The organism is Streptomyces sp. Rer75 (assembly GCF_013414305.1).
GTDB classification, from domain to species: Bacteria; Actinomycetota; Actinomycetes; order Streptomycetales; family Streptomycetaceae; genus Streptomyces; species Streptomyces himastatinicus.
Map to the genome: position 1 here is coordinate 6,189,849 of NZ_CP058693.1, position 54,527 is coordinate 6,244,375.

Consider the following 54,527-nt stretch of genomic DNA (forward strand, 5'->3'; position numbering starts at 1 on the left):
ATCGTGGAGCGCGGCGACAACTTCGGCCTCTCCCAGCTGCACCAGCTGCGCGGCCGGGTCGGGCGAGGCCGCGAGCGCGGATACGCGTACTTCCTCTACCCGCCGGAGAAGCCGCTCACCGAGACCGCCCACGAGCGGCTGGCCACCATCGCCCAGCACACCGAGATGGGCGCCGGCATGTACGTGGCGATGAAGGACCTGGAGATCCGCGGCGCGGGCAATCTGCTCGGCGGCGAGCAGTCCGGGCACATCGCGGGCGTCGGCTTCGACCTGTACGTACGGATGGTCGGCGAGGCCGTCGCCGACTACCGGGCGGCGATCGAGGGCGCCGAGGAGGAGGAAGCGCCGCTGGAGGTCAAGATCGAGCTTCCGGTCGACGCGCACGTCCCGCACGACTACGCACCGGGCGAGCGGCTGCGCCTCCAGGCGTACCGCGCCATCGCCTCGGCCAACGGCGAGGACGACATCCGCGCCGTCCGCGAGGAGCTGACCGACCGCTACGGACCGCTGCCCGAGCCGGTGGAGAACCTGCTCCTGGTCGCGGGCCTGCGGCTGCTGGCCCGCTCCTGCGGCGTCAGCGACATCACCCTCCAGGGCTCCAACATCCGCTTCGGGCCGGTGGAGCTGCGCGAGTCCCAGGAACTCCGCCTCAAGCGGCTCTACCAGCGCGCGATCGTCAAGCCCGCCACCCAGCAGGTCCTGGTGCCCCGCCCGGCGACCGCCCGCATCGGCGGAAAGCCGCTGGTCGGGCGGGAACTGCTGGCGTGGACGGGCGAGTTCCTGACGACGATCCTGGGGTCGTGACGGCGAGCCCCGGGCTGTGATGGGCGCGTTTCCGGGGAACCGGCTTGCCGGTGGAGCCACCGTGCATGGAAAATGCATGCATGGTGGCTCTACAGATTCGGGATGTACCGGACGAGGTGCGCGACATACTGGCCGACCGGGCGCGCCAGCTCGGCCAGTCGCTCCAGGGGTATCTGCTGGAACTGGTCAAGAACGAGGCGGAGCGGGCGGGCAACATCGCGCTGCTCCAGCGGTTCGAGGACCGCGACGACGGTGCCGCGAGCACCATGGCGGAGACCGTGCGCGAGCGGGACGCGGAGCGGGACGCGCGTGATGCCGGGCTCGGTCTCCCGCCGGACGGGCCGGGGGCGGCTGCGTGATCATCGTGGACGCGAGCGTGCTCACCGAGGCGCTCACGGGAGACGGGGCCGCCGGGAAGGCGGCCCGCGCGCGTCTCGCCCAGGACCCGCACTGGGCCGCGCCCAGCCATCTCGTCGTGGAGACCTTCCACGCCGTACGCGGCCGGTTCCTCGGCGGGAAGATCAGCTCGGCCCGTGCCGAGGACGCCGTGGCGGCCCTGACCGGAGCGTCGATCGAGGCGATCGGCATCCAGTCGCTGCTGATACGGATGTGGGAGCTGCGCGGCAATGTCTCGGGCTACGACGCCGCCTACATCGCGGCCGCCGAGGCGTACCGGGCGCCGCTGATCACCGGCGATGCCCGGCTGAGCCGCTGCACCGTGGCGCGCTGCGTGATCGAGGTGATCGGCTGAGGGGTACGGACAGGGTCGGACGCCACGCGACACCCCCGTGGTCGCGCGGCGCCCGTCCCCGGGTCGGTGGACGGCCGAGGAGGCCGCGGCGTGGGTGGCCCGGCGGGCCGGGCCGGATCGCGGAGTCGCGCGGGCGGAGGGGAACCGCCGGGCACGGCCTTGGGGAGGGAGGCGGGTGGGTTCCGGAGCGGACCGCCGGGCTCACCCAGGACAGTAGGCGCGGGCGGCCGGGGCGGCGAGGAACGAAGTGCACAGTGACCGCGCCGCGCGGTTGCCGTTCGAACGGTGATCTGTGGGCGGTCGGCTCAGAGGTCGCCCAACGCCCTCATCGCCAGCCACAGTTCGTACTTCGCGCTCGGCGCGCTCAGCAGCGACCGCCCCAGCGCGTCTTCGGCCTTGGTCAGCCGCTTACGGGCCCCGGGCAGCGAGATCCCGAGGGCGGAGGCGGCCGCGGGCAGCCGGGCGTCGGCGCGCAGCCAGGCCCGTACGGTCTCGGGGCCCGCCGTCAGCTTCGCCTGCTCCAGCGGCCGCAGCTGGGCCCGCGCCCAGACCGCGGCGGTGGGCGCGGACAGCACACCGTCGAGGGTGGCGGCGTGCCCGGCCGGGGCCGTGCCGCAGGGCGCCTGGTGCAGCCGCAGCGCGAGCCAGGCGGCCGACTGGGCGGCCAGGCTGTGGCTGACGTCCACGCCGAGCAGGCCGTCGATGTGGCGCACCCGCGCGGCCAGCGTATTGCGGTGGATCTTCAGATGGCGGCTGGCCGCGCTGCCGAAGCTGAGCCAGGAGCCGAGGGTGCCGAGCAGCTCCGCCGGGCCGGGGTCGGCGCGGCGGGTCGGCGCGTACTCCAGGCACGGCGCCAGCAGTTCGCTCGCCCAGGAGTGCCCCTCCGGGCTCGACAGGACCGTCACATCGCTGTGCCCGCCGAAACCGGCGGACCGCTGCGGTGCGTTGCGGGCCACCGCCAGCGCATGGAACGCCTGCTCGTAGCCGACCGGGGTGTCCCGCAGCGCGATCTCCGCGCTCACCCCGACCCGGCACTCCGTCTCCTGCCGGGTGATCAGCCGGTCCAGCGGCTCGCCGTCCGGCGCGACCGGCTCCCCCTGGGTCGGGACCAGGGAGATGAGGTGGTTGGGGCGCACCGGACACGGCACCACCCAGGCCCGGCCGCGTACCGAGGCGCGGATGCGGGCCGCGATCTCGCGCCGCCGGTCGACCGGGCACTCGATCACATACACCTGGAGCACGGCGGGCAGCGCCGGGCGCAGCGCGGCGGCGATCCGCTGCGCCGCGGGCAGGCTGCCGACCATGAGCAGGTGCAGCACCGCCTCCCGGCTGTGCGCCTCGGCCGACTCGACGCGGCGGCGCGCCCGTTCGGCCTCCTCCACCCGCCAGCTCAGGGCGAGGGTGCGGGACGCGTCGGCGAGCAGCACCCCGCAGCGCGGTGCGGAGGGCGCGACGACCGCCAGGTACGGCGCCGGGTCGCGGCTCTCCGCGGACCCGAGCGAGACCAGGTGGACGGGGCGCGCCTCGCCCCCGCCGAGCACCCCGGACGGGGCGCCGCGGCGGTGCAGCGCGACGGCCGCCTCGGAGGCGAGCCGCCGCAGCGACGCGGCGGGCGGCGGGTCGTCCGCCGTGGCCAGCACGGAACCGTCGGTTCCGATGAGCATGGCAGGGCCGCCGGCGCGCCGGGTGAGCCAGTCGAGCATGGCCCGTACCGCCCCGCGCCGGGAGGCGAGCCGGGCGAGGGCGAGCACGTCGTCGGCGCGTTCCGCTCGCGCGCCGGAGGGCGAAGCTGCCATGGAACCGCACCTTAGTTCCTCCGGTCCGGCGCTGGTGAGGCCCTTTTCGGCGGCCGCTATCGTCAGCGGGGTGTCCGCCGTCATAGCCGCCATGATCACTGCCGTCGTCGGTGTCCTCGGCACGCTCTTCGCGCCCCTGCTGCACCAGCGGTTGACGACGCGTCAGCGCGCGGAGGAGGTCCTCACCGAGGACCGCCGCCGCCGTTTCGAGGAGCGCCGTGCCGCCTACACCGCCATGAACCGCGCCTCCCGGCAGTTCCACACCCTCCTCAAGGACGCGCTGCACCGCATCCGGGACGGCGTCTACACGGACGACGACCGCGCACGGCTGGAAGAGGCCCGCCGCGACTACCGGGACCAGTACGCCGAGGCCCAGATGATCGTCCCCGAGCGCGTCCTCGCCGCGTCCCGCGACCTGAACACGGTCCTCGCCGGTATCGACGCGGTGGCCAAGCGCATCGACCGCGGTCTCCCCCGGGAGGGCGAGACCGCCGCGGTCGCGCTGCTCGAACTGAAGGACGCCGAACCGCGGCTGTCGGAGATGCGGCGGATCATGCGCGAGGACCTGGGCCTCACGGACTGAGGCGCCGCTACGCCACGGCTCAGCGGCCCACCGCGTAGCCCTGGGCGCCGCGGGGGTTGGCTCCGGCCAGCAGTACGCCCGTCTCGGGGTCGCGCCCCACCGCGCACAGCCGACCCTCCGACCATGCCTCGCCCACCGCCACGTCGTGGCCGCGGCGGCGCAGTTCCGCCACCGCGGGCTCGCCGATCCGCGACTCCACGACGACCCGGCCCGCCGTCATCGCGCGGGGGTGGAAGGAGCCGGGGAAGCTCTCCTGGTGCCAGTTGGGGGCGTCGATGGCGCCCTGGAGGTCCAGCCCGGAGCGTACGGCCGCGTCGCCGCGCAGCGCGACGTGGAGGAAGAAGTGCAGGCTCCACTGGTCCTGCTGGTCGCCGCCCGGTGTGCCGAACGCGAGGACCGGGGTGTCGCCGCGCAGCGCGAGCGACGGGGCGAGGGTGGTGCGCGGGCGGCGCCCGGGGGTCAGGGAGTTCGGCAGGCCGGGGTCCAGCCAGGCCATCTGGAGCCGGGTGCCGAGCGGGAAGCCGAGCGCGGGGATGACGGGGTTGGACTGGAGCCAGCCGCCGCTGGGGGTGGCGGCGACCATGTTGCCCCAGCGGTCGACGACGTCGAGGTGGCAGGTGTCGCCCCGCACCACGCCGTCCCCGCCGACGGTCGGTTCGCCGCCCGCGGTTGGCGTGCCGCCGACGGTCGGCTCACCGCTGCCGGGCGCGGCGGCCGGTCCGGCGGTCCCGGTCGCCGACCGGGCGACGGCGGCCAGCGCCTGCTTGCCCAGCCGGGGTTCGCGGCCGCCGGGGTGCCCCGGGCGCAGATCGTACGAGGCGTGCTCGCCCACCAGCGCCCGCCGCGCGTCGTTGTACGGGCGGGAGAGCAGATCGGCGAGCGGTACGTCCACGCCTGCGTCCCCGTACCACGCCTCCCGGTCGGCCATGGCCAGCTTGCTGCCCTCGATGAGGGTGTGGAGGTAGTCGGGCCCGCCCAGGTCCTCCGCGCCAAGACCGTCCGGCAGCAGGGCGAGTTGCTGGAGGAAGACCGGCCCCTGGCTCCACGGACCGGCCTTGCACACGGTCCAGCCGTTCCACGTGTACCGGACGGGGTCCTCGTACGTGGCCTCGAAACCGGCGAGGTCGTCGCCGGTGAGCGTGCCCGCGTGGCGTTCCCCGGAGGAGTCCATGGCGGGCCGGGCCGCCGCGGCGGCCAGCTCCTCGGCGATGAAGCCCTCGCGCCACACCCGGCGGGCCGCGTCGATCTGTGCCTCACGCCCCGGTCCTGCCGCCTCCGCCTCGGCGATGAGCCGCCGCCAGGTGGCGGCCAGCGCGGGGTTGGTGAGCAGCCGCCCGGGGGCGGGCGACCGCCCGCCCGGCAGATACAGCTCGGCGGACGTCGTCCACTCGGTCTCGAACAGCTCCCGTACGGTCTCGACCGTCTCGCCGACCCGCTCCACCGCGGGGTGGCCGTGCTCGGCGTACCCGATCGCGTACCGCAGCACCTCGGCGAGCCGCCGCGTCCCGTGGTCGCGCAGCAGCAGCATCCAGGCGTCGAAGGCGCCGGGGACGGCCGCGGCCAACGGGCCCGTGCCGGGCACCAGGTCGAGGCCGAGCCCGGTGTAGTGGTCGATGGTGGCCCCGGCGGGCGCCGGGCCCTGCCCGCACAGCACGGTGGGCGGCGAGCCCGCCGGGGCGAGGATCACCGGCACCTCACCGGCGGGCCCGTTGAGGTGCGGCTCGACGACGTGCAGGACGAATCCGGCGGCGACGGCCGCGTCGAACGCGTTGCCGCCGTCCTCCAGGACGGCCATGGCGGACTGCGAGGCCAGCCAGTGGGTGGACGACACCATGCCGTACGTGCCCTGGAGGGTGGGCCGGGTGGTGAACATGGGGCTCCCTGGAGTGCGGGGACGTGCGCGGCCGAGGTGCGGCCCAGCATCGCGCACGACCCACGGACCGGTCCACGGTGCGCTGGTGGGTCAGGGGGTCTTGAGCGTGTGCCCCAGGATCGCGTCGGCGAGCGGCCCGAGCACGGCCGGGGGCAGGGCGTGGCCCATGCCGGGGATCTCCACGAGCCGGGCGCCGCCGATGACCTGGGCCAGATGCTGCGGATGCGGCAGCGGGAACACCGGCTCCGCGGTGGGCGCGAGGACGAGGGTGGGCACCTCGTTCGCGGCCAGGGCGTCGGTGCGCACCAGCCCGGACTGATCGGCGCGGGCGTGCGCGCCCGAGGTGTCGTAGCGCCCGGTGTGCTCGATGATCCCGCGCTCCAGCTCCCGGAACCAGTCGGCGTCGAAGGGGATGTGGTCACCGTTCAGCAGCTTCCAGTGCCGGACCCGCCGGTCCAGCTCGGCCTCCAGCCCGTGATCCTCCACCGGCCGCGCCCACTCCTCCAGGATCCGCGGATCCACCCCGGGCAGTTCCTCGACGGGGACACGGGTCCCGTCGGGCGCGACGTACGGGGTGGTGCTGCACGCGACGGTGCCCAGCAGGGTGGCGCTCAGCACCCGCTCCGGATGGTCGGCGAGGACGAGTTGGGTGAGGATGCCGCCCAGCGACATCCCGACGAGATGCGCCCGCTCGACTCCCAGCCCGTCCAGCACCGCGACCACGTCCCCGGCCAAGTCGGCGATCCGGTAGGGGTCCTGCTCGTAGGACCAGGTGGAACGGCCGGTGTCGCGGTGGTCGTAGCGGATGACCCGATGGTGCTCGGCCAGCGCGTCCACCAACGGCTCCGGCCACCCCAGCCCGGCGGCCTGCGCCCCCATGACCAGCAGCAGCGCCGGAGCGTCCGCATCCCCGCGCTGCTCGGTCCACAACCGCACCCCGGGCGCGGCCTCGACGTACGCGGTGTCTCTGTGTGCGGTGTCCATGGGAGTGATCCTCTCGATGCGACGGGCGACCGAACGAGACGTATCGTCTCGTTAGTCGCCGCGCGCCGTCAAGGGCTTTATCCGGAGGGTGCGGGTCCGCCGTCAGCCCGCGGGCTTCGTGCGGACGAAGCGGTCCGGGGTGCCGGTGGTCCAGTTGAAGGCGAGGTTCTGGCCGTTGTTGCTGACCACGGCCTGACCGGAGGCGGTTTCGCCCTGGCAGGTGCTGCTGATCGCCAGGCTGGCGGTGATGGTCCCCGAGCAGGAGTTGCCGTTGTACGAGAGGGTCCACGACGTGCCGCTGACGGTCAGTACGGGCGCGCCGTTCTTGCCCTGCACGGCGTAGTACCAGGTGCCCTGGACGCCCGACGCGGAGGCCGGGCTGCTGGGGGCAGGAGGTGCGGTGCGGGTCGTGCGAGGGACCGAGGGGGTCGTGGCGGCCGGGCGGTCGGGCTGGGTGGTGCTCGTACCGGGACGCTTCTCGGCCTTCTGCGTGCGGCTCGGGCCGGGGCTCGCGCTGCGGGTGGCGTCGGCACTCGGCGATGAGGTGGTGGCGTCGGCCTTGCCGGGCCGTCCGGACGCCGCCTTGTCGGAGGTGCCCAAGGGGCCCGAGTCCTTCTCGTCGTCGTTGCCGCAGCCGGTGAGGGTGAGTGCCAGCACCACGACAGCGGTGGCGGCGAGAGAGGTCGCTTTATGCACGAGAAAATTCCTGTTTATGACTGGATCGGATTCCGATGGGGAAGGTGATCCTGACATGTGCCGCACGAGAAGCACCACGCTTTTCGGAAATGATCCGCAGGATATGTGCAGTGACATTCGGATGATTTTCGGCGGCGGTTCGTCTCTCGCTATACGGAGGCCATGCGGGCATTTCTCGTCGGTTTTTCGCCCGCGTGCCGGTTTTCGCCTGGGGCAGAACACCGGCGAAACCCCTTGCCGCCGCGCGGGACGCTTCTACGCTGAGGGGATGAGCAGCCACGCGCCCGAACCAGCCCGCGTCATCCCCCTGCGCCCCGCCCCCGCGGCCAAGGAGCCACTCTGGCGGGACGTCGTCGGGGACGTGCTGCGGCGGGAGCGGCAGGCACAGCAGCGCACGCTGAAGGACGTCGCCGACGCGGCGCGGATCTCGATGCCGTACCTCTCCGAGCTGGAGCGGGGCCGCAAGGAGGCTTCGTCGGAAGTCCTCGCGGCCGCCGCCCGCGCCCTCGGCCTGGGGCTGGCCGATCTGCTCGCGCTGGCCCAGGTCGAGATCATCCGGCTGACGGGGGCGCGGGCGCGGCCGGGCAGGACCGGCGCCGCCGCCCCGCAGGCGCGGCTGAACTCCCATCAGGGCGAGGCCCGGCTGCGGCTGGCCGCCTGACGCCTGCCTCAGACGGTTGTGCGGACCAGCCGCCTCGACAGCACCTCGTCGGCCAGCCCGTACCTCACCGCCTCCTCGGCCGTGAACACCTTGTCGCGGTCCATGTCCGCGCGCAGCGTCGCCACGTCGTGCGGGGTGTGACGGGACAGCACCTCCTCGACCTGGGCGCGGATGCGCAGCATCTCCTTGGCCTGGAGGCTGAGGTCGGACACCGTGCCGCGCGCCCCGCCGGTCGCGGGCTGGCCCAGCAGGACCCGGGAGTGTTCGAGGACGAAGCGCCGCCCGGGGTCGCCCCCGGCCAGCAGCACGGCCGCGGTCGAGGCGGCCTGGCCGACGCAGAACGTCGAGATCGGCGCGGTCACGAACGTCATCGTGTCGTAGATCGCCATGAGCGAGGTGTACGAGCCGCCCGGCGAGTTGAGGTAGATCGCGATCTCCTGCTCGGGCCCGGCCGACTCCAGGTGGAGCAGCTGCGCGATGACGACGTTGGCGACGCCGTCGTCGATCTCCGTGCCCAGGAAGATGATCCGCTCCGACAGCAGCCGGCTGTAGATGTCGTACGCGCGCTCGCCCTGCGTGGTGCGCTCGACCACGGTCGGGATCGTGTACTGGCCCATGTCCTCAGATCCCCATCCGTCGTCGCGAACCGCCCGGCCGCACATCGCCCAGCGACTCCACGATGCGGTCGACCATCCCGTACTCCTTCGCCTGCTCGGGCGTGAAGAACCGGTCCCGGTCGCCGTCGCGGGAGATCGTCTCCCGGGTCTGGCCGGTGTGCTCGGCGATGATGCGCTCGATGGCCTGCTTGGTGAACTCCAGGTTCTCGGCCTGGATCGCGATGTCGGCGGTCGTCCCGCCGATCCCGGCCGACGGCTGGTGCATCATGATCCGCGCGTTGGGCAGCGCGTACCGCTTGCCCGCCGTCCCGACCGTGAGCAGGAACTGCCCCATGCTCGCCGCGAACCCCATGGCGAGCGTCGCGACGTCGTTGGGGATCAGCCGCATCGTGTCGTAGATCGCCAGCCCGGCCGTCACCGAGCCGCCGGGGCTGTTGATGTAGAGGCTGATGTCGGTCCGGGGGTCCTCCGCCGACAGCAGGAGCAGCTGGGCGCAGACCCGGTTCGCGGAAACCTCGTCCACCTGGGTGCCGAGGAAGACGATCCGCTGGGTGAGGAGCTGCGCGGCGAGGTGGTCGTCGAAGCGCGAGGGCGGCGTATCGCCCTCGTCGGCGCGGGGGCTCAGGGCTGGGTCCCAGCCGGTGAGGGGCGCTGGCATCGGGCCTCCCAAGAGTGGTGGCCCGCGGCGGACTTCGCCGCGGTCACCTCACTGTCGGCCCGCACCGGCCGCCGGGACAGGTTTCTCTGCCTGCGGCAGATGTGCCGTCAGCAGACGTCAGCAGACGTCAGCAGACGTCGCGGACGTACCCGTCGTCGTCCGGGGTGGAGACGTCCTGGTCGCGGCGTACGACGGACAGCCGGTCGCCGAAGCCCTCGCACGCCTTGGCCAACCCCTTGTCCTCGTACTCGACCACGACCACCCGGTCCTTGTACGGCTTCGCGAACGCCCCGCACTCGTCGTATCTGCCGCACTCCTCGACCACCGCGAAGTCCAGCCCGGTCGTCGCGCGGCGCGTGGCGAGCGGGCCGGTGTTCTTCTGCGCGATCGCGAGCCCCAGGCCGTGGGCGCGCTTCGCCAGCAGGGACACATACGCGGTGGCCTGGTCCGCGGTCAGCAGGTCGGGCCAGCGGGTGAAGGTGTCGAGGTTGTCGGGCTCGACGGCGTCGAACCCCTTGTCCGCGCACCTCTCGAACCACGCCCCGACCCTCTCCGCCGCCTCCTCGCGCTTCGCGGCCGTGGTGATGTCGAGCACCGACTCCCCGTCCCACTCGGGGTCTTCGACGACCTCGCCCTTCTTGTCGTGCAGCAGCAGCCGGGACGGCCACTTCTCGTCCGGCTGGGTCTGAAAGGCGTTGACGTAACAGATGTTGTAGAGGCCCGGCGCCGGATCGTCCGCGCGGTCACGGCTCACGATCTCGACGCCCTTGGGCGGTTCGTACGCGCCCCCGATCTGGTAGTCCCAGGCGGCGCCCACGGGTGGCAGCTTCACCTCGGCCGGGTCCGTCGTGGTGGTGCCGCAGCCGGACAGCGCCACGAAGGCCAGGACTGATGCGCCGATGAGGGCGGGCCGCGTGCGCGCGGCGGGGCAGCGGACCATGCTCATGCCTCCTGCGCCACCTGCGCCACCCGGGCCTTGCCCCGGAACACCTGTTCCGTATGCCACGCGACGTTCTCCGCCGCGACCGGGTCGCTGCCGCGCTGCGGCCCCAGGAGCGACCGGTCCACCAGGTCGAGCACCTGGGACCGGGCCGCCGCACCGCGGCCGACGAACTCCTGGGAGACGACGATGCGCCGGCCGCCGTCCAGGCCCAGCACCCCTCGGTCGAACAGTTTGTGGTGCAGGGAGCACAGGCACAGCGCGTTGGCGAGGTCGTCCGCGCCCCGGAAGGCCCACCACCGCACGTGCGCGGCCTCAAGACCCACCGGCACCCGGCCGATCGCCCCGTCGAATCCGCAGAACGCGCACCGGTATTCGTAGGCGACCAGCACCTGCCGCCGCAGCTCGGCCGCGCGCCGCCGGTCGCGTGCGGTCACCGTCGCCCCCGCCGCGCCGTCCGCCGACTCCAGGTCGAGCCCGACCGCGGCGGCGATGTCGGAGTGGAGGGAGGGCGGGAAGTGGGTGTCCAGGAGGACGTGTGCCAGCCGCCCCAGCAGTTCCGGCTCCGCGGACAGCGCGGACCGCAGCCCCGGCACCAGCCGCCCTTCCGCGCCACTCGCCCGCAAAGCCCCCACCCCCGAACCCGGACTGGAGCCGCCGTCGGCCGTGCGCACCTCCCACACCCCGTCATTGGTCAGGTGGTGGAAGGGGTACGAGGGCGAGGTGTCCCGGGGCGGCCCGTAGTCCCGCAACAGCTCCTTCAGGTCCCGCTCGATGTCGGCGTAGCGGAGTGCCTGGTCGGGCCCGTGCTGGAACCGGCCCAGGGCGTACAGCATCAGCAGTGGCTTGTGCGGTGCGCGCACCCCGTTGCTGGTCCACTGCCGCAGATTGCCGACGCGCTCGATCCAGTCCATGCCACGGACTGTATGACGGAGCGACGACAGCGGCGGCATGTGAGGATCGTCCATCCAACAGCAGTCGCGCGAAACGGTCTTCCCTTGATGCTCCGCCGAACGGCCCCCGCGGCCACGCTCGTTATCGCCTCGCTCCTGACACCGGCCCTGGCCTCCTGCGGATCGCCGCAGTCCGCGGCCGACCGCGAGACGAGATACACGCAGGTCATCGAGGACGAGACGCCGCGTGCCCAGGACGTCATCGACGCCGTCGGAGCGCCCTATGAGGCCCTGCGCAGCGATGACGGCTCCATACTCTGCCGCTACAACGCGACCTCCGTGGAGGACGACGAGGGCCCCGCCGCCAACGCCTGGCGCCTGTACGGCCCGGACGGCGACATCGTCGCCGAGCACGCGGAACACATGGACGTGGTGGAGGGCGAAAACGAAGACCCGGGCCCCTTCTACGCGGCGCCGGACGGCTTCGTCTTCCTCCCCTCCGTCAAGGACGGGTTCTTCCTCGACGTACGGGGCGAACGGCACGCTGTGAAGTCGTCCGACAAGCCCCTCACCTTCGGGCGCGGCGATGTGCTGCTGTCCGGTGGCAAGCACCGGCTGCTGCGGACCTCGACCCACACCGTGGCGCCCGCGGCGGGCGTGCCCTCGACCCGGGACCTTACCTTCACCGCCCTCGACGAGCGGGGCACCGCCTGGGGAGTCCGGCAGCCGGAGGGTTCCGAGCCGTACCGGGTGACGCGCCGGGAGGACGGCCGCCCCGAGCGGTCCCGGGATCTCCCGGATCGGCTCCTGGGGGAGGCCATCGCCGCCCGTGGCGGCACCGCCGCCGTCCCCCTGGAGAAGCCCATCGGCCGGGACGACACCCTCTTCACCGGGCTCTTCGTGACGACGGACGACGGGAAGAGCTGGCGGACACTGCGGAATTCGGATCGGCTGCCGCTGAACGAATTCAAGCGGGGCCTCAGCGAGATCGAGGTGCAGGTGCTCGATGACGGCCGCGTGTTCATCCAGGGCGACGACGCGACCCCCTTGATCGCCGACACCCCCGCCAACCGCTCCTTCCACAAGATCACCGAGCCTGCCCACCTCACCTCGGTCTTCGCACGGGGAAACACCCTCTACGGCATCGCCGACTCCGACGTCCCCAGCTATGACCACGTCGACGGCGAGGGACTGTGGCGGTCACAGGACGGCGGCCGCACCTGGACCCGGTTCCCCGGCAAGGGCGACTGACGCGGTGTGTGCGCGGTTCACTCGCCCCAGATCTGCCGGTACGCCTGCCGGTAGCCCTCGGAGTCCCACGACAGCGCACCGCCGCTGTTGGCGGCGGTGGTGACGTGGACGGGGGCGACGTATCCGCTGGCGGGCCTGCCCGCGAAGGCGCGGTTGAACTCGTCGACGATCTGCCAGCCCTGCTCGGACAGCGGCTCGGGCACGGTGGCGGCCTGGTGCTGCTTGGTGTTGATGCGCTCGAAGGCCGACGGGTCGCCGTCACCGGCGCCGATGGTGTACGGGGCGCCCGAGCCGTCCTTGCCCGCGGCGCGCAGGGCGGGGGCGGTGTGCTCGAAGTACAGGTCGTTGATGGCGGCGGAGTGGGTCCACTTGTCGCCGTAGCGGGAGAGCAGCGAGCGGACGGCCCCGATGGCGCGGCGGTTGACGTCGGGTATGGGGATGTTCTGGTAGCTCAGCAGCTTGACGTCGGAGCAGGTGGCGAGGTCCTTCTTGATCAGGTCCGACTTGCGCTTCGCGAACGGCACCGTGGCGTCGGTGAACAGGACGACCCCCGCGCGGCCGTCCGACCGGGCGATGATCCAGTCGGCGCTGATCTTCGCGACGTCCTCGACCCGGGAGGTGATGTTGGTGAAGAGTTCCGGCTTCTCGCTGGGGCCGGGCGCGTCGGTGGCGTGCCAGCCGATCAGCGGAATGCCCGCCGCCTTGGCCTTCTCGGCCTCGTCCGCGGCGACTTCGGGGTCGAAGCCGCCGATGACGATGCCGTCCGGCTTGAGGTCGAGGGCCTCCTTGAAGGCGGACCGGATGCCGCTCGGCGTGCCCTGGCCGTTGAGGGTGCGGGCGTTCCAGCCGAGGAGCTTGGCGGACTCCTGGACGCCCTGGGCGACTCCGGCGACGCCGGGGTTGGTGAGGGTCTGGGCGATGAAGACGATGCTCTTCCCATGACGGGCCTTCGGCCCGGTGGTGGGGCCCTTCCACGGGGCGTCCACGTCTTCGGCCTTGGCGACCGCCTGCTTGGCCTTGGCGAGGGTGGCGGGACAGCCGGGCTTGGCGGGACGCGGCTGCGTCGCGGCGGTGCCGGATCCGGGTTCGCAGCCGGTGGTGGCCACGGCCAGGAGCGCGGCGGCTGTCAGGACCGACTTGCGGGTGGCGTGCACGGGTCTCCTCGCGGGGCACTGAGGTTCGGGCCGGTGGTGCGAGGAGACAGGTTACGGGTGGCGGTGCCCCGCGGGGCAGCCCCCGGGGGCGAGGGAGAAGCGACGAGCCGATGGCCTAAACCTGACAAGCGTGGATCTTCGGTAACCGTTGTCGGTGGATGTCTTGCATGCGTGCGCGCACACGGTAGTGTTCACGGCCGGTTGGACGTGTGGCGCAAACTAGTCGCTCGCATGGGGCGCGGTCGTCGCTCGCGTCACGCTCCCCGGTCGTCGGCGGTCGGCAACAACGACACCTCGGTCACCGCTCAGGAGCACAGCGAAGGAGGCCCGGGTGTCTGTGGACACAGAGGACCCGCCACGCGAACCGGACCCGTCCGGGCGCGCCCCGCGGGAGCCCCGGTTCCGCCGGAAGACAGACGCCCTGCTGCAAGCGGACGCCCTCCTCGACCGATGGCCGTTCCGGCGGAAGCTCAACGTCCTGGTGGTCGTGCCCGTCGTGGTCGTCGGCGTGCTGCTGGGCGTCGGCGCGTACGGCCAGGTGCAGCAGGCCCTGGACGCCGGCCGGACCGCGCAACTGGTGCGCGACAGCCAGCAGGTCACCCGGCTGATCAACGACATCCAGGCCGAGCACCGGCAGGCGCTGCTGCTGGCGGTGGAGCAGGAGTCGGCCCGGCCCGGGGCGGACCTGCCGTCGACTGTCGACTACCGCCGGATGCAGCGGGCCACCGACGAGCAGGCCACCGAGGTGCGTTCCGCGTTCGGTTCGGGGCTGGCGAAGGAGGAGGGGCGGGCCCTCGACTACGTCGGCGGCCTCGGCGTGCTGCGGGACAAGGTGGAGCGGGGCTCCGTGCCCGCCGCCGGTATCGACCCCGCGTACGCCAACGCGGTCGGCTATCTCATCGACGGCATCGGGCTCGACCGCTTCTCCGGCTCCTCGTCGTCCTCGGTGGTCGAGCTGCTCGACACGGTGCTGCGCGCCGACGCCGCCCACGCGGCGTTCGAGAGCGGCGTGTTCTCGGCCCAGACCCGGGACGCCAACGCCCTCACCGAGTACACGCGCGCGGCCGGTGCCCACCGGATCTACGAGGAACAGACGGATCGTTTCGGCAGAATCGCGGACCCGGACCAGGTCCTGCGCCTGGAGGGCATCGAGCGCAGCGCCGAGGAGAACGGCTTCGACGCCAAGTTCGCGGAGCTCCAGATCGACCCTGGCTCCCTCCAGGGCCAGTCGCCGCAAGCGCTGCGCAAGGCCATCGCCGCGGGCACCCAGCAGGCCGAGGACCGCCTCGACGTCACGGGCACGCTGACCGACCAGATCGCCGCCCGCGCCGACAGCCTCTCCGAGGACGCCCTGCGCAAGGCGGTGGCCCTGCTCGGGCTCGCCGTCCTCGGCTTCGCCGCCTGGCTCGGCTTCTCCTTCCTGGTCCGGCACTCGGTCGTACGCCCCCTGGCGGCCCTGACCGGCGCCGCCCACCAGGTCGTCGAGGTGGCGGGCGAGGAACTCGCCCGCGTCGAGGACGAGGACGACGAGTCGGCCGACAGCACCCCGCTGCGGCCCCGGCCCATCCCCGTACCCGTGCGCGACGAGATCGGCGACCTGGCCGAGGCGTTCAACCAGGTGCAGGTCACCGCCGCGGCGCTGCTGGAACGGCAGGTGCTCAGCCGCCGCAACGTCGGCGAGATGTTCGGCAACGTCGGACGCCGGGTCAGCAACCTCACCACCCGCCAGCTCACCCTGATCGACGCCGTCGAACGCGAGGAAACCGCCCCCGAGGTGCTGGAGCGGCTCTACCGCATCGACCACATCGCCGTACGCCTCCAGCGCAACGCCGACAGCCTGATGCTGCTCGCCGGAATCCGGGAAGCCGAGCTGGACGCCCAGCCGACCGCCCTCGCCAACGTCATCCGGGCGAGCCTCGGCCGCATCGAGGGGTTCCAGCGGGTCTCCCTGCGCTCCGAAACCGAGGTCACGGTCGCGCCCGACATCATCGGCGACCTGACGCTGATGGTCGCCGAACTGCTGGAGAACGCCGTCGCGTTCTCCCCGTCCGAGACCCCCGTCGAGGTCGTCGTCCGGCCCGGCACCGACATCACCGCGGACGGCGGAGCGCTGATCGAGGTCATCGACCACGGCCTCGGCATGGGCGCCGAACGCCTCGAAGAGGAGAACGCCCGGCTCATCCGCCGCGAACGGCTCGACCTCGTCCCCACCAAGGTGCTCGGCCTCTTCGTCGTCGGCAGCCTCGCCCGGCGCTGGGGCATCCGGGTCACCCTGAGCCGTACGCCCGGCGGCGGCGTCACCGCCACCGTGTGGATCCCCGACGCGCTGCTGATGGCGGTGAACGCCGGGGACACCGCTCCCGCGCCGTCCCCGGTGGTCACGGAGCTGGCGCGGACCGGGGCGGGGCCGTCCGGGCGCGAGCCCGGCGACTCCGCCGGTTCTGCTGGTTCCGCTGATTCCGCGCCCGCATCCACCGGTGCCACGCCGCTGCCCGTACGGACGCCCGCGCCCGCGCCGGAGTCCCGCCAGGCGGCACCCGCGCAGCCCGGCGGCCTGCCCCGGCGCATCCCGAACCGCAGGGGCGCGGAGGGCACTTGGGACCCTGCGGAGCAGGAACCGTCCACCGAGCAGACGCCGTCCCCCACCGGGGAGAAGTCGTCCACGGGGGAAAGGCCGTCCATGGGGGAGAAGCCGTCCGCCGCGTCCACCTCCCGTCCGCTGCGGCGGCGAGTACGGGGCGCGACGCTCGACAAGACCACCCCCTCGGCCGACCGGGGCATCGCGGCCGTCCGCGCGCCCGCCGACGCCGACGCCGTCCGGTCGGAACTCGACGAGTTCGAGGCCGCCGTACGCAGGGCACAGCAGGACAGTGCCACCACCCCGACCGAACCCACGCCATTGCCGCATCAGCAAACCCGGAAGGAGTCGGGCAGTGACCACGCCGACAGGTAAGAGCAGTCCCGCTGGGCAGGAACCCACCGACCTGCGAGCAGCCGCGGCCGACTTCACCTGGCTGCTCGACCGGTTCGCCACCCACACCGCCGGTGTCGTCGACGCCATCGCCGTGTCGTCCGACGGCCTGCTGATCGCCGTGTCCGAGCTGCGCGAACAGGCCGACTCCGAGCGGCTCGCCGCGATCGTCTCCGGTGTCACGAGCCTCGCCGCCGGTGCCTCCGGCAACTACGGCCTGGGCGGCCTCAACAAGGTCATTATCGACCTGGAGGGCGGCCATGTGCTGGTGTCGGCCATCGGCTGCGGCGCCGTCCTCGGCGTGGTGACGACGAAGGAAGCGAAGCTGGGCAACATCGCGTACGAGATGACCCTCTTCGCCAACCGGGCCGGAGCCGCGCTCACCCCCCAGCTCGTACTGGAGCTGAAGAAGAACGCGGCGACACCCATCATCTGACGCGTGCGCACATGCAGAAGGGGGGCGGCGTGATGGACACCGATGGCCCAGAGCCACACGAGGCGGCGGAGGGCGCGGCCGGCGAACCGGGCCCGCCCGATCCGCCGGGCCCGCCCGATCCGCCGGGCCCGCCCAATCCGCCGGGCCCGCCCGACGCGCCGGAGCCGACCGACCCGCTGGAGCCGACCGACGCGCCGGAGCCGACCGACGCGCCGGAGCGGACCGACCCGCTGGAGCCGACCGACCCGCCCGAGCCGACCGGTCGCGCCTCCGCGATCCGGCCGTTCCTGCTGACCGCGGGCCGGGTGGCGGGCGTCGGCACCGCGCCCCCGCTCCCGGTCGAGGCCCAGGTCGTGGCGACGTCGGACGGGCTCTCCGCCCTGCGCGCGCTCGCCTTCGAACGCCACGACATCGTCGCCGCCTGCCGACGCCCGCAGTCGGTGGCGGAACTGGCCGCCCAGCTTCGGCTGCACCTCAACGTGGTGCGGGTCCTGGCGGAGGACCTGTGCACCGCCGGACACCTGGCGGTCCACGTGCCGGACGCCAGGACCGTCCAGGACATCTCCGTACTGCGAAGGGTTATCGATGGACTCCGCGCCGTCCCCGACTCACGGGGCACACTCCGCGACAGCAGCTGACCCCGCACCACCGCCGCTGCCGGTCAAGCTGGTCATCGCGGGCGGCTTCGGAGTGGGCAAGACCACGGCCGTGGGTGCCATCTCCGAAATCCGCCCGCTGACCACGGAGGCCGCCATCACGGAGGTCGCGGCGGGCGTGGACGACCTCACCCACACCCCCGGCAAGACCACGACCACGGTCGCCATGGACTTCGGCGTCATCACCATCGACCCGACCCTCAAGCTCTACCTGTTCGGCACCCCGGGCCAGGACCGGTTCGGCTTCATGTGGGACGACGTGGTCGAAGGCGCCCTCGGCGGCCTCGTCATCGTCGACACCCGCCGCCTGGACGACTGCTACGCGGCCGTCGACTACTTCGAGCACAAGGACATCCCCTTCGCCGTCGCCGTCAACGCCTTCGACGGCGAGGTCCAGCACGAGCTGGACGAGGTGCGGTGGGCCCTCGACGTCTCCGAGCACATCCCCCTCACCGTCTTCGACGCCCGCGATACGGGCTCGGTCCGCGACGCGCTGCTCGTCGTCCTCGAAGTGGCCCTGGCCAGAGCCAAATCCGCCGAACCGGCCTGACCGCTTGTCGTCACTCCCGCCCGCGGCTGCTGACGACGACCACAAGCCCACCGGCGGTGGCGAGGGCCATCAGGACCAGGCCGAAGAGGGTTGCCGCGTCGGTCAGCCCCACGGCGTCGCTGAGGTAGCCCGCCGATACCGGCAGCAGACCGGCCGGAACGTAACCGCCCACATTGAGCGCCGCGTTCGCCTCCGCCAACCGCTGCGGCGGGACGGTGGAGTTGAGCAGGGAGAGGCCGCCGAGCTGCCCCATGCCCTGTCCGGCGCCGGCCAGCAGGGCGGACGCGATGAGCGCGGGGATCCATGAGGCGCGGACGGCGGCGATGAGCGCGATCATGCTCAGGGCGGTACTGACCGCTCCCGCGGTCAGAATGGTGCGCCTGGGCAGCTTTTGCACCGCGAACTGCACCCCGGTCGCGGCGAGGAACATCGCGAACGCCATGGCTCCGGCGACGATCCGGCTGTTCGTACCGAGCAGACCGGCCAGCAGCGACGGGCCGAGCGAGAGCACGAAGGACGTTGCGGTGATGCCGGGCGCGAATACCGCGATGCCCAGGGTGAGCTGCGGACCGTTGCCGGCCGGTACGCCGGGCACGCGCACCCACGCCCCCTTCGCCGGTGCGGCGGGACGCCGTACGGGCATGCGCAGCACAGCGAGGATCGCGGTGATCAACAGCGCGGCCTCGACGATGAAGACCGTGACGGTCGGCGCGGGAAGAGCCTCGGAGAGGATCCCCGCGAGGAGCGGCCCCAGCCCGGCCCCGAAGACCATGGCGCAGGAGGCCAGCAGCGCCGCGAGCCGCCTGCGGTCCTGCCCGGCCACGTCCGTCACGGCCGCCATGCCCGCCGAGACGACGGCGCCGACCGCGATGCCGGTGAACAGCCGGGCGACGATCAGCGCGGCCACGGTGTGCGCTGTGGCGAAGATCAGGCAGGCCGTCACGGCGAGGGCGAGCGCGGGCAGCAGTACGGGCTTGCGGCCGAGCCGGTCGGAGAGGACGCCGGAGACGAGCAGGGAGCCGAGCAGTCCGATGATGTAGAAGGCGAAGACCACCGTCAGGGTGCCCTGGGAGAACCCGATGTCCCGCTGCCACAGCACATACAGCGGAGTCGCGGCGTTGGACAGCACGAAGACGGCGGTCACCGGCCACGCGGCGAGCCACACCCACCAGGTGGGAGCCGCCGCCGGGGCGCTTATGTCCGGACGCTCTTTCACGGGCACCGTTCGACTTTTCGGCATGGTTGGCCGCTCCCTCCAGGCACAGCACAGTACGAGTTAAGTCGAACATAGCATCCAGTACGATTGGACTCGTACAGTCGATTCGGAGTGCTGTGAGGAGCCGCGTATGTCGTCGACGGTGGGTCCGCCGCCTGCCATCAAGGTGCTGCCGGAACCCGCGGGACTGCCCGAGCCGCTGCCGGAACCGGCGGCCGAAGACCTGCGCCTGGAAACGGTGCTGGGCGCGCTGAGCGACCCGTTGCGCCTGCTCATCGTGCGCAAACTCCTCCTGGAGTCGGAGAAGTTCGACCATCCCTGCGGCTGGTTCGGGCTCGACCGCCCCAAGTCCTCCCTCACCCACCACTTCAAGGCCCTGCGGGAGGCGGGCATCACCAGGCAGCGGCAGTACGGCCTGGAGCGCCGCAGCCACGTACGCATCGCCGACCTCAACGCCCGTTTCCCCGGTCTCCTGGACCTGGTGGCGGCATGGACACCGGACGCCCCCTGACCCCTTCAAGCCGGTCGTAAAACAGCTGCTCACCGCCGAGGAACGGCGCTAGGGTCCGGGGCCATGCGACTGACCGTTCTCGGCGGCTGCGGGGCCTGGCCCACCGCAGACCAGGCATGCAGCGGCTACCTCGTCGACTACGCGGGATTCCGCCTCCTGGTCGACCCCGGATATGCCACGCTGCCGCGCCTGCTCCAGCACAGCACCGTCGACGCGGTCGACGCCGTGCTGATCAGCCACGGACACCCCGACCACTGCGCCGACCTCAACCCTCTGTTACGCGCCCGAGGGCTGAGCGACGACCCGCCACCGCCCCTGCCCGTCCACGCCCCGCACGGAGCGGTCGACGCCGTGCTCGCCCTCGACAAGCCGAGCATGCTCGCCGGGGCGTACCGCCTCCACGAGTTCACGCCCGGTGACCGGTTCGACATCGGCCCCTACACCACCGACACCTGGCTCCTGCCCCACTTCGTCCCCAACGCGGGCATCCGGCTCACCACGCCCGGCGCCGTACTCGCCTACACCGGCGACACCGGCCCCAGCCCCGACATCCCGCGCCTCGCCCAGGGCGCCGACCTGTTCCTGTCGGAGGCCACGTACGTCCACCAGGTACCGACCGGCGACGCCCCGTACCTGCTGACGGCACGCCTGGCCGGTCAATACGCCCACCAGGCAGGCGCCGCCCGCCTCATGCTCACCCACCTCTGGCCGGGGACACCCCCCGAAGCCGCACAAGCAGCGGCGGCGGAGACCTTCGAGCACCCCATCGCCATCGCCGCCCCCGGCATCGTCACCCGCCTGTGAACGCAACGCCCCTGTCCACGCCGAGCGCGCCGAGCATATGGTCGAGAAGGTTTCTGCTGGTGGCTATATCCGATTCTCGATAGGCGGCCGCAGACCTACCGTGGCTGCATGTCCTCACCGATCACGGGTACGGCCGCCGGTGTGCCGTTCACCGCGCTGCCGCCGATTGACAACGGTGCCGCGCCATTGATCGTCACCTGGCACATGCTGGACGCGCCGAGGTCGAACGCCGCGTTCGCTGCCGCGTTGCCGATGCACGACCTGCCCGCGTGGCGGGTGCACCTCGGGATGCCGATGTGCGGGGCTCGCATGGTCGACGGCAGCACGGCCGCCATCATGGAGTTGGCCCGCCAGGATGTCCTGATGTCCTACCTGTACCCGTTCGCCCGGCAGGCGGCCGAGGAGTTCCCGGCCGCGCTGGCGTCGATCCGTGCGCAGTTGCCCGTCGATGACGGCCCGATCGGCGTGCTGGGCGGGTCGCTGGGCGGGGCCGTTGCGTTGCGGATCCTTGCCGACACCGAGATTCCGGTCTTCGCCGGCGCCGTCGTCAACGCCGCCGTCCGGATGCGGTCCGTGGTCGGTCTGTTCCCGGGTGACTACCCGTATGACGCCGAGTCCGAGAAGGCTGTCGGCAGCCTGGACTTCGTCGCCAAGGCGGGCGCCATCGCCGGTCGCGCGCCGCTGCTGGTCGTCAGCGGCGAGTTGGATCACCCGGGGCTGCGTGCCGACGCGTTGGACCTCGTCGACGCACTGGGTGAACGGTCCGAACTGCTGTCGATCCCTGGATTGGCGCATCCGCTCGCCGAAGAGCCCGGCATCGAGCCCGCGCCACAGCTGCCACAGGCCCGCGAGGTGGACACCGGTCTCACCAGATGGTTCCGACGCCACCTGGAGGATGCAGGCCAGGTCCTCTGCTAGCTGCCGTCAGCACGGGGGGGCAGCTCCACGCGAGGAGTGTCCCGCCGCGGACCAGGCTCTTGATGCGGGTTCGCACCGACCGCAGGCCGACGCCCCCGGCCGGTCAGCAATGACCGCAGCAGCCGCCACGCGATGGGGCGGATATGGTTCAGCACGTTGACGCTCCTCAGCAGCGTTGACCACGCCCCCGGGCCGTTCGCGCGGTCGCGGGGTCTTGTGCTGCCAACTGCGCTGCGAGACTGTCCTCTTCGAGCAGGCGCGAAGGCCAGGGCATGAGGTGTCAGCCTGCGGGGTTCGGCTCCCCGCGCCACCGGATGATCTGACGGAGGCACTGCCCTATGACCACCCGACCCCAGCCAGGCACCGCCGAATGGGACGCCTACCTGGCGGAAGGGAACGCCAAGCAGGCGCGCAAGCGCGTGTCGGCCGACGTGCTGTTGCGCGATGCCGCCGGGCGTGTGCTGGTGGTCAAGCCGACGTACAAGGAAGCGTGGGATCTCCCCGGCGGGATGGCCGAGGCGAACGAGTCACCCACGGGCGCGGCGAGGCGCGAGCTGAGCGAAGAGCTGGGCCTTGCCGTCGAGCTGCGTGGGCTCCTGTGCGTCGACTGGGTCGCGCCGCACGGCCCCTGGGACGACCAGCTCGCGTTCGTCTTCGACGGAGGCACGCTCTCGGCCGATCGGGCTCGCTGCCTGTACCCGCGCGACCACGAACTCTCGGCCTGCGAGTTCGTTGCCCCGGACGACGCCCTGGCCATGCTCCCGCCCCGTACCCGGCGACGGGCCGCTCAGGCGCTCGGAGCCCTGGCCGGGCGGCGGCCCGCGTATCTGGAGAACGGCGAACGCCTCGTGCCTTGACGGCGCCCGCGACGTCGAGCCGGCCGTACGCCCGGGAGCCGTGATCCCCGCTCCAGGGCGGAGTGGGGCGTGGGGGTAGGGTGCGATCCAGGTGTCGAGGGAATAAGTGGGTTCGATGCGGTTCAGGTCATGGAGTAAAAGGGCTCGCCTCATCTCCGGGGTGTGCGTCGTGGCGGGAATTGCGGCCGCTGTCGCCTCGTATTTCCTGTTCTTTTCGAAGGTTTCCGTGGAGCCCGGTCCCTTTGCCGACAATCCACGGTGCGCGGATGTCATTTCCCGGGCGCCCGAAACCGTTCTCCATAAGCAGCGTGACGACGTCACCGGGGACGGCGTCGCCGCCTGGGGAGACGGTTCGGTCGTTCTGCGCTGCGGTGTCACACCGCTGCGGCCGACGACCAACCTGTGCGTGGACGTCAACGGCGTCGACTGGGTGCTCGACGAGAAGCGCGCGCAGAAGGACGGGGTGCAGGTCCTGACGACGTATGGCCGCACCCCCGCGGTCGAAATGACCGTCGAGGGCGATGGACCCAAGGCCGGAGATGCGCTGGTCGATATGAATCGGGCCGTTCGCGGCATTCCTCAGAAGTCGAAATGCCTTTCGTTGAGCGACACGCTCGGGTGAGTCCGCTGCAACACGTGTCCGGCGGGCGACGTCACCACGTCAGGGTCAGCGAACCTCCGACCGGCAGCGTGTGCCAGTGGTCGGCGTAGGCGTCGAACCGGGACACGATCCGGTCGACCACCGGGGGGATCTCCCGCGCCGTGACATACGCCGGCAGCTCCCGTGCGTGGCCGTTCCGCACCTCCCACACGGGTACGGCGATACCCGCCAGCTCTTCCGACCTGGCCATGTCGGCCTTCGCCCGGGGGGACGGCTGCGCTCGTTTCGTCTTGCGGCGCCGGGCGGCCTTGGCGCGCTCCGCCGGGTCGGCGGGCCAGAACATGCCGTTGTCACCGGCGGCCAGCCGCCCGTATACCCCGAGCTTGATGCCCACCTCCGCCTCGACGAGGAAGTGCACCAAGTCGTGCGGGAGATACGGATGCCCGCCGGGCCCGTTGCGCGGGGCGAGCGCGGCACCGGTCTCGCGGTGCACGGCGATGTCGTAGCTCGTGCCGGGACCTTTCGTGAAAATGACGCGCATGCCCGGCACGGTAGGCGACGGTCGCGGTCGCACGCAGCTGGTTTTCCGGCGTAACAAGGCCCGTCAGCGGGTGGCGAGAAGGCCGTCCACCAAGGCGCGGAGCCCGTCCAGGTAGGTGTCTTCGGCGGTCAGGGGCGCCCAGTTGTCCGCGACGTGGGCCAGGCGGGGGAGCTCGTCCGGGTCGAGGTCGGCGAAGACCCGCTCCCGGTAGGTCGCGCGGTCGGCGTCGGCGTCGGTGTCGGCGTCGCCGTCGGCGGCGCGCCGCCGGGCCGCTGTCGCGCGGACCACGATCTCTCCGGCGGTGTAGTACCAGATCGCGCGGTAGCCGTGCACGGCCCGCTCGGGGGTCAGGCCGCATTCGACCAGGCCGTCGACGATCTGCTCGACGAACCACAGCGCGGATGCGGACATCAGGTCGTCGGCGGTCAGCACCTCCACGATCCAGGGGCAGGCGGCGAGCGCCTCGTGGATCGCGGCGGCGGCGACGATGATCCGCTCGCGCGGGTGGGCGGGGGGTTCGGGGCGGCGCAGCGTCCGCGCGGCGTGGTCGTCCAGCAGCAGGAGGAGCAGTTCTTCCTTGTTGCGGACGTGGTGGTAGAGCGCCATCGGCGTGCTGCCGACCTCCGTGGCGAGCCGCCGCATGGTCAGCCGGTCCACGCCGTCCTCGTCCACGATCCTGCGGGCCGTCGCGACGACCTCCTCGCGCGAGATGCGGGGAGGTCGGCCACGGGTTTTGCGCGGTGCGGACGGTTGCGGCATGGCCCCATCATCCCTCAGGTGTCGACAACGGCGATCCTCTCCCGCTATTTTCCTTACACGTACAAAAACTCATGCCGACTGGACTGGAAGGACGCCGTCATGACGACGACCCCCATCGACCTGTTCGCCTCAGCGCTGCGGTTCCACCCCGACGGCGGTGTCCGGGCCGCCGAGCGGGAGATGACGGGCAGCGACCCCGGCGACGCCTGGCAGGTCGCCACCTTCCACGTCGAGACCGACGCCGACGTCCACGCCGACCACTGGGAGATGCACCCGGAGGCCGACGAGGCGGTGTGCTGCCTGACGGGCGGCGTCCGCCTTGCCTTCCGTCCCACGTCGCCCGGTGGCACCGAGGACGTGGTGCGGTTGGCGGCGGGCACCGCCGTGGTCGTGCCCCGCGGGCGCTGGCACCGTCTGGAACTCGACGCCCCGAGCGACCTGATGTCGATCACCCTGCGCCACGGCACCCGCCTGGAGAAGCGCACCGATACGCGCTGACGTCACATCGCGGAGTCCAGGCGTTCGCGCTGCTCGGCGGTCAGCTCCAGCGACACCCCCGCGACCGCCTCGTCCAGCTGCTCGATCGTGCTGACGCCGACGATCGGCGTGGCGGCCGGGGTTCCGCCGGTCAGCCAGGCCAGCACCACCCGGTTGCGGTTCGTGCCGGTCTCGGCGGCGATCTCGTCCAGCGCCGCGAGGCGGCGGGCGGTGCCGGGGTGGTCGTACTCCGCCGGAAGCGGCCGGTCCGGGCGGGTGTAGCGGCCGTTCAGCAGCGGGGTGTACGCCCACAGCGCGATGTCCGGGTGGTGCTCCAGGTAGTGCAGCACCTCGTCGCTCACCACGCCGAACCGGTGCCGTACGAGGGGCTCGGCCACGGCGCGCGGCTGGAGATACGTGTGCTGCTGCTGCACCGCCGTGAAGCCCGCCCCGCCGTGGGCCCGGGCGAGCTGCCGGGCCCGTTCCAGCTGCCAGACGGGGTAGTTGGAGCAGCCGAGGCGGCCGACCGTACCCGCGGAGACCAGTTCGTCGAAGGCGGCGACCGTCTCGTCCAGCGGGGTGTCCGGATCCGGCTTGTGCGCCCAGTACAGCTCGACGTGGTCCGTACCGAGGCGCCGGAGACTGCCCTCGATGCCGCGCTTGATCACCCCGGCCGAGAGGCCCTCGGCCGTCTCCGGGAAGCGCCCGGCCTCGGTCGGCTCGCAGCCCACCTTGGTGCTGATCCTGACCCGGTCGCGGACGCCCGGGCGGCGCGCCAGCCAGCGCCCGAGCACCGTCTCGCTCTGCCCGCCGAAGCCGGTCGGGTCCGACCAGAACGCGTAGCAGTTGGCGGTGTCGATCCAGACGCCTCCGGCGTCCACGAAACGGTCCAGGATCTCGAACGATCGACGCTCGTCCTGAACCGTGCCGAACAGCATGGCGCCCAGCGCCAGTTGAGGATTCATGTCTGTCACGGTAGGCCGATGCGGATCGGCGGTACGCTCCAATCTTGTGGCGATTTCCCAGACCAATCTCGCGTGGGCGACGCTGCTGGAGATCGGCGCGACGGAGCCCGGCCGACGCGGGCGCCGCCTGCACGACCGCCTCGCCCGCGCGCTGCGCACCGCGATACGGGACGGCAGGCTGGCGGAGGGCGCCGCCGTGCCGCCGAGCCGGGCGCTCGCCGAGGAACTGGGCTGCTCCCGCTGGGTCGTGACGGAGGCGTACGGGCAGCTCATCGCGGAGGGCTACCTCGCCGCCCGGACGGGTTCCGCCACCCGCGTCGCATGGTCACCGGATCCGGACACCGCGCCGCCTCGGCCCGCCCGGCCCGTACCGGCGCCGCCACCGATCCGGTACGACCTCGCGCCCGGCCTGCCCGACCTGCGGGCGTTCCCGCGCCGCCGCTGGGCGGACGCCGTCCGGGCGGTCACCGGCTCGGCCGTCCACTACGACCTGGGCCTGCCCGACCCCGCCGGGCACCCGGGCCTGCGTACCACCGTCGCGCAGTACCTGCGGCGCTCGCGCGGCGCGGACGCGCACGCCGCGGCCGTATCCGTGTGCGCGGGCGTCACCGACGGCCTGGTCCGCACCTGCCGGGCGCTGCGCGCCGAGGGGATCGCCGACCTGGCCGTGGAACACCCGGGCTGGGGGCGGCTGCGCGACGCCGCGACGAGCGTCGGACTGCGGCTGCACCCGGTGCCCGTGGACCACGACGGCCTCAGCGTCGACGCCCTCGCCCGCACCCCGGCCCGGGCCGTCGTCGTCGGCGCGGCCCACCAGTTCCCCACCGGCACGGTGCTGTCCCCGGCCCGCCGGGCCCGCCTGGTGCGCTGGGCCCGCGAGGTGGACGGCTACGTCATCGAGGACGACTACGACGCCGAATTCCGCTACGACCACCACCCGGTCGCCGTCATGCAGGGGATGGACCCGAGCCGGGTCTTCCTCCTCGGCTCGGTCAGCAAGACCCTCTCCCCGGCCCTCGGCCTGGGCTGGCTGGTCGCGCCCGCCGCGATGAACCCGGCGCTCCGGGCGGCGAACCCCGTCGCCGCCGCGCCCCCGGTACTCGACCAGCTCGCGCTCGCCACCTTCATCGACCGCGGCTGGTACGACGCCCATCTGCGCGCGGCCCGGCGGCGGTTCCGCGCCCGCCGCGACCTGCTCGTGCGGACGCTCGGCGCCCAGCTGCCGGAGGCCCGGGTCGCGGGCACGGCGGCCGGGCTGCACATCCTGCTGCACCTGCCCGACGGCACCGACACCCCCGGCGCGGTCCGCACCGCGGCCGCCGCCGGGCTGCGCGTGGCGGACCTCGACGACTACCGCGTGCAGGACGCGGCGGACCGCGCGCTCGTCCTCGGATACGGGAACATCAGCGACACCGAGATCCCCACGGCCGTCGCGCTCCTGCGCGAGGCTCTGGCGGCGCGTACGCCCGGGGTCTGATGCGCCGACATGCGGATACGCCCGGCGTCGGACGAAGCTCCGCCCCGGGGCCGGACGCCGGGCAATGGGCCCGGGGAAGCATTGTCCGCGAAGAACTCAGTCCGCGTGCGGCCGACCGTCTCGGACCCATGCCACCACAACCAGAGCTGCGGTGACGTACATCAGGACGCTGAAGGTGGCTACGGATTCGACGTACTGCTCGTAGCCCTCTGCGCGCAGCTGGGACGCGAGGAAACCAAGCGCAGTCCCAAGCGCCGCGGTAGCGGCGGACATGGCGACGAACGGGGTCTTCGTCATTGGTGCTTCCTCCAAGCCACGAGACGATTGATCAACGCCGAGAGTACATGCATGGCGATGTCACTGCCGGAAGGGTTGTGGACGGTCGACCAAGCGCCAACTCCCATTCCGCATCCACAAGTTGCACTCGCGTCACGGAAGAAGATCTACCGGTCCAGGTCTCGTCAGGGGTCTGAGCCAGGGCTCCGGGGCCCAGCAGCGTCATCCGACGCTCCATCAAAGCACCCTCTACACAGTCGAGTTGAGCCGCGCCCCTAGCATCTGTGCCTGAGAGATCACTGCTTTGTGGTCATGCCAAACAGAGAGAGCAACACGCATGCACAAGTCCATACGCCGGGCGCTGATCGCCGCTCCCGTTTCCGCCGCCGCTTCCCTCGGCCTCGTCCTGACGATCGGTGCGGGCACGAGCTGGGCCGACACGAACCAGCGGTACGCCCAGGGCTCCCTGTCGTACAACTCGGCCACCGACAACATCACGGTCAAGGACCTCAAGAAGGACGGCCGCACCTTCGCCGTCAGCCTCTTCGGGCCCGCCTCGGACAACGTCTACGTGTGCAAGGTGGGCGGCAAGAACAAGTCCAAGACCTGCAATTACAACTTCAACAACGGTCGGCTGAACGTCCTGGTCTTCACCGAACGGGGCAACCAGCACTGGGACATCGACAAGTTCCACACGGACGCCTGACCCACAGACCCGCAGACGGGCCGCGGTCGCACCGCTCCTCCTCCACCTCACGCATCCGTCCATAGCGGGCCGGACCTTCGTCGGCTCCTGGTGGTCCGCGTCGGAGGGGGCGCGGCGGCGGGGCTGCACATCCTGGCTCCTCACTGCCTGCTATCTCCCGGTCCCCGCATGGGGTCCGCTGCCGGGCACGGTGACGCTGCACTACTACCGGCGCCGCACGACCGTCGCGCGCGCATAGGGACCCCGACGCGCAGCGAAACAGGGTCCGCTCGAACAGATCGCGGCCCATGATGATCAGGCCCATCAATGATTCAGGACTTCACCGGGTTTGACGGTGACCTTGTAGCCCTCGCCTCCATAGAGAGACTCGTACCAGATCTCCAACGAGACGCGTTGAGTCAGCATTTCCTTGAACGCTCCATGAGACTCCGGATCGTAGACAGGAACACTCAGCAAGTACGCGTCGAAGTCCGTCCGCGTAAACCCCTTCTCCGCGAAAGTGATCACCGTCGGGCGGAAGGGCAGCATGTCGCGGATGACGTCCACGTTGGGCTTGTTGTACTCGCCCAGGCTATTGCCGTCCACGGACAGGACCGTCCTGACGATCACGGCTGGCCCCAGCCCGGAGTTGGTGAGCTTCAGCCCGGACCTCTTCCCGGGCTGCCACGTTTGCTGGAACTGGAGGAGCGGGCGCACCGAGAGGCGGTTGTGGCGACGTGCGGCTCGGCTCTCGTGCACGGAGACGGCGAGCGAGACCAGAGCGATGACGGTGGCACATACCGCCACCAAAGTGTTCCCGTCCAATGACGCCCCCCGTACGCGCACCACCAGAGTCATCCCAAGTATCGGCAAGCAGGGATGTCAGTACCCCTTCTCCGCTGGGATTGGCCGGGACTGTTCACGTCGCCCGAACGTAGAGAGGCCGCGAGACTTCAACTGGCGGGCGATCCGCTCCGGTGAGCAGCGCGTGCGGCGTCGCCGAGACATCCGGCGGGGGGGCTCGGGCGTTGGTGACGGTGTCATATGGCGTGCGGCACGAATGAGACGTGGACTTCGTCGGCGCCGATCGACATGTCCAGCGTTGCGTCCAGGACCCTGGCCAGAACGCGGAGGAGAGGTGGCGCAGGCGCTGCGCCACCTCCCTCAATGCGGTCGATGTCCTCCGTGGACAGCCCGGTCCGCTCGGCGAACGACGCCTGGTCGATTCCCAGCGATGCTCGACGGTCGTACACAGCCTGCCCCAGGGCGATCGCGGCGCCGGCCTCGACGTACACCGGATCGGTTCGATGCTTCTCGGGGATCGTCCGTGAGGCGTGAGCACCCCTGCTCACGGCGATTCCTCGAACGTCCCGCGGGACCCCGAGCCGACACTAGTACCGCTCTCGCCCGCCGGGATAGCGAACTGACCTCCGGCACTCAGGCGCGTCTGCTCGCGCAGGTTCCGGGCCGAGCGCGAAGCACAGGCCCGCGTGGAGCTGCTCCGACTCGTCCAGCGTCAGAATCAGCGGGGCGAGGGCCATGGGCTGCCCGAGTCGGACGACTCGAAGCGTCAGGGCGAGCTGGTCTCCCTCACGGCGTACGCGCAGCCCCACCGGAGCGGTCTCGATGCGCCACTCGGACTGAGCGCGACGGTCCGGCCTCATCCCCATGCTCCCCTCGGTTGAGTCGGTCGGGCGTCCTCATCGGGGAGAGGGATGCGCCTGCCACGGCTGTCCGCCACCCTCAGCGCGTCGCGTAGGGCCTCGACCAGGCGGTTCGCGAGGAAGCGAAGCTCTCCGGCTTCCGCCTTGGGGTTGCCGAGCAGTGCGTCGGCGTGGCCAAGGAGCCCGGTGCCCATGCGGAGCTGCACGGCTTCCATCTCGTCGGCGAGCCGGGACAGATATCCCTTGCCGTCCTCGCTGGGGACCAGGTAACACGGCTTCCCGGCGGGCCCATTCCATGGCAACAGACGCGGTTGGGTGCTCACCGGATCACGACCATCCCGTGTGGAGCGCACAGCAGCTCCACCCGAGGGAGAGCGCCTGGACGCACGATCGGAAGCCGAAGTGTAGGAGCCTCGCCGCAGTCGGCCGGGAGGTTGGTCTCGACTGTTCCACGCTGCCCCGGGCCGGGCCGAAGTGCTTTCCACGCCCGTTCGAAGATCCTGCCGATACAGTGCCGCATGTCGACCTGCTTTCCTCAGGTTTGGCCATGCCCCGGGGTGCCGCACGCGCCGCCGGGGTCTTTCCGTTCGCGACAGTCAACGACCGTCTCGGGACGAAAGGCAGCGTTCGCGAGGAGGTTCACATGCACACGGGTGGGTTCGTGGAGTTCGTAAAGGGGGTTCGTGCATGAACCCCCAGGTCTAAACTGCTGTGATCTGCAACACCTAGCGCGGCGTCAGGACGACAGCACAGATGAGCAGAGAGCCGAACCACCGGTTGGCTGCGTTGATGGCCGAAGCCGGAGTATCGAACAAGGGTCTCGCCCGACGAGTTCGTGATGCGGGGCAGAGGTGCGGCGCGGACATCAGGACAAGCCATGTTGCGGTGCAGCGTTGGCTGCAAGGTGGCGGCATCCGGCCTCAGACGGCTGCATTTGTAGCCGAAGCGCTCGGTGAGAAGTTGCGCCGCAAGCTCACGCTGTCAGATCTGGGCTTTGTGGAGGCGTCGCCTGAGGTGCCGAGGACCGGCACGGGTTACGACACATCCCTGTCCGAAGCTTTGACGATGCTGAACAGCATCGCCCGGCTCATCCCCGACGACAGGCAGACGGATGCTTCCCTGTTATCGGAGAGCGACGTCAATTCTGCCGTATTCGCATGGTTGGTTTCCCGTCCGGATGATCTGTTCAGCGATTCTGTGGCCACTCGTCGCGTCGGCATGAAGGACGTAGCCGCGATGCGCATTGTCACCGACACCTTCACCCAATTGGACTTCTCGTACGGTGGGGGTCACGGGCACGCGACGCTTCGGCACTACTTCCAGCACGAAGTCATTCCACTGCTCAAGGGAAATTTCACCCCCGAAGTCGGCAGGGCGTTGTTCGGTGCAGCAGCCGAATCCTTGTCGGTGCTTGGATGGAGCGCGTACGACAGTGGATATCACGCCGTGGCGAACAGGTACTTGCTCTCGGCTCTCCGTCTGGCCCAAGCCGCTGGCGACCGGATGCTGGGCGCATGTGTACTCGCCAACCTCAGTCACCAGGCCAACTACCTAGGGCAGGCGCCCCGCGCCGTACAGCTTGCCAGAGCAGCGGTTGAAGGCGGAAAGGGCGACTCCACGCCACGCGGTATGGCCCTGTTCCTCGCCCATGAGGCGCGAGCGCTGTCAACTGCCCAGGACTACACAGGTGCCGTCCGCGCGATGAACGAGGCGGAGAAGTCCTTTGAGCGAGTAGATGCCGCTGACGATCCCAAGTGGCTTTCCTACATGGACGAAGCGGAGCTAGTGGGCGAGTTCTGTCACTGCTTCCGCGACCTCAAGCGAGGTTCAGAAGCCGTACGCCTCGCAGAGCGCGCCGTGGCGCTCACTGACCCCAAGTACGCCCGTACCTTGGGCTTCGTGCGCATGGTCCTGGCCCAGAGCCAACTGCTCAACGGTGACCTCGAAGAGGCGGTCGCGACGGCTACGCAGGCCGTAGAGGCCGCTGAGGCGCTTCAATCCGCCCGGTTCCAGTGTTATGTCGAGAACTTCCAGCGTGAGATCTCTCCTTTTGCGGGGATCTCGATCGTTCGACAGTTCAATGAGCGAGTCCGGCAAGCGATGACCTCCACGGGTGGCGAATGAACGCCGTCAGCCCGGTTGCCAGTTGCGAGGTGCGTCGTCGTCGCGGAGTGAAGCGATTCGCCGAGCGTACTCGTCTGCCACGTCAGCACTTTCGTTGACGTTCTGCATGAGCCATGTGGTCATCTTGAACTCTTGGATCGCCCGCAGCGTTGCAAATCCCGGCCATTGCCGCAGATCCCAGGCGTACGCGTCGACAAAAGCCGCGTAGTCGGAGTCGCTTGCCCAGCCCATGCTGTCATATTCTGTTGCCGTGACCATCAGGTCCCATTCCGGGTGGTCGTAGCAAAAGTTCTCGAAATCGATCAATATAGCATTCCCCCTCTGGTCGACCATGAGATTGTCCCCGTGTGCGTCCCCATGCACAGGCCCCTTGGGTAACTCGAAACGGAGACTTGCCAGTCGTTCACGCAACTCCCTGCCTCTCTTGCGCAGGAACGTGCGGTCATCATCCGGAATTCCGCGTACCTTATCGATGCGCAGATCAGACCGTCCGAAGGCGTCGTACCCCGGAAGGTCGAGACTCTCCGGCCGATGCAACGAGTGGAGTTCCCGAAGGACCGTCCCCAACTCTCCGTAGGTCGCTTTGCGATCAGCTTCCCGAATCAGATGCCAGAAGGTCACCGGGAAGCCATCCACCATCAGTGGCTGTTCCAGATCCTCTACGACACGTGCGGCCGGGAACCGTTCCTGCGCCAACCAGCGCGACACCTTGACCTCGTTCCGCACCGAGGGCAGGTAGTCCGCTGTCCGGGCCACTCGCACGATCACAGGGTGCGACGCCAGCCGGAAGAGCGCGTTCTCACCGAAGCGGATCAGCTTCGCGCCGTCACTCTCGAGGCGCGCTTGTCGGCAGGCAGCGGCCATCACACGGGCAGCCGCCGCCGACGTGAACCCTGCCCCCTGAGCACCGGCAGACGGCATGCCCGCACCTACTCCCTCTGATCGCGACGAACCGCGCACCGCTCAGACACACGGCAGCGCGCAGCAAACATCGTCAGGACCGTACCCAGGGCCAGGCGACTGGCACGAGATGAGCGGAGGCGACGTTGAGGACGCGCAGGTTGCAGGTGAGGCGCACCACGCGGTGAACTGCCGCCATGACCGCGAACCGCGCCCCCGGCAGACGTCGCCGTCGTGGCCCCCCGCCACCTTCAACACGATCAACCAATGGGCGTTGGGGATCACCGACACTGGGCAACGAACCGCTGGAGCGGGCGCGCGACAGAGTGTCCAGCCATGCTCTTACCTCGGGTTCGATTTCGATGTCGTACGGTCGCTCCACCGTTGCCACCGAAGGCAGTGGACGGGCGATCGCCGCGGCTTCGGGCTGCGGTCATCCGACCGGATGACCGCAGCGGGTCAGGCGCCCAGGTCGTGGTACATGACGTGCAGTCCGACCCGACCCAGCGCCGGATGGCGAAAGGCGCCCGGCACGGTGCCGATGGTGGTGAAGCCGAGGCGCTCGTACAGTCTGACGGCGGGGGTGTTCGACGCCGCGACCGCGTTGAACTGCACGCCCGCGAAACCGCAGGTCGAGGCCCAGTTGAGCAGGTACTCGCCCAGGGCTTGGCCGACGCCCCGGCCGCGCGCCTCGGATGCCACCATGAAGTTGCCGCTGGCGATGTGGGAACCGGGGCCGGGCCGGTTGGGGTACATGTTCGAGGTGCCCAGCACGCGCTGGTCCTCCACGGCCACCACGACATGTCCCGGTGGCGGTACCACCCACATGTCGTGCGCCTGCGCCTCCGTCTGGAGGGGGTCGTAGCAGAAGGTGTCCGCCTTGCGGACGATCTGCTCGATGATGGGCCAGACCTGCGGCCAGTCACGTTCCTCGAACGCCCGGATTTCCACCCGTCATACGCTAGCGACGGCGTTCAGCCTTTTCGATCGAGTTTCGGCGGCCTCAGCCATCCGCCGGGGCCACGCCGATCGGGCAGGAGACGCCCGTGCCGCCGATGCCGCAGTAGCCTGCGGGGTTCTTGTCCAGGTACTGCTGGTGGTAGGGCTCGGCCGGGTAGAAGGGGCCCGCGGGGAGGATTTCGGTGGCGATCTCGCCGTAGCCGGAGCCGGTCAGGACGGACTGGTAGGCGGTGCGGGAGGACTCGGCTTCGGACTGCTGCTCGGGGGAGTGGGTGTAGATGGCCGAGCGGTACTGGGTGCCGACGTCGTTGCCCTGGCGGAAGTGCTGGGTGGGGTCGTGGGACTCCCAGAAGAGCTTCAGGAGCGCGCCGTACGAGGTGACCGCGGGGTCGAAGACGACGCGGACGGCCTCGGTGTGGGCGGTGAGGCCGCTGCACACCTCTTCGTAGGTGGGGTTCTCGGTGTGGCCGCCCTGGTAGCCGACCAGGGTGGTCCAGACGCCGGGGGCCTGCCAGAAGACGCGCTCCGCGCCCCAGAAGCAGCCGAGGCCGAAGTCGGCGACGGCCAGGCCCTGCGGGTACGGGCCGGTGAGGGGGTTGCCGAGGACGGTGTGGCGCTCGGGGACGGGGAAGCCCGGTTCGGGACGGCCCTTCAGCGCCTCCTCGGGGGTCGGGAGGTGGTTCTTGTGGCGGTTGAACAGCATCCGGTGGGCTCCTCAGGGCACGACGGGCATGCGGCGGCTATTCCTTACAACGGGCGGGGGCGCGTGCGCATTCCGTGGGGCCGCTCACTTCGGCAGGGTCGCCGGGGAGCCGCCCCGGCCCTCCCAGCCCGCGACGGCCAGCGCCCGGTAGACGGCGTACTCGGCTGCCGGGTCCGCCCCGTACGACCAGGGCACGGCGCCCACGTGGCCGTCCACGTGGCGCAGCTGCTCCATGGCGTCCGCGTACCGCTCCGACCGGACCAGGAACCAGATCAGGAGGTGGCGGACGTGGGGGAGGACCGGGTGGTCGGCGGGGGCCTGGCGGACGGCGTACAGGGCGCCCTCGACCGCCTTGGTGATCACGTCGCTCTGGTACAGGCTGCGGACGAGGTTGACCTCGGGCAGGTGCTCGAAGACGCCGAAGAGGGGGAGGGCGGGGAGGAGGCTCTTGCCGGGGGCGGAGGCGGCAGCGGCGTGGGTGAAGCGGTCGGCGCGGTCCTGGGAGCCGTGCCACTTCTCGCACCAGTAGTGGAGGGCGGCGAGGTGGGCGCCCATGTGGTGCGGGGCGCGGTCGGTGACCTTGGTCCACAGCTCCTCGAAGTCGGCCTGCCGGTAGGGGAGACCGCGGGCGACGCCGAGTTCGATGATGTACGGAACGGGGTCGTCCGGGGCCAGCCGCGCGGCCTCGTGGCAGACGTCCCGGGCCTCCTCCAGGATCATCCGGAAGTCCTGCGAGGACGGGTCGAGCAGCGCCTGCCGGACCAGGAACTCCGCCTGCACGGCGGCCGCGCCCGGGTCCTCGGGGGCGGCGACGCGCCAGGTGCGCAGCCACATCCCGCCCTGGCCCGGGGCCTGGGCGAGTGCGAAGGCGGCGGCTCCGGCGAGGGTCTGGACGCGCTGCCAGCGCAGTTCGGAGGTCACGTCGGTGAGCGCGAGCAGCCGGGCGGCGGGCTGCCAGTCCTGGCTGGACTGGACCTCTTCCAGCGCCTCGATGAGCTGGGGGTCGGGGCCGGGCAGTCGCACGTCGAGCTGTTCGCGCGGTACGAAGCCGTACTCACCCGGGTCCGTGGCGCGCATCGCGCCCTTCAGGGCCTCGCGGCCGCCGCGCCTCCGCCGCAGTGCGGGCAGCACGATCAGCCCGCCGATCATGACGACGGCGATGAGGAAGATCAGAAGCTCCATGAGGTGTCCCCGTGTGAAGTCCCGTGACGGCTTGTGGTCCAGCCTATGCGCCATGGCGGACATTGAAGACGGCCGTTGAATCCTGGACGGGCCGGAGGGAAAACCCGGGACGGGCCGGAGGGGGATCCTGCGACGTAGCGGTTGAATCGTGGACGGGCCCGCCGCGGAATCCTCCAGGCGGCCGCCGCGCGTTACGCTCGGGCCCATGACCGACCAGCACCCCCACAGCTTCGAGACGCTCGCCATCCATGCGGGCCAGGAGGCGGACCCGCTCACCGGCGCCGTTGTTCCGCCGATCTACCAGGTCTCCACCTACAAGCAGGACGGGGTGGGTGGCCTGCGCGGCGGCTATGAGTACAGCCGCTCCGCCAACCCCACCCGCACCGCCCTGGAGGAGAACCTGGCGGCCCTGGAGGGGGGCCGCCGCGGGCTCGCCTTCGCCTCCGGCCTCGCCGCCGAGGACTGCCTGCTGCGCACGCTGCTGGTGCCGGGCGACCACGTGGTGATCCCGGACGACGCGTACGGCGGTACGTTCCGCCTGTTCTCCAAGGTCGTCGAGCGCTGGGGCGTGGAGTGGTCGGTCGCCGACACCTCCGACCCGGCGGCGGTACGGGCCGCGCTGCGCCCCCGTACGAAGGTGATCTGGGTCGAGACGCCGAGCAACCCGCTGCTGGGCATCACCGACATCGCCGCCCTCGCCGACATCGCCCGCAACGCCGGGGCCCGGCTCGTCGTCGACAACACCTTCGCCAGCCCCTACCTCCAGCAGCCGCTGGCGCTCGGCGCGGATGTCGTGGTGCACTCCACGACCAAGTACATGGGCGGCCACTCGGACGTCGTCGGCGGTGCGCTGATCGTCTCCGACCCGGGCCTCGGCGACGAACTCGCCTTCCACCAGAACGCGATGGGCGCCGTCGCCGCCCCCTTCGACTCCTGGCTGGTGCTGCGCGGCATCAAGACGCTCGGGGTACGGATGGACCGGCACAGCGCGAACGCCACGCGCGTCGCGGAACTGCTCGTCGCCCACCCCAAGGTGACCGAGGTCTTCTACCCGGGGCTGCCCGGGCACGCGGGCCACGAGATCGCTGCCAAGCAGATGCGGGCCTTCGGCGGCATGGTGTCGTTCCGCGTCACCGGCGGCGAGGAGGCGGCGGTCGAGGTCTGCAACCGGGCCCGGCTGTTCACGCTCGGCGAGTCGCTGGGCGGTGTCGAATCGCTGATCGAGCACCCGGGGCGGATGACCCACGCCTCGGCGGCCGGTTCGGCGCTGGAGGTGCCGGCGGATCTCGTACGGCTGTCGGTGGGCATCGAGTCCATCGACGACCTGCTGGGGGATCTGACCCAGGCCCTCGCCTGAGCGCCTGAGCGCCTGAGCGCCTGAGCGCCTGAGCGCCTGCGTCAGACGCTCGCCCGAGCGCCGTCAGCCGAGCCCTCACCACCCCTCCAGCGGAGGGGTGGTGTCGGCGGGCGGCCCCGCCCACGGATGGACCACCGCCGCCCAGACGGTGAACGCGACGACCGCGGCGAGCAGCACCGCCCAGCCGACGGTCCGCGCCGCCCGGCGGCGGCGCAGCATCCGCTGCCCGCGCCCGGCCGCCCGCCCGGCCAGATCCGGCGGCAGCACCGGGTGCGGTCCCTCCAGCATCCGCCGGACCTGGTCCTCCTTGCGGTCCGGGAAGCTCATCGCGCCGCTCCCGCCGGATGGTGACCGGTGACCGGGGGCGGGCCGGGGGCGCCGGGGGCGCGGGGCGGGGCGGTGCGCATCAGGGTCACCGCGCGCGTGCAGATGGCCCGTACGCGCTCGACCGGCAGGCCGAGCGTGGCCGCCGTCTGCTCCTCCGCGACCCCCTCGTACAGCCGCAGCACCAGCACCAGCCGCTCACGCGGGGTGAGCCGGTCCAGCACGCCGCCGCGCGGGCGGCGGTAGCGCCGGGCCCGGTGGGCGAAGAGGGCGGCCAGCTCCTGGCGGGTGCGGTCGTACGGATCCTCGCCGCGCAGCCGGTCCCAGCGGGCGTAGGTGCGCGCGAGCGCGGCGGTCAGCAGGGCTTGCGCGGCTTCGGTGTCGGCCCGGGCGTCCCCGGTCGGTTCCCCCGTGAGCAGTGTGGCCGCGTGCAGCAACCTGCCACCGGCGCCCGCGACGAATGCCTCGAATTCCCGGGCCCGGCGGCTGTCCCGTGCTGCCCGCCGCTCTCGCACCGCGCCCTCCGCCTTTTGTTCCTCAAGGACACGGCAGGCACGGGCGCCCGGTCAAGGGTTCGGTCGGCAGGGAGTCCGGTCGAAGGTCGAAGGGGAGCCGCGGTGGCTCAGGACGCCGGTGCCGCCGCCTGCGGCACCGCGCCGTGCGCGGCGGACAGGGCGACGTTGAAACGGGTGAGCAGATCGCAGAACATATCGCGCTCCTCCACCGTCCAGTCGTCCGTGACCTGCGCCATCAGCTCGCGCCGCGAGGAGCGCACCTCCTCCAGGCGGGCCTTGCCGCGTGGGGAGAGCTGAAGGACGACGGCGCGCCCGTCCTCGGGGTGCGAGGTGCGCTTGACCAGGCCGGAGTCGACCAGCGGGGCGACCTGCCGGGTCACGGTGGACGAGTCGATGCCCATGCCTCCGGCGAGGGCCTTGACCCCCATGGGGCCTTCCTGGTCGAGCCGGTTGAGCAGCAGGTAGGCGGCGCGATCCATCGAGTTGCGGGCCTGTCCGACGCCGCCGAGCCGGGTCTGCTCCGCGCGGCGGGCGAAGACCGCGACCTGGTGCTGGAGTGAATCCAGTACGCCTGTGTCGAGTTGAGTCGTCATGTCCGATTGGGTGGGCATGGCCTAGGGCTCACTTCATGCGGTGGTCTGTGGGATGTGGCACAGAGTACGCGGCCCCGGCCCGGCCCGTACGGGGGCTGCGGAAACCTGCCCACAACCGGCCAACCCCTGGTCGCCCCGGCCCAGCCGTGTTCCACGTGAGCTGCGAGACTGGGGCCATGGCTCCACGACCCGGCGGAGAGGACGGGCCCGGCACGGCCCCGCGCCCCGCACGCTCCGTATCGTCCACCCCGCTCGCGATCACCCTGGACGATGTGCGCGAGGCGCAGAAGGTGCTCTCGGGGGTCTCCCGGCTGACCGCCCTGGAGGGCAGCCGCTTCCTGACCGGTCTGGTCGGCGCCCCGGTGCAGCTGAAGTGCGAGAACCTCCAGCGTACGGGCTCGTTCAAGCTGCGCGGCGCCTATGTGCGGATCGCGCGGCTGACGTCGGAGGAACGGGCCGCGGGGGTGGTCGCGGCGAGCGCCGGGAACCATGCGCAGGGCGTCGCGCTCGCGGCCTCGCTGCTGGGGGTGCGCTCGACCGTCTTCATGCCCGAGGGCGCGCCGCTGCCGAAGATCGCGGCGACGCGGGACTACGGCGCGGAGGTCCGGCTGGAAGGCCAGATCGTGGACGAGACGATGCGGGCGGCGCAGCGGTACGCGGAGGAGACGGGTGCGGTCTTCATCCATCCGTTCGACCACCCGGACATCATCGCGGGGCAGGGCACGGTGGGCCTGGAGATCCTGGAGCAGTGCCCCGAGGTGCGCACGATCGTGGTGGGCATCGGCGGGGGCGGCCTCGCGGCCGGGATCGCGGTGGCGGTGAAGGCGCTGCGGCCGGATGTGCGGGTGGTGGGGGTGCAGGCGGCGGGAGCCGCGGCGTATCCGCCGTCGCTGGCGGCCGGGCAGCCGGTGTCGGTCGAGGCGCCGGTGACGATGGCGGACGGCATCAAGGTGGGGCGGCCGGGCGACGTGCCGTTCGGGATCATCAACGCGCTCGTCGACGAGGTCCGTACGGTCAGCGAGGACGAGCTGTCCAGCGCGCTGCTGCTGTGCCTGGAGCGGGCGAAGCTGGTGGTGGAGCCGGCGGGGGCGAGCCCGGTGGCGGCGGTGCTGTCGGATCCGGAGTCCTTCGAGGGGCCGGTGGTGTCGGTGCTGTCCGGCGGCAATGTGGATCCGCTGCTGATGCAGCGGATCCTGCGGCACGGCATGGCCGCGGCGGGCCGCTATCTGTCGCTGCGGCTGCGGCTCACCGACCGGCCGGGGGCGCTGGCGACGCTGCTGGCGGAGCTGTCGGCGGTGGACGCCAATGTGCTCGACATCAGCCATGTGCGGATCAATCCGCGGCTGGGGCTCAGCGAGGCGGAGGTGGAGCTTCAGCTGGAGACGAAGGGGCCGGAGCACTGCGCAGAGGTCAGGGACGCGCTGCACGGGGCGGGTTACACGGTGATGGTCTGACGGCTCGCGTCAGCGATTCGTCAACTCCCGTATGTCGCGATGTATCGCGACTGCGCTATGATTCTCTCCACTTGCTGTCGCGACGCTGCCCTTGTGGGCGGACATATGCCTTTATTGAGGGGACGCGTCCATGCGTGGCGAGAAACATTCGCCGCACGTCACGTCAAACGATCTTTCGTGGACCTGACTCAACCCGGGAACACCCAACTCTGGGAGTGCCAACATGCCAGGCGCGATCCATGCCGAGGGCCTGGTCAAGACCTTCGGCGACGTAAGGGCTCTGGACGGCGTCGATCTCGACGTGCCGGAAGGAACCGTGCTCGGACTGCTCGGCCCCAACGGTGCAGGCAAGACCACCGCGGTGCGCGTGCTGACCACGCTGCTGCGCCCGGACAGCGGGACGGCGGTGGTCGCGGGGGTGGACGTGCTCAAGAACCCCAATGAGGTCCGCCGGTCCATCGGCCTGTCCGGTCAATTCGCCGCCGTCGACGAGTATCTGACGGGCCGGGAGAACCTCCGGATGGTGGGCCAGCTGTACCAGATGGGCGCGCGCGAGGCGAAGGCCCGCGCGGACGAGCTGCTGGAGCGGTTCCACCTCGCGGACGCGGCCGACCGCACCGCCAAGACGTACTCCGGCGGTATGCGCCGTCGCCTCGACCTCGCCGCCGCCCTGGTCGTCAGCCCGCCCGTGATGTTCATGGACGAGCCGACGACGGGGCTCGACCCGCGCAACCGGCAGGCGCTGTGGGAGGTCATCCAGGAACTGGTGGCCGGCGGTACGACGCTGCTGCTGACCACCCAGTATCTGGAGGAGGCCGACCATCTGGCCCATGACATCTGCGTGATCGACCGCGGCAAGGTCATCGCCCGCGGCACCTCCGACCAGCTCAAGGCCCGCACCGGCGGGGAGCGGGTGGAGGTCGTGGTGCACGAGCGGGAGCACATCGCGGTCACCGAGCATGTGCTGCGGGTGCTGGGCAAGGGCGAGACCACGGTGCAGGAGCACACCCGCAAGGTCACCGTGCCGGTGGTCGGCGGGGCAAAGCTGCTCGCCGAGGTGATCCGTGAACTGGACACCCGGGGAGTGGAGATCGACGACATCGGGCTGCGCCGCCCGACGCTCGACGACGTCTTCATCTCGCTGACGGGCCACGGCGCGGAAGACGGCGGCGCGGAGAACGGCTTGGAGAGTACCGCGCACAAGGGAGGCAAGTGATGGCTGTTGTCGAGGAGTCCGGCGCCACCGTCGCCACCGCCCCCCGGCCGCACGGCGGCCCGCTCGCCGGGGTCCGGGACTCGCTGGTGGTCGCACGGCGGAACTTGATCCGCATGATGCGGATTCCAGAAGTGGTCATCTTTGGCCTGATTCAGCCCATTATGTTCGTGGTGCTGTTCAGTTATGTATTCGGCGGCGCGATCATGGTGCCGGGGCAGGCCAGTGCGGACGCGGACGTCTACCGCGAGTTCCTCATGGGCGGGATCTTCGCGCAGACCGTCACCTTCGCGACGGCGGGCGCGGGCGCCGGGATCGCCGATGACATGCACAAGGGGCTGATCGACCGGTTCCGCTCCCTGCCGATGGCGCGCGGGGCGGTGCTCACCGGCCGTACGCTCGCGGATCTGGTGCAGACGGCGCTGACGCTGGTCGTGCTGGCGATCGTCGCGCTCATCGTGGGCTGGCGGGTGCACGACGGAATCCTGAGCGCGCTGGGCGCCTTCGGCCTGCTGCTCCTGCTCGGTTACGCCTTCTCCTGGATCGGCGCGCTGATCGGGCTGACGGTACGGTCCCCCGAGGCCGCGACGTCCGGCGGGCTGATCTGGCTGTTCCCGCTGACCTTCATCTCGAACGCGTTCGTGCCGTCCAGCAAGATGCCCGAGTTCCTGGGGCACATCGCGGACTGGAACCCGTTCAGCGCCACGGTGCAGGCCTGCCGGGAGCTGTTCGGCAATCCGCAGGGCGTGGTCTCGGACGCCTGGCCGATGCAGCATCCGGTGCTGGCGTCGGTCCTGTGGTCGGTGGTGATCATCGTGGTGTTCCGGACGCTGTCGGTCCGGAAGTACCGCTCGGCGACCGCCTGAGGGGTGGTCCCGGGGTGAGTCATACGGCGAGCCCCCGGCCGCGTCTGGGCCGGGGGCTCGCCGTGAGTCGTGAGGGCGTTGGCCGGGCGCTCAGCCCTGGTAGGGCTTGGCGTCCAGGATGCGCACCGATGCCGTACGGCCGTTGGGGAGTTCGTATTCAGCGTCCTGGCCGACCTTCTTGCCGTTCACGCCCGTGCCCAGCGGGGACTGCGGCGAGTAGGTCTCGACGTCCGCGCTCGCGTATTCACGAGAGGCGAGAAGGAAGGTCAGGGTGTCGTCCGGGTCGCCGTCGAAGGCGATGGTGACGACCATGCCGGGGGCGACCACGCCGGTGTCCGCGGGTGCCTCTCCGACCTTCGCGTGCTCCAGGAGCTGCGTCAGCTGACGCACCCGAAGCTCCTGCTTGCCCTGTTCCTCCTTGGCGGCGTGGTAACCACCGTTCTCCCGGAGGTCACCTTCCTCCCGGGCAGCCTCGATCTTCTTCGCGATCTCGATACGTGCCGGACCCGACAGGTACTCCAGCTCGGCCTTGAGCTGGTCGTACGCCTCCTGGGTCAGCCAGGTGACGTTCTCGCTGGTCTGGGTCACAGGTGCTCCTCGTCGGTGCTGGGAATACAAATGAACGCCCTACTCAGAAGGGTGCGCCTTCAAAGCCGGGCGAAACCACGAGCCTAACAATTCCGACAGGAAACGGGGAGGAGGGAACTCAGCTCCATGCGCATGAACCGGGGCAAACCCGGTCAGTTCGGGCGTGCCCGGTTCAGCTGTTCGCGGCGGAGCCACAGCCGATCAGTTCGGCACTCGTCGCACGCGCGGTGGTACGCACCGTCACGACTTTGATCATGTCGTCCTGGCGCTGATCGAAGGTGAAGCTCTTGCGGCCGACCTCGTCGTGGTAGGTGTCCAGGGTACGCACCGTGCACACGGCGGTGGCGTCCTTGTCCTTGGTGATCTCCAGCCGGACATCGACGGTGTCGTCCGTGGTCACCTTGAAACCGGTCAGCTGGCCGCTGACGTCCTGATCGACGACGTACGCGTATCCGAACCAGGCGATCAGCGCGACCAGACCGGCACCCAGCACCGCACCGATGATCTTCAGCTTGCGGTCGGCCCGCTCATCCGCGGAGCGCCCGTAGCGCCCCTCGGGAAGGCCCGCGCGCACCGCCGACATGATCGCTTCCTCCTGCTTCGGAGACCCGGAATTATTAGGGCCCGCTGTGGGTCACTATAGAAGCCGTCTTCCGCGACGAATCACTGAGGATCGAACTTGACTGAGCAGCTGCGTTTGATGGCCGTGCACGCGCACCCGGATGACGAGTCGAGCAAGGGCGCGGCCACCATGGCCAAGTACGTGTCCGAGGGGGTGGACGTGCTGGTCGCGACCTGCACGGGCGGTGAGCGCGGCTCCATCCTCAACCCCAAGCTCCAGGGGGATCCGTACATCGAGGAGCACATTCACGAGGTGCGCGCCAAGGAGATGGACGAGGCGCGCGAGATCCTCGGTGTGAAGCAGGAGTGGCTGGGCTTCGTGGACTCCGGGCTCCCCGAGGGCGACCCGCTGCCCCCGCTGCCCGAGGGCTGCTTCGCGCTCCAGGACGTGGACGAGGCGGCGGGCGTGCTCGTCAAGCTGATCCGCTCCTTCCGGCCGCAGGTCATCACCACCTACGACGAGAACGGCGGCTATCCGCACCCCGACCACATCATGACCCACAAGATCACGATGGTGGCCTTCGAGGCGGCCGGGGACCCCGAGAAGTACCCGGAGGCGGGCCCGGCCTGGCAGCCGCAGAAGCTCTACTACAACCAGGGCTTCAACCGGCCGCGCACCGTCGCCCTGCACGAGGCGCTGCTCGCCCGCGGCCTGGACTCGCCGTACGGGGAGTGGCTGGAGCGCTGGAAGGAGTTCTCCCGGCGCGAGCGCACCCTGACCACGTATGTGCCGTGCGCCGACTTCTTCGAGATCCGCGACAAGGCCCTGATCGCGCACCGCACGCAGATCGACCCCGACGGCGGCTGGTTCCGGGTGCCCATGGACATCCAGAAGGAGGTCTGGCCGACGGAGGAATACGAGCTCGCGAAGTCGCTCGTCGATACCTCCCTCCCCGAGGACGACCTCTTCGCGGGCATCCGCAACAATTGACCCCATGATGAGCGCGACCAGCACCCTCGCCATGACGCATCTCGTCCCGCTTGCCGCCAAGGATCTGGACGAGAACAAGGTGACCCCGGGCCTGCTCGGGTTCGTCGTCTTCGCACTGATCGGCGTCGCGGTGTGGCTCCTGATGAAGTCCATGAACAAGCACATGAACAAGGTGGACTTCGAGGAGGACCCGCAGCCCGGTGAAGCCCGGGCCACCGCCTCCCCGAAGGGCACCAAGGGGGAGCGCACGGCGTAGCGGCACCACCTCACCGCCGGCCACTCCGGGCCTGGACCGGGCTCGGGCCGAGCCCGGCGCGGGCTCAGCCGCGGGTCTCGCCGGACAGCACGGCCATGACCTCGCGGGAGCGGCGGCTCGGCACCATGCCGAGCTGCCAGGCCTGCCATCCCGTTTCCGGCTCCACACCGCGCTCCAGCACCAGCGCGAACGCCTCCGCGCACTCCACCAGCCGGGGATCCCCGCCCGCCGCGGCCCCGCCCGGCTCCCGCAGCTCCCGCAACAGCTCCGCCAGCTCCTCCTGCGCCACCGCCGTGCCGATGACCGAGCCGCCCGCCGAGGCGAACGGCAGCAGCGTGCAGCGCAGGAACCGGGCCCAGGAGCCGCCGCGCCGGTCCCCGTACCCCGCGAACAGCCGCGCCGCCTCGTCCACCAGCTCCAGCGCCTGCACCGCCCGGCCGTTCCCCGCGTCGACCACCGCCAGCTCGACGCACGACCACGCCTCGCCGTGGGCCACCCCCACCCGGTGGAAGTCCTGCCGGGCGTCCTGCAACAGCTGCCGCGCGAAGCCGCTGTTGCGCAGCGAGCCGGTCTGCGCCGCCCGCAGATCACGGGTGACCCGCGCCGAGTGATGCCGGGCACACGCCAGCCCGTACACATCCCTCATCCGGCTGAACATCGTGCGGGCCCGCTCCAGCTCGCGCACCGCCGCGTCCCGGTCGCCGCGCTCCTCCAGCGCCTGGCCCAGGTAGTACAGCGTCCAGGCCTCACCGCGCGCGTCCTCGTTGTCCCGGTGCCGGGAGAGGGCCTGGCGCAGCTGGTCGACGGCCGCCGACGGCTCCCCGGCCACCAGCCGGGCGCGGGCCAGCTGGGTCAGCGCCCAGGCCTCGCCGCGCTGGTCGTGGGTGCGGTGGTACGCGTCCAGCGCGTCCCGCAGCTCGGCCTCCGCGCGCGGCACGTCGCCCATCCGCAGACACGCCTGGCCGAGCTGGAAGTGCGCCCACGCCTGGCCGTGCAGACTCTCGGACTCCTGGTGCAGCTCCAGCGCCTGCCGCAGCAGGTCCAGCGCCTCGGCGAGCTGCCCGCGGTCCCGCTCCACGGCGGCCAGCGCGTGCATCGTCCACCCGCGGTCTCCGCGCAGCGCGTCGGGCGTCTGAAGGGCCAGCGCCTCGCGCAGCTTCGCCGCGGCCTCCGTCAGATTCCCCTGGTGGTGCAGGGTGATGCCCAGGCTGCACAGCGCACGGGCCGCGCCCGCCTCGTGCTGGGCCTCGAAATACAGGTCGACCACCGACGACAGCGTCGTACGGGCCTGGTCCAGCTCGCCCAGCTGGCGGGCGGCGATCCCGGTGCGCCACTGCACGGACCGCACCAGCAGCCCCTGGTCGACGGCCTGGGTCAGCTCGCTGATCTCGCCCAGCCGGTACAGGTCGCCGCGCAGCAGGCAGTAGTCGCACAGCGCGCCCAGCAGATGCAGCACCGCGGACTGGTCCACGCCCTCCGCGTGGCGCAGCGCCGCCGTGATGAAGCTCGACTCGTCGTCCAGCCAGCCCAGCGCCGCCTCCAGCGAGGTGAAGCCGTGGCCGCCCGCCGCGCCCTTGGTGAAGACGTCGGCGCGGGTGGACGTCTTGCCGTCGACCAGCCGGATCACCGAGTCCGCCAGCTCGGCATAGCTGCGGATCAGCCGCTCCTGGGCGGCGGTGCGCTGCTCGGGCTCCTCCTCGTCCGCCAGCCGGGCGGCGGCGAAGGAGCGCACCAGGTCGTGCAGCCGGTAACGGCTGCCGCGCACATGCTGGATCAGCCCGGCCCGGCCCAGCGCGTCCAGATGGCGGGCCGCCTCCTCCTGATCGGCGCCCAGCAGCGCCGCGGCCGCCGCCGCGCCCATGCTCGCCCGCCCGGCCAGCGCGAGGCGCCGCAACAGCCGCCGGGCGCCGTCCTGCTGGTCCGTGTACCGCAGCCACAGGGTGCGCTCGACCGGGCCGACCGGCCCGTACGCCTCCAGGTCGGTGGCGAGGGCGGAGGGGGTGCGCGGGCCCAGGGAGGAGCCCGCGATCCGCAGCGCCAGCGGCAGCCGCCCGCACAGCTCGGCGATCCGCTCCACGGACTGCCCGTCGTACGGGCCGGGCCCGGCCGGGTTCTCCGCGGAGACCCGCAGCAGCTCCTCGGCGCCCGACTGGTCCAGCGGGCCGACCTCCAGCCGGTGCACCCACGCGGCCAGGTCCGGCGGCAGGGTCAGCGGGGTGCGCGAGGTGACCAGGATCAGGCTGTCGGACCGCTCCGGGACCAGCGTGCACACCTGCTCGGCGTCGCTCGCGTCGTCCAGCACGATCGTGACGGGCAGCCCGGTCAGATGCTGGTGATACAGCTCGATGAGCCGCTTGAGGTGCTGGTCCTGGCCCGCCCGCTCCCGGAAGAGCAGCTGGTCGCGGGGCGCCCCGAGCCGGTTCAGCAGATGCAGCAGCGCGTCACGGGTCGACAGCGGGGCCTGCTCGGTGCTGTCCCCGCGCAGATCCACCAGGCACGCGCCCCGGAACTGGTCGCGCAGCTCATGGGCCGCCCGCACGGCCAGCATGGTGCGGCCCGAGCCCGGCGGGCCCTCCAGCAGCACCACCGTCGGCTTGGTCTCGGTGCTGGCCCGGGCCTGGTGCACCCACTGGGCGATCTGGCCGGTCTGCGCGCGGCGCCCGGCGAACGGGCCGTCCGCCTGGGGGAGATGGCCGAAGGACTGCTCCAACACGGTGCGCCTGCGCGCCGCCTGGCTGCGGTCCGCGCCCCGCAGCCGCGGCGCCTGCGCGCCGGACGGGGAGGAGGAGCGCTTGGCCGAGCCGCCGCCCTGGCGGGTGGCGGCCGAGGTCATCCGGTGCTGATCGATGAACGGCCGGATGCCCCGCACCTCGACCGCCGTCAGCCACTGGAGCCGCAACTGCTCGGGCCCGCCGGGCTGGTTGCGCAGCGCCGCCTGGCGGTGCGCCGCGGGCCAGTGAGCCGCGGTGAGCTTGAGGACGGCCGCGGCCGTCCCCGCCACCGCCGCGGTCACGCCCGCGCCCACTGCCGTGCCCGCCGAGGTGCCGAAGGTGAGGTCCGCGCCGAAGGCGGCGGCCGCCGCCACCGCCGCGGCCAGCGCCGGGGTGGACAGCCGCTCGCGCCCCAGCATCGCCGAGAGCGGTCTGCTGCCCGCGTCCGCCTCGTCCAGGGCGCGCACATACGCGCCGTACTCCTCGGCCGCGGTCGCCGCCATCTCGTCCAGCGAGCCGCGCGCGCGGGTCAGCAGCACCCCGCCGTCCGTGCGGCCGCCCGTGCGCCGCACCTCCTCCTCGACGGCCCGCGTCAGCAGCCGCTCGACCTCCGTCCGGTGGCTGTCCCGCAGCACGGCCAGTGAGCCCGGCATGTGATCCCCCTCCTGCACGAGCGCCACGCGTGAATCGCGCCTTGCTCCCCAAGTCTTCCGCTTCTGCCTCATTTCCGGCAGCCCTGTGGATAACTCCCCCTGTGGACAAGAAGGTCAGGAGAGGAGGGGGCGGGAGGGAAGGTCAGGGCAGGATGGAGTCGACGTAACCGCCGTCGACGCGCACGGCGCCACCGGTGTGGGTGGGCCCGGCGAGCACGGAGTTGACGGTGCCCCGGTGCCCGCGGCCTCCTTGGCGCACCCGTGGCCGACGGCCAGCAGCGAGGTCTTCGTCATGCCGTAGTGGATCATCTCCGCCGGGATCACCACGGCCGAGTCGCTGGCTTCGGCGGCCAGGACCGCGCCGATGCCGAGGCGTCAGGAGAGGACGCTATCGGCGCCCGCCGCGACATCGGCTGACGACCGTCCGGAGACGGACGACCGTCCGGAGGCCGCGACGCGGGAGGCGGGGCGTAGCTCCAGGCGGCGGGAGGCCAGGGCCAGCACCAGGGCGGCGGCGGCCAGGACGGCGCCCACGGCGTTCGGCGCGGCGTAGCCGAGCCCGGCGGAGATCACGAGGCCGCCGAGCCAGGCGGACAGCGCGTTGCCCAGGTTGAACGCCCCGATGTTGACGGCCGAGGCCAGCGTCGGTGCGCCGTGGGCGTGGTCCAGAACCCGCTTCTGCAACGGCGGGACGGTGGCGAACCCGAGCGCGCCGATCAGGAAGACCGCCGCGACGGTCGCCGCCTTCCCCGAGGCGAGGAACGTGAAGAGCAACAGGACCAGCGCCAGCCCGCCGAGCGCGGTGAAGAGCATCGGCATGAGCTTGCGGTCCGCGAACCGCCCGCCGATGAGGTTGCCCACCACCATGCCGACGCCGAAGACGACCATGAGCCAGGTGACGGAGGACTCCGCGAAGCCGCCGACCTCGGTGGCCATCGGCGCGATGTAGGTGATGGCGGCGAACACGCCGCCGAAGCCGAGAACGGTCATGGCCATCGCCAGGACGACCTGCGTGTCCTTGAACGCGGCCACCTCGTGCCGCAGCCGCACACCCTCCGGCTTGGGGAGGTCGGGCACCAGCTTGGCGACACCGGCCAGGCCGAGCACGCCGAGGGCGGCGACGATCAGGAAGGTGACGCGCCAACCGGCGCTCTGGCCCACGAAGGTGCCCAGGGGGACGCCGACGACGTTGGCCACGGTGAGGCCGGTGAACATCATCGAGATCGCGCCGGCCTTCTTCTCGGGGGCCACCAGCTCGGCGGCCACGACCGCGCCGATGCCGAAGAACGCGCCGTGGGCCAGCGAGGCCACCACCCGGCCGATCAGCATGACGGCGAAGACGGGCGCGAGGGCCGAGATGACGTTGCCGAGGATGAACAGGCCCATGAGCAGCATGAGCATGTTCTTGCGGGAGATCTTGGTGCCGAGGGCGGTCATGATCGGGGCGCCGGTCATCACGCCGAGGGCGTATCCGGTGACCAGGTAGCCGGCCGTCGGCACGGATACGCCGAGGTCCGCGCCGACCTGGGGCAGCAGCCCCATGATCACGAATTCCGTGGTGCCGATTCCGAAGGCCCCGATGGCCAGGGCCAGCAGTGCGAGCGGCATGAGAGGGGGTCCTTTGACGTGCGTGTGCGCGGTGGAAGCCGGTGCGCAGCGGTTACAGGCATGAGCAACTACAGGCATGAGCAATTACGAGCATGGACAATAATTGCACACGCTGGCTAATGCAAGCGCGGGTATAGTGGGTGCGAAGACGAGGGCGGTGAGCCCGGCCCGACAGCCCGGAGAGCCCGACAGCCCGGAACCGGAAAGCCCGACGGCCCGGAAAGAGAGCGCTGATCATGACTGCCACCGATCCGGCGATGACCGCCCTGGCGCACAGCTGGTGTGCCCTGTCGCTGCTGCACGGCCGCATCGAAGGGCGCGTCGAGCGTGCCCTTCAGACCTCCCACGACCTCAGTGCCCGCGAGTACTCCCTGCTGGACGTCCTCAGCCGCCAGCACGACGGGGAGGGCGGGCATCTCCAGATGCGTCAGGTCGCCGACTCCGTCGTCCTCAGCCAGAGTGCGACCACGCGGTTGGTGACCCGGCTGGAGGACCGCGGCCTGCTCTCGCGCTACCTCTGCCCCACCGACCGCCGCGGCATCTACGTCGACGTCACCGACAAGGGGTCGCGCCTGCTGGAAGAGGCCCGCCCGACCCACAACACCGCCCTGCGCGAAGCCCTCGACGAGGCGTCCTCCGAAACGGAACTCGCGCCCCTCGTCCAGGCCGTCAAGCAGCTCCAGGGGAGCGCCCCGGTCACCTGAGCGCCCCGTCGCCGTTCACCCGCACATCAGGTCAGTTCGGGGTGCCGGTGCCGCACGGGGCTGACCGTTTCGAGCGCGGCACCGAGACGCAGAAGGGTCGCCTCGTCGTACCAGCGGGAGACGAGCTGGATGCCGATCGGCAGTCCCTCGCCGGTGGCCCCGAACGGCAGCGACAGCGCGGGCAGGCCGGTGAGGTTGAACGGAACGGTCGCGCGCATGATGCCGCGTGCCGGGACGGTCACGTCGCCCACGTCGAACGTCGACCGGGCGTGCGGCGGGGCAGGGATGGGGCATACGGGGCACAGCAGCACGTCGTAGCGCTCGAAGTATCCGGCGAACAGGGAGCTGAGCGCCTCGACCTGCTGCTGCGCGGCGACGTAGTCGGCCACCGCCACCTCCGGCGCGGTGATCGTCCGCCGGATGACGCCGTGCACCTCGGACTCGCGACCGGCGACGACCTGCCGGAAGTACGGCACGACCTCGGCGGTGAACAGCACTGTGCTCAGCGCGGTCCCGTCGATGGTCTCCAACCCTCCCAGGGGAGCGGGCTCGACGCGACAGCCCAGCGTCCGCAACGCGTCGGCCGCTGCCGTGATGGTGGCTGTCACCTCACGGTCCACCGGCCCGAAGGCAGGCTCGGCCGCCCAGCCCACCCGCATCCCGGCCAGGTCGCCCGGCTGGTCGACGGGTCGCGGCGCGTGCTGTACGTAGCCGTCGACGCCGTCGGGCCCCGCGAGGATCTGCAACGCGGTCATGATGTCCCGCACGCTGCGGGCCATCGGGCCGACGTGCCAGTAACGGCGGGGAGCCTCGGGCCAGTGTCCGGTGATCGGGATCCGTCCCCGGGTCGCCTTCAGCGCGACGATGCCGGTGTCGTGGGCCGGTCCCCGCACCGAAATGGCGACGTCACTGCCCAGCCCGAGCGGCGACATCCCGGCGGCGATCGCGGCCGACTCCCCGCCGCTCGAACCGCCCGGAGTCCGCTCGCCGTCCCAGGGATTGAGGGTCCTGCCGGTGATCACGTTGTCGGTCTCGGTCCAGTACGAGAACTCGGGCAGGTTGGTCTTGGCCAGCGGAATCCCGCCGACCGCCCGGAGCCGGGCCACCGCGGTCGCGTCGCTCGCGGGCACCCGGTCCCGGAACAACGACGAGCCGCGCGCGGCCACCATCCCCTCCACATCCAGCGAGTCCTTGACCGTGAACGGAACACCGTGCAGCGCGCCCACGGCGCCGCCCGCCGCCACCGCTCGATCGGCGGCGCGGGCCGCGGCGAGCGCCTGCTCGGCGGCCACCGTCACGACGGCGTTGACCCTCGGGTCGACCGCCTCGATGCGGTCCAGGTGCGCCCGCACCACCTCCACCGCGGAAACCCGCCGTCCGCGGATCAGCTCCGCCAGGTCGGTGGCATCCCGGTAATAGATCTCGCCCATCGACACCCGCCCTTTCGCCGCACGGCAAGATCACGGTACGCGCAGAACCCGCGGCAGGTGTCAAGCAGGCGGGTGTGCGACGAAGGGGTCGTCGATCGCGTAGAGCCAGCGGCCGTCGGTCTGGCGGCGGGTGACTTCGGTGGTGTCCACCACGGTGGTGGTGCCGTCGGGCTGGGTGATCGTGGCGTGGTGGGACACCAGCGCCAGCCCGCCCGCCTCCAGCACCGAACGGATGGTGAGGTCGATGGTGACCTTGCCGTCGATCAGTCGCCGCAGTTCGGCCCGGATCGCCTCGTGACCGATCGCCGGATCGCCGCCCATGCGGCCGATGATCCCGCCGGGTTCATAGAGGGCGATGAGCCCGTCGACGTCCCCGGCCCACACCCGCTCGGCGCGTTCCTTGTCGAGTCCGGCATCGCGCAGGGAGGCGCTCGCCATGTCCGCGCCGTCGACCTCGAACCACTGTCGGCCGTTGCCTGCCTCGCTGAGTCCCAGGACATGAAGCTGCGGGCGGAGTGGCCCATCAGATGGCCGGGCAAGTGGTCGGCGGCGTACGACGTCGCCTCGTCAGCGAGAGTCGTCGGCTGCGACAGCCCCACCTTTGCTGTGTCGATCTCGATATCTGGCGATGACACCCTCGCAGAGGCAACGTGCTGCTGGGACCGGTCCCGCGGGGTGGGAGAGGATGGGGGTATGCCGAACCGCCTGGCGCACGAGACGTCCCCGTACCTCCTCCAGCACGCCGACAACCCGGTCGACTGGCGGCCGTGGTCGGACGAGGCGTTCGAGGAGGCGCGCAACCGCGGGGTTCCCGTGCTGCTGAGCGTGGGGTACAGCTCCTGTCACTGGTGTCACGTCATGGCGCACGAGTCCTTCGAGGACGCCGAGACGGCCGACTATCTGAACGCCCACTTCGTCTCCGTCAAGGTCGACCGCGAGGAGCGGCCCGACGTGGACGCCGTGTACATGGAGGCGGTGCAGGCCGCCACCGGGCAGGGCGGCTGGCCGATGACGGTGTTCCTGACGCCCGACGCCGAGCCCTTCTACTTCGGCACCTACTTCCCGCCCCGCCCCCGGCCCGGGATGCCCTCCTTCCGGCAGGTGCTGGAGGGCGTGCACGCCGCGTGGGCCGACCGGCGTGACGAGGTCCAGGACGTGGCGGGGAAGATCGTGCGGGACCTGGCCGAGCGCACCGGCATCGCGCTGGGCTCCGGGGCGCCCCAGCCGCCCGGGGCCGAGGATCTGGCCGCCGGGCTGATGGGGCTGACCCGGGAATTCGACGCGGTGCGCGGCGGATTCGGCGGGGCGCCGAAGTTCCCGCCGTCCATGGCGCTGGAGTTCCTGCTGCGCCACCATGCCCGGACCGGTTCCGAGGGTGCGTTGCAGATGGTGCAGGCCACCTGTGAGGCGATGGCCCGCGGCGGCATCTACGACCAGCTCGGCGGCGGGTTCGCGCGCTACGCCGTCGATGCGGAATGGGTCGTACCGCACTTCGAGAAGATGCTGTACGACAACGCGCTGCTGTGCCGCGTCTACGCCCACCTCTGGCGGGCCACCGGCTCGGACCTCGCGCGCCGGGTCGCCCTGGAGACCGCCGACTTCCTGGTCCGGGAGATGCGCACCGAGCAGGGCGGCTTCGCCTCCGCGCTGGACGCCGACAGCGACGACGGCACCGGTCGGCACGTCGAGGGCGCGTACTACGTCTGGACGCCGGAGCAGCTGCGCGAGGTGCTGGGCGAGGCGGACGCCGAGCAGGCCGCCGCGTACTTCGGGGTGACCGAGGAGGGCACCTTCGAGCAGGGCGCGTCCGTCCTCCAGCTGCCCGACGGCGCGCGCCCGGCCGACGCCGCACAGCTCGCCTCCGTACGGGAGCGGCTGCTGGCCGCGCGGGAGCGGCGGGAGCGGCCCGGCCGCGACGACAAGATCGTGGCGGCCTGGAACGGGCTGGCCATCGCCGCGCTCGCCGAGACCGGCGCCTACTTCGACCGCCCCGACCTGGTCGAGGCCGCGACCGAGGCCGCCGACCTGCTCGTGCGGCTCCACATGGACAACGGCGGGCGGCTCGCCCGCACCTCGCTGGGCGGCGCCGTGGGCGCCCACGCGGGCGTGCTGGAGGACTACGCCGATGTGGCCGAGGGCTTCCTCGCCCTGTCCGCGGTCTCCGGCGAGGGCGTGTGGGTCGACTTCGCGGGGCTGCTCCTGGACACCGTGCTGCACCACTTCGCCGCCGAGGACGGCACCCTGTACGACACCGCCGACGACGCCGAGGCGCTCATCCGCCGCCCCCAGGACCCGACCGACAACGCCGTCCCCTCGGGGTGGACGGCGGCCGCCGGGGCGCTGCTGTCCTACGCCGCCGTATCCGGGAGCGGCCGCCACCGGGAGGCGGCCGAGCGGGCGCTCGGCGTGGTGCGGGCGCTGGCGGCGCGGGTGCCGCGGTTCATCGGCTGGGGGCTCGCGGTGGCCGAGGCGCGGCTGGACGGGCCGCGCGAGGTGGCCGTCGTCGGACCGGACGGTGACCCCGCGACCCGCGCGCTGCACCGGGCCGCGCTGCTGGGCACGGCGCCGGGGGCGGTCATCGCGGTGGGCGCGCCCGGCTCCGACGAGGTGCCGCTGCTGGAGGGGCGGGTGCTGCTGGAGGGGCGCCCGGCGGCGTACGTCTGCCGCCACTTCACCTGCGACGCCCCGACCGCCGACGTGGCGGCGCTGACGGCCCGGCTCGGCGGCTGACGGACGCACGAAGGACCGGAGGCTGACAGTCGTCCGAAGGGCCGGAGGCCGACCGGCGCCCGAGGCCCGGAGGCCGACC

Annotated in this window: 57 protein-coding genes and 1 pseudogene (1 of these 58 only partly in view); 27 read left to right on the plus strand and 31 right to left on the minus strand. The window is 71.4% G+C overall.

The window, feature by feature from the left end:
• The 3 genes from mfd to HYQ63_RS26800 all read left to right on the plus strand — a co-directional run.
• A protein-coding gene (gene mfd / locus HYQ63_RS26790) for a transcription-repair coupling factor (protein WP_179936452.1) crosses the window boundary here: on the plus strand, positions 1-804 show its 3' end. Its footprint begins 2,727 nt before the window's first position; 804 of the gene's 3,531 nt are visible here — the last part of the coding sequence; the start codon falls outside the window, past its left edge; the stop codon is at positions 802-804.
• Positions 805-884: 80 nt separating this feature from the next.
• Complete coding sequence (locus HYQ63_RS26795) at positions 885-1,163, plus strand: hypothetical protein (protein ID WP_055548406.1); 279 nt, start codon at positions 885-887, stop codon at positions 1,161-1,163.
• The gene (locus HYQ63_RS26800) at positions 1,160-1,555 is read left to right on the plus strand and encodes a type II toxin-antitoxin system VapC family toxin (protein WP_179936453.1); all 396 of its coding nucleotides are present in this window, start codon (positions 1,160-1,162) and stop codon (positions 1,553-1,555) included. Before HYQ63_RS26795 ends, HYQ63_RS26800 begins: the two co-directional genes overlap by 4 nt.
• A gap of 305 nt (positions 1,556-1,860) precedes the next feature.
• On the opposite strand, the gene HYQ63_RS26805 is transcribed toward HYQ63_RS26800, so the two are convergent.
• Positions 1,861-3,351, minus strand: coding sequence for a helix-turn-helix domain-containing protein (locus tag HYQ63_RS26805; RefSeq protein WP_179936454.1), 1,491 nt, complete (start codon positions 3,349-3,351; stop codon positions 1,861-1,863).
• 70 nt (positions 3,352-3,421) lie between these two features.
• Here HYQ63_RS26805 and HYQ63_RS26810 point away from each other — a divergent pair, with 70 nt between their 5' ends.
• Positions 3,422-3,934, plus strand: coding sequence for a hypothetical protein (locus HYQ63_RS26810; RefSeq protein WP_179936455.1), 513 nt, complete (start codon positions 3,422-3,424; stop codon positions 3,932-3,934).
• A gap of 19 nt (positions 3,935-3,953) precedes the next feature.
• Here the strand turns inward: HYQ63_RS26810 and HYQ63_RS26815 are convergent, their stop codons facing one another.
• The 3 genes from HYQ63_RS26815 to HYQ63_RS26825 all read right to left on the minus strand — a co-directional run bounded on the left by HYQ63_RS26815 (position 3,954) and on the right by HYQ63_RS26825 (position 7,487).
• The gene (locus HYQ63_RS26815) at positions 3,954-5,807 is read right to left on the minus strand and encodes a gamma-glutamyltransferase family protein (protein ID WP_179936456.1); all 1,854 of its coding nucleotides are present in this window, start codon (positions 5,805-5,807) and stop codon (positions 3,954-3,956) included.
• A 90-nt stretch (positions 5,808-5,897) separates the two neighbouring features.
• Positions 5,898-6,791 (minus strand): alpha/beta fold hydrolase, encoded by an 894-nt coding sequence (locus HYQ63_RS26820; RefSeq protein WP_179936457.1) that lies wholly within the window; start codon positions 6,789-6,791, stop codon positions 5,898-5,900.
• A gap of 102 nt (positions 6,792-6,893) precedes the next feature.
• On the minus strand, positions 6,894-7,487 hold the full coding sequence (locus HYQ63_RS26825; RefSeq protein WP_179936458.1) for a hypothetical protein: 594 nt from the start codon (positions 7,485-7,487) through the stop codon (positions 6,894-6,896).
• A gap of 268 nt (positions 7,488-7,755) precedes the next feature.
• On the opposite strand from HYQ63_RS26825, the gene HYQ63_RS26830 reads away from it, so the two are divergent.
• Positions 7,756-8,148, plus strand: a complete 393-nt coding sequence (locus HYQ63_RS26830; RefSeq protein ID WP_179936459.1) for a helix-turn-helix domain-containing protein — start codon at positions 7,756-7,758, stop codon at positions 8,146-8,148.
• An 8-nt stretch (positions 8,149-8,156) separates the two neighbouring features.
• Here the strand turns inward: HYQ63_RS26830 and HYQ63_RS26835 are convergent, their stop codons facing one another.
• The 4 genes from HYQ63_RS26835 to HYQ63_RS26850 all read right to left on the minus strand — a co-directional run bounded on the left by HYQ63_RS26835 (position 8,157) and on the right by HYQ63_RS26850 (position 11,277).
• The gene (locus HYQ63_RS26835; protein WP_179936460.1) at positions 8,157-8,765 is read right to left on the minus strand and encodes a ClpP family protease; all 609 of its coding nucleotides are present in this window, start codon (positions 8,763-8,765) and stop codon (positions 8,157-8,159) included.
• Between the two features lie 4 nt (positions 8,766-8,769).
• The gene (locus HYQ63_RS26840) at positions 8,770-9,423 is read right to left on the minus strand and encodes a ClpP family protease (RefSeq protein WP_179936461.1); all 654 of its coding nucleotides are present in this window, start codon (positions 9,421-9,423) and stop codon (positions 8,770-8,772) included.
• A 127-nt stretch (positions 9,424-9,550) separates the two neighbouring features.
• A complete protein-coding gene (locus HYQ63_RS26845) occupies positions 9,551-10,369 on the minus strand; it encodes an endo alpha-1,4 polygalactosaminidase (protein ID WP_179936462.1) in 819 nt (272 codons plus the stop codon).
• Positions 10,366-11,277, minus strand: a complete 912-nt coding sequence (locus HYQ63_RS26850; RefSeq protein WP_179936463.1) for a phosphorothioated DNA-binding restriction endonuclease — start codon at positions 11,275-11,277, stop codon at positions 10,366-10,368. The genes HYQ63_RS26845 and HYQ63_RS26850 overlap by 4 nt, the downstream gene beginning before the upstream one ends.
• Positions 11,278-11,364: 87 nt before the next feature.
• Between HYQ63_RS26850 and HYQ63_RS26855 the strand changes: the two genes are divergently transcribed.
• A complete protein-coding gene (locus HYQ63_RS26855) occupies positions 11,365-12,507 on the plus strand; it encodes a hypothetical protein (RefSeq protein WP_179936464.1) in 1,143 nt (380 codons plus the stop codon).
• A 17-nt stretch (positions 12,508-12,524) separates the two neighbouring features.
• Here HYQ63_RS26855 and HYQ63_RS26860 read toward each other — a convergent pair whose 3' ends face one another.
• The gene (locus tag HYQ63_RS26860) at positions 12,525-13,661 is read right to left on the minus strand and encodes a substrate-binding domain-containing protein (protein ID WP_179936465.1); all 1,137 of its coding nucleotides are present in this window, start codon (positions 13,659-13,661) and stop codon (positions 12,525-12,527) included.
• 331 nt (positions 13,662-13,992) lie between these two features.
• Between HYQ63_RS26860 and HYQ63_RS26865 the strand changes: the two genes are divergently transcribed.
• The 4 genes from HYQ63_RS26865 (at position 13,993) to HYQ63_RS26880 (ending at position 18,274) form a co-directional block, all read left to right on the plus strand.
• Complete coding sequence (locus tag HYQ63_RS26865) at positions 13,993-16,614, plus strand: HAMP domain-containing sensor histidine kinase (protein ID WP_179936466.1); 2,622 nt, start codon at positions 13,993-13,995, stop codon at positions 16,612-16,614.
• Entirely contained in the window at positions 16,595-17,068 is a 474-nt protein-coding gene (locus HYQ63_RS26870) for a roadblock/LC7 domain-containing protein (RefSeq protein WP_179936467.1), read from the plus strand. Before HYQ63_RS26865 ends, HYQ63_RS26870 begins: the two co-directional genes overlap by 20 nt.
• 230 nt (positions 17,069-17,298) lie before the next feature.
• Positions 17,299-17,706, plus strand: a complete 408-nt coding sequence (locus HYQ63_RS26875; protein ID WP_179940542.1) for a DUF742 domain-containing protein — start codon at positions 17,299-17,301, stop codon at positions 17,704-17,706.
• Positions 17,654-18,274, plus strand: a complete 621-nt coding sequence (locus HYQ63_RS26880) for an ATP/GTP-binding protein (RefSeq protein WP_179936468.1) — start codon at positions 17,654-17,656, stop codon at positions 18,272-18,274. Before HYQ63_RS26875 ends, HYQ63_RS26880 begins: the two co-directional genes overlap by 53 nt.
• Before the next feature lie 10 nt (positions 18,275-18,284).
• Here HYQ63_RS26880 and HYQ63_RS26885 read toward each other — a convergent pair whose 3' ends face one another.
• The gene (locus HYQ63_RS26885; protein WP_179936469.1) at positions 18,285-19,514 is read right to left on the minus strand and encodes an MFS transporter; all 1,230 of its coding nucleotides are present in this window, start codon (positions 19,512-19,514) and stop codon (positions 18,285-18,287) included.
• 106 nt (positions 19,515-19,620) lie between these two features.
• On the opposite strand from HYQ63_RS26885, the gene HYQ63_RS26890 reads away from it, so the two are divergent.
• The 5 genes from HYQ63_RS26890 to HYQ63_RS26910 all read left to right on the plus strand — a co-directional run bounded on the left by HYQ63_RS26890 (position 19,621) and on the right by HYQ63_RS26910 (position 23,202).
• Positions 19,621-20,001 carry a helix-turn-helix transcriptional regulator gene (locus HYQ63_RS26890; RefSeq protein ID WP_179936470.1) on the plus strand — a complete coding sequence of 127 codons (381 nt, stop codon included), beginning with the start codon at positions 19,621-19,623 and terminating at the stop codon, positions 19,999-20,001.
• 63 nt (positions 20,002-20,064) lie between these two features.
• Positions 20,065-20,805, plus strand: a complete 741-nt coding sequence (locus HYQ63_RS26895) for an MBL fold metallo-hydrolase (RefSeq protein ID WP_179936471.1) — start codon at positions 20,065-20,067, stop codon at positions 20,803-20,805.
• A gap of 141 nt (positions 20,806-20,946) precedes the next feature.
• The gene (locus tag HYQ63_RS26900; RefSeq protein ID WP_257232157.1) at positions 20,947-21,723 is read left to right on the plus strand and encodes a S9 family peptidase; all 777 of its coding nucleotides are present in this window, start codon (positions 20,947-20,949) and stop codon (positions 21,721-21,723) included.
• A gap of 338 nt (positions 21,724-22,061) precedes the next feature.
• Positions 22,062-22,580 carry an NUDIX hydrolase gene (locus HYQ63_RS26905; protein WP_179936473.1) on the plus strand — a complete coding sequence of 173 codons (519 nt, stop codon included), beginning with the start codon at positions 22,062-22,064 and terminating at the stop codon, positions 22,578-22,580.
• A 169-nt stretch (positions 22,581-22,749) separates the two neighbouring features.
• Positions 22,750-23,202, plus strand: coding sequence for a DUF3515 family protein (locus HYQ63_RS26910; protein WP_179936474.1), 453 nt, complete (start codon positions 22,750-22,752; stop codon positions 23,200-23,202).
• A gap of 31 nt (positions 23,203-23,233) precedes the next feature.
• Here the strand turns inward: HYQ63_RS26910 and HYQ63_RS26915 are convergent, their stop codons facing one another.
• Together HYQ63_RS26915 and HYQ63_RS26920 are read right to left on the minus strand one after the other, a co-directional pair.
• Complete coding sequence (locus HYQ63_RS26915) at positions 23,234-23,722, minus strand: hypothetical protein (RefSeq protein WP_179936475.1); 489 nt, start codon at positions 23,720-23,722, stop codon at positions 23,234-23,236.
• 63 nt (positions 23,723-23,785) lie between these two features.
• A complete protein-coding gene (locus HYQ63_RS26920) occupies positions 23,786-24,481 on the minus strand; it encodes a TetR/AcrR family transcriptional regulator (protein ID WP_179936476.1) in 696 nt (231 codons plus the stop codon).
• 99 nt (positions 24,482-24,580) lie between these two features.
• Here HYQ63_RS26920 and HYQ63_RS26925 point away from each other — a divergent pair, with 99 nt between their 5' ends.
• Positions 24,581-24,979, plus strand: coding sequence for a cupin (locus HYQ63_RS26925; RefSeq protein WP_179936477.1), 399 nt, complete (start codon positions 24,581-24,583; stop codon positions 24,977-24,979).
• Between the two features lie 2 nt (positions 24,980-24,981).
• On the opposite strand, the gene HYQ63_RS26930 is transcribed toward HYQ63_RS26925, so the two are convergent.
• Entirely contained in the window at positions 24,982-25,923 is a 942-nt protein-coding gene (locus HYQ63_RS26930) for an aldo/keto reductase (protein WP_179936478.1), read from the minus strand.
• Between the two features lie 46 nt (positions 25,924-25,969).
• Between HYQ63_RS26930 and HYQ63_RS26935 the strand changes: the two genes are divergently transcribed.
• The gene (locus tag HYQ63_RS26935) at positions 25,970-27,400 is read left to right on the plus strand and encodes a PLP-dependent aminotransferase family protein (protein ID WP_257232159.1); all 1,431 of its coding nucleotides are present in this window, start codon (positions 25,970-25,972) and stop codon (positions 27,398-27,400) included.
• A gap of 96 nt (positions 27,401-27,496) precedes the next feature.
• On the opposite strand, the gene HYQ63_RS26940 is transcribed toward HYQ63_RS26935, so the two are convergent.
• Complete coding sequence (locus HYQ63_RS26940) at positions 27,497-27,697, minus strand: SCO3870 family protein (RefSeq protein ID WP_179936480.1); 201 nt, start codon at positions 27,695-27,697, stop codon at positions 27,497-27,499.
• Positions 27,698-28,013: 316 nt separating this feature from the next.
• Between HYQ63_RS26940 and HYQ63_RS26945 the strand changes: the two genes are divergently transcribed.
• Complete coding sequence (locus HYQ63_RS26945) at positions 28,014-28,382, plus strand: hypothetical protein (RefSeq protein ID WP_179936481.1); 369 nt, start codon at positions 28,014-28,016, stop codon at positions 28,380-28,382.
• A 303-nt stretch (positions 28,383-28,685) separates the two neighbouring features.
• Here HYQ63_RS26945 and HYQ63_RS26950 read toward each other — a convergent pair whose 3' ends face one another.
• The 3 genes from HYQ63_RS26950 to HYQ63_RS26960 all read right to left on the minus strand — a co-directional run bounded on the left by HYQ63_RS26950 (position 28,686) and on the right by HYQ63_RS26960 (position 30,348).
• Entirely contained in the window at positions 28,686-29,219 is a 534-nt protein-coding gene (locus HYQ63_RS26950; RefSeq protein ID WP_179936482.1) for a hypothetical protein, read from the minus strand.
• Positions 29,220-29,401: 182 nt separating this feature from the next.
• A complete protein-coding gene (locus HYQ63_RS26955; protein WP_179936483.1) occupies positions 29,402-29,713 on the minus strand; it encodes a helix-turn-helix domain-containing protein in 312 nt (103 codons plus the stop codon).
• Positions 29,714-30,021: 308 nt separating this feature from the next.
• Positions 30,022-30,348, minus strand: coding sequence for a hypothetical protein (locus HYQ63_RS26960; RefSeq protein ID WP_257232161.1), 327 nt, complete (start codon positions 30,346-30,348; stop codon positions 30,022-30,024).
• A gap of 430 nt (positions 30,349-30,778) precedes the next feature.
• Here HYQ63_RS26960 and HYQ63_RS26965 point away from each other — a divergent pair, with 430 nt between their 5' ends.
• Positions 30,779-32,149 carry a sporulation protein gene (locus HYQ63_RS26965; protein WP_179936485.1) on the plus strand — a complete coding sequence of 457 codons (1,371 nt, stop codon included), beginning with the start codon at positions 30,779-30,781 and terminating at the stop codon, positions 32,147-32,149.
• A gap of 6 nt (positions 32,150-32,155) precedes the next feature.
• On the opposite strand, the gene HYQ63_RS26970 is transcribed toward HYQ63_RS26965, so the two are convergent.
• From HYQ63_RS26970 to HYQ63_RS26985, 4 genes are all read right to left on the minus strand, one after another.
• Positions 32,156-33,070 carry a phosphotransferase enzyme family protein gene (locus HYQ63_RS26970; protein ID WP_179936486.1) on the minus strand — a complete coding sequence of 305 codons (915 nt, stop codon included), beginning with the start codon at positions 33,068-33,070 and terminating at the stop codon, positions 32,156-32,158.
• A 438-nt stretch (positions 33,071-33,508) separates the two neighbouring features.
• Positions 33,509-34,000 (minus strand): GNAT family N-acetyltransferase, encoded by a 492-nt coding sequence (locus HYQ63_RS26975; RefSeq protein WP_179936487.1) that lies wholly within the window; start codon positions 33,998-34,000, stop codon positions 33,509-33,511.
• Between the two features lie 52 nt (positions 34,001-34,052).
• On the minus strand, positions 34,053-34,712 hold the full coding sequence (msrA, locus tag HYQ63_RS26980; protein WP_179936488.1) for a peptide-methionine (S)-S-oxide reductase MsrA: 660 nt from the start codon (positions 34,710-34,712) through the stop codon (positions 34,053-34,055).
• Positions 34,713-34,796: 84 nt separating this feature from the next.
• Positions 34,797-35,894 carry a hypothetical protein gene (locus tag HYQ63_RS26985; RefSeq protein ID WP_179936489.1) on the minus strand — a complete coding sequence of 366 codons (1,098 nt, stop codon included), beginning with the start codon at positions 35,892-35,894 and terminating at the stop codon, positions 34,797-34,799.
• A 205-nt stretch (positions 35,895-36,099) separates the two neighbouring features.
• Here HYQ63_RS26985 and HYQ63_RS26990 point away from each other — a divergent pair, with 205 nt between their 5' ends.
• On the plus strand, positions 36,100-37,251 hold the full coding sequence (locus tag HYQ63_RS26990) for a cystathionine gamma-synthase (RefSeq protein WP_179936490.1): 1,152 nt from the start codon (positions 36,100-36,102) through the stop codon (positions 37,249-37,251).
• A 75-nt stretch (positions 37,252-37,326) separates the two neighbouring features.
• Here HYQ63_RS26990 and HYQ63_RS26995 read toward each other — a convergent pair whose 3' ends face one another.
• From HYQ63_RS26995 to HYQ63_RS27005, 3 genes are all read right to left on the minus strand, one after another.
• Positions 37,327-37,578 carry a hypothetical protein gene (locus tag HYQ63_RS26995; RefSeq protein WP_009715431.1) on the minus strand — a complete coding sequence of 84 codons (252 nt, stop codon included), beginning with the start codon at positions 37,576-37,578 and terminating at the stop codon, positions 37,327-37,329.
• Positions 37,575-38,090: a sigma factor-like helix-turn-helix DNA-binding protein gene (locus HYQ63_RS27000; protein WP_179936491.1), complete on the minus strand. Its 516-nt coding sequence runs from the start codon at positions 38,088-38,090 to the stop codon at positions 37,575-37,577. The genes HYQ63_RS26995 and HYQ63_RS27000 overlap by 4 nt, the downstream gene beginning before the upstream one ends.
• A gap of 107 nt (positions 38,091-38,197) precedes the next feature.
• A complete protein-coding gene (locus tag HYQ63_RS27005) occupies positions 38,198-38,701 on the minus strand; it encodes a MarR family winged helix-turn-helix transcriptional regulator (protein ID WP_179936492.1) in 504 nt (167 codons plus the stop codon).
• 158 nt (positions 38,702-38,859) lie between these two features.
• On the opposite strand from HYQ63_RS27005, the gene ilvA reads away from it, so the two are divergent.
• From ilvA to HYQ63_RS27020, 3 genes are all read left to right on the plus strand, one after another.
• Positions 38,860-40,137 carry a threonine ammonia-lyase gene (gene ilvA, locus HYQ63_RS27010; protein WP_257232164.1) on the plus strand — a complete coding sequence of 426 codons (1,278 nt, stop codon included), beginning with the start codon at positions 38,860-38,862 and terminating at the stop codon, positions 40,135-40,137.
• A gap of 223 nt (positions 40,138-40,360) precedes the next feature.
• Positions 40,361-41,353: an ATP-binding cassette domain-containing protein gene (locus HYQ63_RS27015; RefSeq protein WP_179936493.1), complete on the plus strand. Its 993-nt coding sequence runs from the start codon at positions 40,361-40,363 to the stop codon at positions 41,351-41,353.
• Positions 41,353-42,216, plus strand: a complete 864-nt coding sequence (locus tag HYQ63_RS27020; RefSeq protein ID WP_179936494.1) for an ABC transporter permease — start codon at positions 41,353-41,355, stop codon at positions 42,214-42,216. Before HYQ63_RS27015 ends, HYQ63_RS27020 begins: the two co-directional genes overlap by 1 nt.
• Before the next feature lie 90 nt (positions 42,217-42,306).
• Here HYQ63_RS27020 and greA read toward each other — a convergent pair whose 3' ends face one another.
• Both greA and HYQ63_RS27030 read right to left on the minus strand, forming a co-directional pair.
• On the minus strand, positions 42,307-42,804 hold the full coding sequence (gene greA / locus HYQ63_RS27025) for a transcription elongation factor GreA (RefSeq protein ID WP_009715425.1): 498 nt from the start codon (positions 42,802-42,804) through the stop codon (positions 42,307-42,309).
• Between the two features lie 172 nt (positions 42,805-42,976).
• The gene (locus HYQ63_RS27030; RefSeq protein ID WP_179936495.1) at positions 42,977-43,387 is read right to left on the minus strand and encodes a DUF4307 domain-containing protein; all 411 of its coding nucleotides are present in this window, start codon (positions 43,385-43,387) and stop codon (positions 42,977-42,979) included.
• Between the two features lie 96 nt (positions 43,388-43,483).
• On the opposite strand from HYQ63_RS27030, the gene mca reads away from it, so the two are divergent.
• Positions 43,484-44,356, plus strand: a complete 873-nt coding sequence (gene mca, locus HYQ63_RS27035; RefSeq protein ID WP_179936496.1) for a mycothiol conjugate amidase Mca — start codon at positions 43,484-43,486, stop codon at positions 44,354-44,356.
• Between the two features lie 7 nt (positions 44,357-44,363).
• The gene (locus tag HYQ63_RS27040; RefSeq protein ID WP_179940546.1) at positions 44,364-44,612 is read left to right on the plus strand and encodes a hypothetical protein; all 249 of its coding nucleotides are present in this window, start codon (positions 44,364-44,366) and stop codon (positions 44,610-44,612) included.
• A gap of 64 nt (positions 44,613-44,676) precedes the next feature.
• On the opposite strand, the gene HYQ63_RS27045 is transcribed toward HYQ63_RS27040, so the two are convergent.
• The 3 genes and pseudogenes from HYQ63_RS27045 to HYQ63_RS27055 all read right to left on the minus strand — a co-directional run bounded on the left by HYQ63_RS27045 (position 44,677) and on the right by HYQ63_RS27055 (position 49,584).
• A complete protein-coding gene (locus tag HYQ63_RS27045; RefSeq protein WP_179936497.1) occupies positions 44,677-47,976 on the minus strand; it encodes a tetratricopeptide repeat protein in 3,300 nt (1,099 codons plus the stop codon).
• 142 nt (positions 47,977-48,118) lie between these two features.
• Positions 48,119-48,345, minus strand: a pseudogene (locus tag HYQ63_RS27050) (SDR family oxidoreductase); the annotation flags it as partial.
• A 6-nt stretch (positions 48,346-48,351) separates the two neighbouring features.
• Positions 48,352-49,584 (minus strand): MFS transporter, encoded by a 1,233-nt coding sequence (locus HYQ63_RS27055; protein WP_179936498.1) that lies wholly within the window; start codon positions 49,582-49,584, stop codon positions 48,352-48,354.
• Positions 49,585-49,820: 236 nt separating this feature from the next.
• Between HYQ63_RS27055 and HYQ63_RS27060 the strand changes: the two genes are divergently transcribed.
• Entirely contained in the window at positions 49,821-50,288 is a 468-nt protein-coding gene (locus HYQ63_RS27060; RefSeq protein WP_179936499.1) for a MarR family winged helix-turn-helix transcriptional regulator, read from the plus strand.
• Between the two features lie 26 nt (positions 50,289-50,314).
• On the opposite strand, the gene HYQ63_RS27065 is transcribed toward HYQ63_RS27060, so the two are convergent.
• Both HYQ63_RS27065 and HYQ63_RS27070 read right to left on the minus strand, forming a co-directional pair.
• Positions 50,315-51,718, minus strand: a complete 1,404-nt coding sequence (locus HYQ63_RS27065) for an amidase (RefSeq protein WP_179936500.1) — start codon at positions 51,716-51,718, stop codon at positions 50,315-50,317.
• A 60-nt stretch (positions 51,719-51,778) separates the two neighbouring features.
• A complete protein-coding gene (locus tag HYQ63_RS27070; protein WP_218929582.1) occupies positions 51,779-52,156 on the minus strand; it encodes a nuclear transport factor 2 family protein in 378 nt (125 codons plus the stop codon).
• 255 nt (positions 52,157-52,411) lie between these two features.
• Here HYQ63_RS27070 and HYQ63_RS27075 point away from each other — a divergent pair, with 255 nt between their 5' ends.
• Positions 52,412-54,448, plus strand: a complete 2,037-nt coding sequence (locus HYQ63_RS27075; RefSeq protein WP_179936501.1) for a thioredoxin domain-containing protein — start codon at positions 52,412-52,414, stop codon at positions 54,446-54,448.
• Positions 54,449-54,527: the final 79 nt, after the last annotated feature.

Bases quoted from the DNA above. Each gene is read 5' to 3' on its own strand.
- HYQ63_RS27070 (WP_218929582.1), bottom strand. From the start codon at position 52,156: ATGGCGAGCGCCTCCCTGCGCGATGCCGGACTCGACAAGGAACGCGCC.
- HYQ63_RS27060 (WP_179936499.1), top strand. From the start codon at position 49,821: ATGACTGCCACCGATCCGGCGATGACCGCCCTGGCGCACAGCTGGTGT.
- HYQ63_RS26795 (WP_055548406.1), top strand. From the start codon at position 885: ATGGTGGCTCTACAGATTCGGGATGTACCGGACGAGGTGCGCGACATA.
- HYQ63_RS26895 (WP_179936471.1), top strand. From the start codon at position 20,065: ATGCGACTGACCGTTCTCGGCGGCTGCGGGGCCTGGCCCACCGCAGAC.
- HYQ63_RS26820 (WP_179936457.1), bottom strand. From the start codon at position 6,791: ATGGACACCGCACACAGAGACACCGCGTACGTCGAGGCCGCGCCCGGG.
- HYQ63_RS27020 (WP_179936494.1), top strand. From the start codon at position 41,353: ATGGCTGTTGTCGAGGAGTCCGGCGCCACCGTCGCCACCGCCCCCCGG.
- HYQ63_RS26965 (WP_179936485.1), top strand. From the start codon at position 30,779: ATGAGCAGAGAGCCGAACCACCGGTTGGCTGCGTTGATGGCCGAAGCC.
- HYQ63_RS26950 (WP_179936482.1), bottom strand. From the start codon at position 29,219: ATGACTCTGGTGGTGCGCGTACGGGGGGCGTCATTGGACGGGAACACT.
- HYQ63_RS26805 (WP_179936454.1), bottom strand. From the start codon at position 3,351: ATGGCAGCTTCGCCCTCCGGCGCGCGAGCGGAACGCGCCGACGACGTG.
- HYQ63_RS27045 (WP_179936497.1), bottom strand. From the start codon at position 47,976: ATGCCGGGCTCACTGGCCGTGCTGCGGGACAGCCACCGGACGGAGGTC.
- HYQ63_RS27005 (WP_179936492.1), bottom strand. From the start codon at position 38,701: ATGCCCACCCAATCGGACATGACGACTCAACTCGACACAGGCGTACTG.
- HYQ63_RS27030 (WP_179936495.1), bottom strand. From the start codon at position 43,387: ATGTCGGCGGTGCGCGCGGGCCTTCCCGAGGGGCGCTACGGGCGCTCC.
- HYQ63_RS26990 (WP_179936490.1), top strand. From the start codon at position 36,100: ATGACCGACCAGCACCCCCACAGCTTCGAGACGCTCGCCATCCATGCG.
- HYQ63_RS27075 (WP_179936501.1), top strand. From the start codon at position 52,412: ATGCCGAACCGCCTGGCGCACGAGACGTCCCCGTACCTCCTCCAGCAC.
- HYQ63_RS27065 (WP_179936500.1), bottom strand. From the start codon at position 51,718: ATGGGCGAGATCTATTACCGGGATGCCACCGACCTGGCGGAGCTGATC.
- HYQ63_RS26925 (WP_179936477.1), top strand. From the start codon at position 24,581: ATGACGACGACCCCCATCGACCTGTTCGCCTCAGCGCTGCGGTTCCAC.
- HYQ63_RS26845 (WP_179936462.1), bottom strand. From the start codon at position 10,369: ATGAGCATGGTCCGCTGCCCCGCCGCGCGCACGCGGCCCGCCCTCATC.
- HYQ63_RS27040 (WP_179940546.1), top strand. From the start codon at position 44,364: ATGAGCGCGACCAGCACCCTCGCCATGACGCATCTCGTCCCGCTTGCC.
- HYQ63_RS26835 (WP_179936460.1), bottom strand. From the start codon at position 8,765: ATGGGCCAGTACACGATCCCGACCGTGGTCGAGCGCACCACGCAGGGC.
- ilvA (WP_257232164.1), top strand. From the start codon at position 38,860: ATGGCTCCACGACCCGGCGGAGAGGACGGGCCCGGCACGGCCCCGCGC.
- HYQ63_RS26855 (WP_179936464.1), top strand. From the start codon at position 11,365: ATGCTCCGCCGAACGGCCCCCGCGGCCACGCTCGTTATCGCCTCGCTC.
- HYQ63_RS26815 (WP_179936456.1), bottom strand. From the start codon at position 5,807: ATGTTCACCACCCGGCCCACCCTCCAGGGCACGTACGGCATGGTGTCG.
- HYQ63_RS26840 (WP_179936461.1), bottom strand. From the start codon at position 9,423: ATGCCAGCGCCCCTCACCGGCTGGGACCCAGCCCTGAGCCCCCGCGCC.
- HYQ63_RS26905 (WP_179936473.1), top strand. From the start codon at position 22,062: ATGACCACCCGACCCCAGCCAGGCACCGCCGAATGGGACGCCTACCTG.
- HYQ63_RS26995 (WP_009715431.1), bottom strand. From the start codon at position 37,578: ATGAGCTTCCCGGACCGCAAGGAGGACCAGGTCCGGCGGATGCTGGAG.
- msrA (WP_179936488.1), bottom strand. From the start codon at position 34,712: ATGCTGTTCAACCGCCACAAGAACCACCTCCCGACCCCCGAGGAGGCG.
- HYQ63_RS27055 (WP_179936498.1), bottom strand. From the start codon at position 49,584: ATGCCGCTCGCACTGCTGGCCCTGGCCATCGGGGCCTTCGGAATCGGC.
- HYQ63_RS26970 (WP_179936486.1), bottom strand. From the start codon at position 33,070: ATGCCGTCTGCCGGTGCTCAGGGGGCAGGGTTCACGTCGGCGGCGGCT.
- HYQ63_RS26940 (WP_179936480.1), bottom strand. From the start codon at position 27,697: ATGACGAAGACCCCGTTCGTCGCCATGTCCGCCGCTACCGCGGCGCTT.
- HYQ63_RS26945 (WP_179936481.1), top strand. From the start codon at position 28,014: ATGCACAAGTCCATACGCCGGGCGCTGATCGCCGCTCCCGTTTCCGCC.
- HYQ63_RS26920 (WP_179936476.1), bottom strand. From the start codon at position 24,481: ATGCCGCAACCGTCCGCACCGCGCAAAACCCGTGGCCGACCTCCCCGC.
- HYQ63_RS27015 (WP_179936493.1), top strand. From the start codon at position 40,361: ATGCCAGGCGCGATCCATGCCGAGGGCCTGGTCAAGACCTTCGGCGAC.
- HYQ63_RS26850 (WP_179936463.1), bottom strand. From the start codon at position 11,277: ATGGACTGGATCGAGCGCGTCGGCAATCTGCGGCAGTGGACCAGCAAC.
- HYQ63_RS26985 (WP_179936489.1), bottom strand. From the start codon at position 35,894: ATGGAGCTTCTGATCTTCCTCATCGCCGTCGTCATGATCGGCGGGCTG.
- HYQ63_RS26915 (WP_179936475.1), bottom strand. From the start codon at position 23,722: ATGCGCGTCATTTTCACGAAAGGTCCCGGCACGAGCTACGACATCGCC.
- HYQ63_RS26885 (WP_179936469.1), bottom strand. From the start codon at position 19,514: ATGCCGAAAAGTCGAACGGTGCCCGTGAAAGAGCGTCCGGACATAAGC.
- HYQ63_RS26880 (WP_179936468.1), top strand. From the start codon at position 17,654: ATGGACTCCGCGCCGTCCCCGACTCACGGGGCACACTCCGCGACAGCA.
- HYQ63_RS26830 (WP_179936459.1), top strand. From the start codon at position 7,756: ATGAGCAGCCACGCGCCCGAACCAGCCCGCGTCATCCCCCTGCGCCCC.
- HYQ63_RS26890 (WP_179936470.1), top strand. From the start codon at position 19,621: ATGTCGTCGACGGTGGGTCCGCCGCCTGCCATCAAGGTGCTGCCGGAA.
- HYQ63_RS26930 (WP_179936478.1), bottom strand. From the start codon at position 25,923: ATGAATCCTCAACTGGCGCTGGGCGCCATGCTGTTCGGCACGGTTCAG.